The organism is Pilimelia anulata (genome assembly GCF_014647895.1).
Lineage (GTDB): Bacteria > Actinomycetota > Actinomycetes > Mycobacteriales > Micromonosporaceae > Pilimelia > Pilimelia anulata.
In genome coordinates, this window is the sequence record NZ_BMQB01000004.1 from 395,771 (window position 1) to 441,975 (window position 46,205).

General features: G+C 72.6%; 46 protein-coding genes, 2 tRNA genes, 1 rRNA gene and 1 pseudogene. 36 read left to right on the forward strand and 14 right to left on the reverse strand.

Annotated elements, in window-relative coordinates; translation table 11 throughout:
• Positions 1-40 precede the first annotated feature (40 nt).
• Positions 41-607, forward strand: a complete 567-nt coding sequence (locus IEY94_RS11995; RefSeq protein WP_189170183.1) for a GNAT family N-acetyltransferase — start codon at positions 41-43, stop codon at positions 605-607.
• Between the two features lie 63 nt (positions 608-670).
• Here IEY94_RS11995 and IEY94_RS12000 read toward each other — a convergent pair whose 3' ends face one another.
• Positions 671-2,812 carry a transglycosylase domain-containing protein gene (locus IEY94_RS12000; protein ID WP_189170184.1) on the reverse strand — a complete coding sequence of 714 codons (2,142 nt, stop codon included), beginning with the start codon at positions 2,810-2,812 and terminating at the stop codon, positions 671-673.
• Positions 2,813-2,936: 124 nt separating this feature from the next.
• Between IEY94_RS12000 and cobC the strand changes: the two genes are divergently transcribed.
• The 3 genes and pseudogenes from cobC to cobA all read left to right on the forward strand — a co-directional run.
• Positions 2,937-4,022 (forward strand): Rv2231c family histidinol phosphate aminotransferase CobC, encoded by a 1,086-nt coding sequence (cobC, locus tag IEY94_RS12005; protein WP_189170185.1) that lies wholly within the window; start codon positions 2,937-2,939, stop codon positions 4,020-4,022.
• Complete coding sequence (gene cobT / locus IEY94_RS12010; protein WP_189170186.1) at positions 4,019-5,266, forward strand: nicotinate-nucleotide--dimethylbenzimidazole phosphoribosyltransferase; 1,248 nt, start codon at positions 4,019-4,021, stop codon at positions 5,264-5,266. Before cobC ends, cobT begins: the two co-directional genes overlap by 4 nt.
• Before the next feature lie 2 nt (positions 5,267-5,268).
• Positions 5,269-5,982 (forward strand): annotated as a pseudogene (gene cobA, locus IEY94_RS12015) (uroporphyrinogen-III C-methyltransferase); the annotation flags it as partial.
• Here the strand turns inward: cobA and IEY94_RS12020 are convergent.
• Positions 5,951-6,562, reverse strand: coding sequence for an HD domain-containing protein (locus tag IEY94_RS12020; RefSeq protein ID WP_229783659.1), 612 nt, complete (start codon positions 6,560-6,562; stop codon positions 5,951-5,953). The pseudogene cobA and the gene IEY94_RS12020 sit on opposite strands and share 32 nt — an antisense overlap.
• A 200-nt stretch (positions 6,563-6,762) precedes the next feature.
• Here IEY94_RS12020 and IEY94_RS12025 point away from each other — a divergent pair, with 200 nt between their 5' ends.
• Together IEY94_RS12025 and IEY94_RS12030 are read left to right on the forward strand one after the other, a co-directional pair.
• Positions 6,763-7,017, forward strand: a complete 255-nt coding sequence (locus IEY94_RS12025) for a hypothetical protein (protein ID WP_189170189.1) — start codon at positions 6,763-6,765, stop codon at positions 7,015-7,017.
• 104 nt (positions 7,018-7,121) lie between these two features.
• A complete protein-coding gene (locus IEY94_RS12030; protein WP_189170190.1) occupies positions 7,122-7,667 on the forward strand; it encodes a hypothetical protein in 546 nt (181 codons plus the stop codon).
• A gap of 48 nt (positions 7,668-7,715) precedes the next feature.
• Here IEY94_RS12030 and otsB read toward each other — a convergent pair whose 3' ends face one another.
• Positions 7,716-10,292, reverse strand: coding sequence for a trehalose-phosphatase (gene otsB, locus IEY94_RS12035; RefSeq protein WP_229783667.1), 2,577 nt, complete (start codon positions 10,290-10,292; stop codon positions 7,716-7,718).
• Positions 10,289-11,677, reverse strand: a complete 1,389-nt coding sequence (locus tag IEY94_RS12040; RefSeq protein WP_189170192.1) for an alpha,alpha-trehalose-phosphate synthase (UDP-forming) — start codon at positions 11,675-11,677, stop codon at positions 10,289-10,291. The genes otsB and IEY94_RS12040 overlap by 4 nt, the downstream gene beginning before the upstream one ends.
• 297 nt (positions 11,678-11,974) lie before the next feature.
• On the opposite strand from IEY94_RS12040, the gene ettA reads away from it, so the two are divergent.
• From ettA to IEY94_RS12060, 4 genes are all read left to right on the forward strand, one after another.
• Positions 11,975-13,651 (forward strand): energy-dependent translational throttle protein EttA, encoded by a 1,677-nt coding sequence (ettA, locus tag IEY94_RS12045; RefSeq protein ID WP_189170193.1) that lies wholly within the window; start codon positions 11,975-11,977, stop codon positions 13,649-13,651.
• A 31-nt stretch (positions 13,652-13,682) separates the two neighbouring features.
• A complete protein-coding gene (locus tag IEY94_RS12050; RefSeq protein WP_189170274.1) occupies positions 13,683-14,126 on the forward strand; it encodes an acyl-CoA thioesterase in 444 nt (147 codons plus the stop codon).
• Positions 14,127-14,131: 5 nt separating this feature from the next.
• A complete protein-coding gene (locus IEY94_RS12055) occupies positions 14,132-14,875 on the forward strand; it encodes a DUF8185 domain-containing protein (protein WP_229783718.1) in 744 nt (247 codons plus the stop codon).
• 119 nt (positions 14,876-14,994) lie between these two features.
• Complete coding sequence (locus IEY94_RS12060) at positions 14,995-15,570, forward strand: type III secretion system chaperone family protein (protein ID WP_189170194.1); 576 nt, start codon at positions 14,995-14,997, stop codon at positions 15,568-15,570.
• Positions 15,571-15,667: 97 nt separating this feature from the next.
• Here IEY94_RS12060 and IEY94_RS12065 read toward each other — a convergent pair whose 3' ends face one another.
• From IEY94_RS12065 to IEY94_RS12080, 4 genes are all read right to left on the reverse strand, one after another.
• Positions 15,668-16,927, reverse strand: a complete 1,260-nt coding sequence (locus tag IEY94_RS12065; protein WP_189170195.1) for a YncE family protein — start codon at positions 16,925-16,927, stop codon at positions 15,668-15,670.
• Between the two features lie 98 nt (positions 16,928-17,025).
• On the reverse strand, positions 17,026-17,415 hold the full coding sequence (locus tag IEY94_RS12070) for a globin (RefSeq protein ID WP_189170196.1): 390 nt from the start codon (positions 17,413-17,415) through the stop codon (positions 17,026-17,028).
• 516 nt (positions 17,416-17,931) lie between these two features.
• On the reverse strand, positions 17,932-19,254 hold the full coding sequence (locus IEY94_RS12075; RefSeq protein WP_189170197.1) for an MFS transporter: 1,323 nt from the start codon (positions 19,252-19,254) through the stop codon (positions 17,932-17,934).
• Between the two features lie 274 nt (positions 19,255-19,528).
• On the reverse strand, positions 19,529-20,503 hold the full coding sequence (locus IEY94_RS12080; protein ID WP_189170198.1) for a mechanosensitive ion channel family protein: 975 nt from the start codon (positions 20,501-20,503) through the stop codon (positions 19,529-19,531).
• Between the two features lie 314 nt (positions 20,504-20,817).
• Between IEY94_RS12080 and IEY94_RS12085 the strand changes: the two genes are divergently transcribed.
• The 3 genes from IEY94_RS12085 to IEY94_RS12095 all read left to right on the forward strand — a co-directional run bounded on the left by IEY94_RS12085 (position 20,818) and on the right by IEY94_RS12095 (position 22,174).
• Complete coding sequence (locus IEY94_RS12085) at positions 20,818-21,351, forward strand: HNH endonuclease (RefSeq protein ID WP_189170199.1); 534 nt, start codon at positions 20,818-20,820, stop codon at positions 21,349-21,351.
• A 186-nt stretch (positions 21,352-21,537) separates the two neighbouring features.
• Positions 21,538-21,786 carry an aa3-type cytochrome oxidase subunit CtaJ gene (gene ctaJ, locus IEY94_RS12090; protein WP_189170200.1) on the forward strand — a complete coding sequence of 83 codons (249 nt, stop codon included), beginning with the start codon at positions 21,538-21,540 and terminating at the stop codon, positions 21,784-21,786.
• Positions 21,773-22,174, forward strand: coding sequence for a DUF5130 family protein (locus IEY94_RS12095; RefSeq protein ID WP_189170201.1), 402 nt, complete (start codon positions 21,773-21,775; stop codon positions 22,172-22,174). The genes ctaJ and IEY94_RS12095 overlap by 14 nt, the downstream gene beginning before the upstream one ends.
• Positions 22,175-22,523: 349 nt before the next feature.
• Here IEY94_RS12095 and pepN read toward each other — a convergent pair whose 3' ends face one another.
• Entirely contained in the window at positions 22,524-25,094 is a 2,571-nt protein-coding gene (gene pepN, locus IEY94_RS12100) for an aminopeptidase N (protein ID WP_189170202.1), read from the reverse strand.
• Between the two features lie 456 nt (positions 25,095-25,550).
• On the opposite strand from pepN, the gene IEY94_RS12105 reads away from it, so the two are divergent.
• Together IEY94_RS12105 and IEY94_RS12110 are read left to right on the forward strand one after the other, a co-directional pair.
• Entirely contained in the window at positions 25,551-26,765 is a 1,215-nt protein-coding gene (locus IEY94_RS12105; protein ID WP_189170275.1) for a DUF1015 family protein, read from the forward strand.
• A 57-nt stretch (positions 26,766-26,822) separates the two neighbouring features.
• Positions 26,823-27,290 (forward strand): ribose-5-phosphate isomerase, encoded by a 468-nt coding sequence (locus tag IEY94_RS12110; protein ID WP_189170203.1) that lies wholly within the window; start codon positions 26,823-26,825, stop codon positions 27,288-27,290.
• Positions 27,291-27,346: 56 nt separating this feature from the next.
• On the opposite strand, the gene IEY94_RS12115 is transcribed toward IEY94_RS12110, so the two are convergent.
• Entirely contained in the window at positions 27,347-27,943 is a 597-nt protein-coding gene (locus IEY94_RS12115; RefSeq protein ID WP_229783670.1) for a hypothetical protein, read from the reverse strand.
• 213 nt (positions 27,944-28,156) lie between these two features.
• Here IEY94_RS12115 and IEY94_RS12120 point away from each other — a divergent pair, with 213 nt between their 5' ends.
• The 3 genes from IEY94_RS12120 to IEY94_RS12130 all read left to right on the forward strand — a co-directional run bounded on the left by IEY94_RS12120 (position 28,157) and on the right by IEY94_RS12130 (position 30,032).
• Positions 28,157-28,969 carry a hypothetical protein gene (locus IEY94_RS12120; RefSeq protein ID WP_189170204.1) on the forward strand — a complete coding sequence of 271 codons (813 nt, stop codon included), beginning with the start codon at positions 28,157-28,159 and terminating at the stop codon, positions 28,967-28,969.
• A gap of 9 nt (positions 28,970-28,978) precedes the next feature.
• Entirely contained in the window at positions 28,979-29,245 is a 267-nt protein-coding gene (locus tag IEY94_RS12125) for a CBU_0592 family membrane protein (RefSeq protein ID WP_189170205.1), read from the forward strand.
• Positions 29,246-29,750: 505 nt separating this feature from the next.
• Positions 29,751-30,032 (forward strand): hypothetical protein, encoded by a 282-nt coding sequence (locus IEY94_RS12130; protein ID WP_189170206.1) that lies wholly within the window; start codon positions 29,751-29,753, stop codon positions 30,030-30,032.
• A 491-nt stretch (positions 30,033-30,523) separates the two neighbouring features.
• On the opposite strand, the gene IEY94_RS12135 is transcribed toward IEY94_RS12130, so the two are convergent.
• The 3 genes from IEY94_RS12135 to IEY94_RS12145 form a co-directional block, all read right to left on the reverse strand.
• Positions 30,524-30,712, reverse strand: coding sequence for a hypothetical protein (locus IEY94_RS12135; protein ID WP_189170207.1), 189 nt, complete (start codon positions 30,710-30,712; stop codon positions 30,524-30,526).
• Between the two features lie 708 nt (positions 30,713-31,420).
• Positions 31,421-31,951, reverse strand: a complete 531-nt coding sequence (locus tag IEY94_RS12140; protein WP_189170208.1) for a nucleoside/nucleotide kinase family protein — start codon at positions 31,949-31,951, stop codon at positions 31,421-31,423.
• Entirely contained in the window at positions 31,948-32,802 is an 855-nt protein-coding gene (locus IEY94_RS12145) for a GntR family transcriptional regulator (RefSeq protein WP_189170209.1), read from the reverse strand. Before IEY94_RS12145 ends, IEY94_RS12140 begins: the two co-directional genes overlap by 4 nt.
• 192 nt (positions 32,803-32,994) lie before the next feature.
• Between IEY94_RS12145 and IEY94_RS12150 the strand changes: the two genes are divergently transcribed.
• From IEY94_RS12150 to IEY94_RS12205, 12 genes are all read left to right on the forward strand, one after another.
• Positions 32,995-33,420 carry a transcriptional regulator gene (locus IEY94_RS12150; protein WP_189170210.1) on the forward strand — a complete coding sequence of 142 codons (426 nt, stop codon included), beginning with the start codon at positions 32,995-32,997 and terminating at the stop codon, positions 33,418-33,420.
• Positions 33,420-33,602 carry a hypothetical protein gene (locus IEY94_RS12155; RefSeq protein ID WP_189170211.1) on the forward strand — a complete coding sequence of 61 codons (183 nt, stop codon included), beginning with the start codon at positions 33,420-33,422 and terminating at the stop codon, positions 33,600-33,602. Before IEY94_RS12150 ends, IEY94_RS12155 begins: the two co-directional genes overlap by 1 nt.
• A 119-nt stretch (positions 33,603-33,721) precedes the next feature.
• A complete protein-coding gene (locus IEY94_RS12160) occupies positions 33,722-33,976 on the forward strand; it encodes a hypothetical protein (RefSeq protein ID WP_189170212.1) in 255 nt (84 codons plus the stop codon).
• A gap of 293 nt (positions 33,977-34,269) precedes the next feature.
• Positions 34,270-35,907, forward strand: a complete 1,638-nt coding sequence (locus tag IEY94_RS12165; protein WP_189170213.1) for a type IV secretory system conjugative DNA transfer family protein — start codon at positions 34,270-34,272, stop codon at positions 35,905-35,907.
• Positions 35,904-36,197 carry a spread protein gene (locus tag IEY94_RS12170; protein ID WP_229783671.1) on the forward strand — a complete coding sequence of 98 codons (294 nt, stop codon included), beginning with the start codon at positions 35,904-35,906 and terminating at the stop codon, positions 36,195-36,197. The genes IEY94_RS12165 and IEY94_RS12170 overlap by 4 nt, the downstream gene beginning before the upstream one ends.
• A gap of 58 nt (positions 36,198-36,255) precedes the next feature.
• Positions 36,256-36,444: a hypothetical protein gene (locus IEY94_RS12175; RefSeq protein ID WP_189170214.1), complete on the forward strand. Its 189-nt coding sequence runs from the start codon at positions 36,256-36,258 to the stop codon at positions 36,442-36,444.
• Entirely contained in the window at positions 36,441-36,704 is a 264-nt protein-coding gene (locus IEY94_RS12180; protein ID WP_189170215.1) for a hypothetical protein, read from the forward strand. The genes IEY94_RS12175 and IEY94_RS12180 overlap by 4 nt, the downstream gene beginning before the upstream one ends.
• Entirely contained in the window at positions 36,701-37,015 is a 315-nt protein-coding gene (locus tag IEY94_RS12185; protein WP_189170216.1) for a hypothetical protein, read from the forward strand. Before IEY94_RS12180 ends, IEY94_RS12185 begins: the two co-directional genes overlap by 4 nt.
• Positions 37,012-37,191: a hypothetical protein gene (locus IEY94_RS12190; RefSeq protein ID WP_189170217.1), complete on the forward strand. Its 180-nt coding sequence runs from the start codon at positions 37,012-37,014 to the stop codon at positions 37,189-37,191. Before IEY94_RS12185 ends, IEY94_RS12190 begins: the two co-directional genes overlap by 4 nt.
• Complete coding sequence (locus IEY94_RS12195) at positions 37,188-38,939, forward strand: replication initiator (protein WP_189170218.1); 1,752 nt, start codon at positions 37,188-37,190, stop codon at positions 38,937-38,939. Before IEY94_RS12190 ends, IEY94_RS12195 begins: the two co-directional genes overlap by 4 nt.
• A complete protein-coding gene (locus IEY94_RS12200) occupies positions 38,936-39,187 on the forward strand; it encodes a helix-turn-helix domain-containing protein (RefSeq protein WP_189170219.1) in 252 nt (83 codons plus the stop codon). Before IEY94_RS12195 ends, IEY94_RS12200 begins: the two co-directional genes overlap by 4 nt.
• Complete coding sequence (locus IEY94_RS12205; protein WP_189170220.1) at positions 39,187-40,371, forward strand: tyrosine-type recombinase/integrase; 1,185 nt, start codon at positions 39,187-39,189, stop codon at positions 40,369-40,371. The genes IEY94_RS12200 and IEY94_RS12205 overlap by 1 nt, the downstream gene beginning before the upstream one ends.
• 92 nt (positions 40,372-40,463) lie before the next feature.
• Here the strand turns inward: IEY94_RS12205 and IEY94_RS12210 are convergent.
• Positions 40,464-40,537, reverse strand: a tRNA-Gly gene (locus IEY94_RS12210).
• 129 nt (positions 40,538-40,666) lie between these two features.
• Between IEY94_RS12210 and IEY94_RS12215 the strand changes: the two genes are divergently transcribed.
• The 6 genes from IEY94_RS12215 to IEY94_RS12240 form a co-directional block, all read left to right on the forward strand.
• Positions 40,667-40,740 (forward strand) — tRNA-Pro (locus tag IEY94_RS12215).
• 79 nt (positions 40,741-40,819) lie between these two features.
• Complete coding sequence (tig, locus tag IEY94_RS12220; protein WP_189170221.1) at positions 40,820-42,157, forward strand: trigger factor; 1,338 nt, start codon at positions 40,820-40,822, stop codon at positions 42,155-42,157.
• Between the two features lie 185 nt (positions 42,158-42,342).
• Positions 42,343-42,975 carry an ATP-dependent Clp protease proteolytic subunit gene (locus IEY94_RS12225; protein WP_189170222.1) on the forward strand — a complete coding sequence of 211 codons (633 nt, stop codon included), beginning with the start codon at positions 42,343-42,345 and terminating at the stop codon, positions 42,973-42,975.
• 14 nt (positions 42,976-42,989) lie between these two features.
• Positions 42,990-43,640, forward strand: a complete 651-nt coding sequence (locus tag IEY94_RS12230; RefSeq protein WP_189170223.1) for an ATP-dependent Clp protease proteolytic subunit — start codon at positions 42,990-42,992, stop codon at positions 43,638-43,640.
• 279 nt (positions 43,641-43,919) lie between these two features.
• Positions 43,920-45,209: an ATP-dependent Clp protease ATP-binding subunit ClpX gene (gene clpX / locus IEY94_RS12235; RefSeq protein WP_189170224.1), complete on the forward strand. Its 1,290-nt coding sequence runs from the start codon at positions 43,920-43,922 to the stop codon at positions 45,207-45,209.
• 805 nt (positions 45,210-46,014) lie between these two features.
• Positions 46,015-46,205: ribosomal RNA gene (locus IEY94_RS12240) — 16S ribosomal RNA — on the forward strand; the annotation flags it as partial.

Below are 46,205 nucleotides of genomic sequence, written 5' to 3' on the forward strand. Positions count from 1 at the left end.
GGAGCGCGCCCCCCGAACCGATCGAGCGAGAGGTGTGTCTGTGATCCGGATCGCGGTCCGCCGGTTCCCCCTGCTGACCGTCTCCACCCCGCGCCTGCACGTCCGGCGGCTGATCGAGGCGGACGCCGCCGCGGTCGCCGGCATTCTCGTCGACAAGCAGGTGCAGCGGTGGCTGCCGTTCTCCGCCGGGTTCGACCGGGCCGAGGGCCTGGCCTGGTGTACCGAGCTGGCCGACGAGCGGCGCGACGCCGGCGCCGGTGACCACTACGGCGTGGTCCGGCGGGAGGACGACCGGCTGGTCGGCTGCGTCTGGGCCAAACGCACCGACTGGGCGGCCCGGGCGACCGAGCTGAGCTGCGCGGTCGCCGCCGACGCCCGCGGCTTCGGGCTGGCCGCGGAGGCGCTGGACGCGCTGACCGTGGCGTTGGTCCTGGAGCACGGGTTCCACCGGGTCGAGGTCCGGGTCGCGCCGGGCAACCTGGCGTCGCGGCGGGTGGTGGAGAAAGCCGGGTTCACGTACGAGGGACTCATGCGCGACGCCGGCTTCACCCACAGCGGCCGGGTCGACCTGGAGGTCTGGTCGATGGTCGCCGCCGACCTGCGCTGAGACCGCACGCGCGCCGCCGCCGGCCCGAACCGGGCTCGGCGGCGGCGACGGCGTGGCGGAACGCTAGTGCAGGATCTTGGACGACGGGGCGTTGAACTTCTTCTTGGCCAGCCCGGCCGTTCCGTCCCGGAGTACCTGGCCGGCGGTCTGGATCGGCTTCCACGAGTTCCAGTCGCCGACGTTGTGGAACGGATTGTCCGGGTCGGCGACGAAGCTCGCCGCCGCCAACTGCGGCGTGTACCCGACGAACCAGGCCGCCCGGGTGTTGTCCGTCGTACCGGTCTTGCCGGCCACCGGCCGCCCGACGATCCCGCGCACCTGCGGCGCCGTCGACCAGCCGCCGCAGCCGCCGCGCTGGGCGCCCGAGCCGGTGACGCAGCTCGCCGCGTCCGTGGCCGCCCGGGCGACGTCCGCGCTGAACGCCCGGCGGCACTCGGGGTCGGCGACCTTGCGGCCGGCGTGGGTCAGGTCCCGGCCGTTGGCCCGCTTGATGCTCAGGACGGGGTTCGGCTTGCAGTACGAGCCCTCGGCGGCCAGCGTCGCGTACGCGTTGGCCATCTCCAGCGGCGTGGTGTCGGCGACGCCCAGGGTGAACGCGCCCCAGGTGTTCGCCTTCGCCGGCGACGCCTGCGTCCGGTCGATGTCGGTCCGCCACTGCAGGCCCAGCTTCTCGGCCATCCGGACCGCGCTCTCCGCGCCGACCTTCTGCTCCAACTGGACGAAGTACGTGTTCACCGACTTGCCGAAGCCCGACCACATGCTCTGCGTACCGGTCATGCCCTTGCTGGCGTTCGACGGGCACCACCGGCCGCCGCAGGACTTCGGGTCGTCCCACGAGGTGTAGTACTTCGACCGGTACTTGTACGGCGCGTAGTAGCTCGTGTTCAGCGGCAGCCCCTTGTCCAGCGCCGCGAGCATCGTGAACATCTTGAACGTCGACCCCGCCTGGTAGCCGGGCAGGTCGCCGCCGCCGAGCAGCTTGTTCACCGTGTTCGGGTAGTTGCCGCGCAGGTCGCCGCGCTTGGCCGGGTCGCTGTGCTCGCCGTTGTTCCGCTGGTCGAGCGAGTACACCCGGTTCACGCCCATCGACCGGACCCGGCCGGTGCCGGGCTGCACCGCGACCACGCCGTGCGCGAACGTGCTCCGGTTCCCCTCCTTGTTGACCACGTGCTGCTGGGTCTTCGCCTGGAGCTTCGGGTCCAGCGCAAGGATGATCTTGTACCCGCCGCGGCGGAGGTTGTCCTCCCGCTCGGCCGGGTTGTTGCCGAACGCCGGGTTGCCGAGCCACCAGCCCTTGAAGAAGTCGCAGTAGAAGCCCCAGTCGTTGTGCTTGCGCGGGACCGACACGCAGTCGTTCGGCGGGTCGGTCAGCCGCAGCACGATGGGCTGCTTCTTCGCCGCGGCGGCCTGCTGGGGCGTGATGTTGGCCAGCGCCGCCATCCGGTCGATGACGTAGTTGCGCCGCTCGGTGGCCGCCTTGCGGTTGTGCGCCGCCGGGTCGTACGCCGACGGGGCCTGGACGAGCCCGGCCAGCGTCGCCGCCTCGACCAGCGACAGGTCCTTGGGCAGCTTGGAGAAGAACACCTCGGACGCGGCGAACACCCCGAACGCCCGGTGCCCGAAGTACGCGGCGTTGAGGTACCGCTCCAGGATCTGCTCCTTGGTGAACCGCTTCTCCAGGATGATCGCCAGCCGCATCTCCCGGATCTTGCGGGCGCTGGTCTGCTCGGTGGCGTCCAGCGCCTCGCGCGGGGAGCGGGCGCCGTCGCGCAGCGCCATCCGGACGTACTGCATGGTCAGCGTCGACGCGCCCTGGGAGACCCCGCCGGCCCGCTGGTTGGCGACGAACGCCCGGGCGATGCCCTTGGGGTCCACCCCGCCGTGGTCGAAGAAGCGCGAGTCCTCCGAGGCCAGGATGGCCTGGGTCAGGTACGGCGTCATCGCCTTGATCCCGGTGTACCGGCGGTGCTCCTCGTAGAACATCGTCACCAGCGTCTTGCCGTCGCCCGCGTACACGTACGTGGTCTGCGCCGGCGCGGCGATGCGCATCTCCTTGGGCAGCGAGTCGAACTTCTCGGCCCCTGACTTCAGCGCCAGGCCGCCGACGGCGGCGATCGGGTACATCGCGGCGGCCAAGGCGACGCCGGAGATCACCCCGATCCGGAGGAACTGGGAGTAGAAGCGGAACGAAGCCAGGGCGCGCATGAACACATACAGAAAGTATGTCAACGACCATATCCGCACTGTGGAAACCGTCCAAGAGGTGTGAATCGCCCGGCGGGGGGGTTGCCGGGGGGTGGCGTCGGACTCCCGTGGGGGGCACGAGAGGATGCCCGGAGCGTGTGCGAAGCGCGGGGAGGCGCCCATGACCGAGCCGGACCTGGACCACCACGGCGACGCCGAGGTCGGCCCCGGCCTGGTCGACCTCGCGGTGAACGTCCGGCCCGGCCCGCCGCCCTGGCTGGCCGCCCCGATCGCCGCCGCGCTGACGCGCCTCGCCAGCTATCCGGACCCGCGCCCCGCCCGCGCTGCGCTGGCGCGGCGGCACGCTAGACCCTCCAACGAGGTACTGCTGACCGCGGGTGCGGCCGAGGCGTTCGTGCTATTGGGCCGGGCGTACCGGCCGCGCCACCCGGTCGTCGTGCACCCGCAGTTCACCGAGCCCGAGGCGGCCCTGCGCCGGGCCGGCCACGCCGTCGACCGGGTGCTGCTCGACGCCGCCGACGGCTTCGCCCTCGACCCCGCCCGGGTTCCCGACTCCGCCGACCTCGTCGTGCTCGGCAACCCGACCAACCCGACCTCCGCCCTGCACCCCGCCGACGCGGTCGCCGCCCTGGCCCGCCCCGGCCGGCTGCTGGTCGTGGACGAGGCGTTCGCCGACACCACCCACGCCCCCGGCGTCGCCGGCGAGCCCGCGTCGCTGGCCGCCCGCCGGGACCTGCCCGGCCTGCTCGTGGTCCGCAGCCTCACCAAGACCTGGGGGCTGGCCGGCCTGCGCGTCGGCTACGCCCTCGGCGCCCCCGACGTGCTCGCCCCGCTGGCCGCCGCGCAGCCGCTGTGGGCGGTCTCCACGCCCGCGCTGGCCGCCGCGCAGGCGTGCGCGGGGGAGCGGGCCGTCGCCGCCGAGCGGGCGCTCGCCATCGAGTTGGCCGCCGAGCGCGCCCACCTGGTCGCCGCCCTCCGGCGGCTGCCCGGCGTGCGCGTCCCCGGCGCGCCCACGTCGGCGTTCGTCCTGGTCACGCTGCCGAACGCGACGGCCGTACGGGCGCGGCTGCGCGAGCGCGGGTACGCGGTCCGGCGCGGCGACACCTTCCCCGGGCTGGGCGCCGACTGGCTGCGCGTCGCGGTACGACAGACTGCCACCACGGACGCGTTCGCGGCCGTCCTGGCGGAGATCATCGGGAGTGGGGCATGAGCGGACCGGACGGCCGACCGCACGACGGGCGCGGACCCGGCGCACCCCCGCCGACCGACACCGCGGACCCGGCACCCCGCGACCCGGCCGCCGCCCCGGACCCGTCCGCCGCTACCGGCCCGGCCGCGGACCCGCCCCGGTCCGCCGCGCCGGCACGGTCCCCGGCCGCCGCCGGCCCGGTCGCGGACGAGGAGCGGCTGCGGGCCGCCGTGGCCGCGATCCGCCCCGCCGACCCCGCCGCGCTGGCCGCCGCCCGGGACCGGCAGGCGCGGCTGACCAAGCCCGCCGGCTCGCTCGGCGCGCTGGAGGACCTGTCCGTCCGCCTGGCCGGCCTGGCCGGCACCTGCCCGCCGCCGCTGCCCGCCCCCGCCGCCCTGGCGATCTTCGCTGGCGACCACGGCGTGCACGCCGAGGGCGTGACCCCGTGGCCGCGCGAGGTCACCGCGCAGATGGTCGGCAACTTCCTGGCCGGCGGCGCGGTGGTCAACGCGTTCGCCCGCGAGGTCGGCGCCAGCGTCACCGTCGTCGACGTCGCCGTGGCCACCCCGCTGCCCGCCGCGCCCGGCCTGCGCCCGGCCCGGGTCCGCGCCGGCACCGGCAACCTCGCCGCCGAGCCCGCCCTGACCCGGGCCGAGGCGCTGCGCGCGCTCGCCGTCGGCCTGGACCTGGCCGGCGAGCTGGTCGACGGCGGCGCCGCGATCCTGCTCACCGGCGACATGGGCATCGCCAACACGACCCCCGCCGCCGCCCTGGTCGCCGCCTTCACCGGCGCCGCGCCGGGCGCCGTCACCGGCCGCGGCACGGGCGTGGACGACGCCACGTACGCCCGCAAGGTCGAGGTGGTCGCCCGCGCCCTCGACCGGCACCGCCCCGACCCGGCCGACCCGGTCGGCGTGCTCGCGGCCGTCGGCGGCGGCGAGCACGCCGCCCTGGCCGGCTTCATCCTCGGCGCGGCCGCCCGCCGCGTCCCTGTCGTGGTGGACGGCGTGATCGCCTGCTCCGCCGCCCTGGCCGCCGCGGCCCTCGCCCCCGCCGCGGTGGACGCGATGGTCGCCGGCCACCTGTCCGTCGAGCCCGGTGCGGGCGTCGCCCTGGCCCACCTGGGCCTGACCCCGCTGCTGGACCTCGGCCTGCGGCTCGGCGAGGGCACCGGCGCGGTGCTGGCCCTGCCGGTGGTCGCCGCGGCGGTCCGGGTACTGCACGAGGTGGCCACGTTCGACAGCGCGGGGGTGACGCAGAAGTGACCGGTACCGTCGCGCTCGTCGGGGCCGGCCCCGGCGACCCCGAGCTGATCACCGTCAAGGGCCTGCGCCTGCTCCGCGCCGCCGAGGTCGTCGTCACCGACCGCCTGGTCCCCGAGCCGCTGCTGGCCGACCTCGCCGCCGGGGTCGAGGTCGTGGACGCGGCCAAGGTGCCGTACGGGGCGGCGATGCCCCAGTCCGAGATCAACCGGATCCTGGTCGACCGGGCACTGGCCGGCAAGCGGGTGGTCCGGCTCAAGGGCGGCGACCCGTACGTCTTCGGCCGCGGCGGCGAGGAGCTGCTCGCCTGCGCCGCGGCGGGCGTGCCGGTCACGGTGGTACCGGGCGTGACCAGCGCGATCGCCGTACCGGCGGCCGTCGGCGTCCCGGTCACCCACCGCGGCCTGGCCCACGGCTTCACGGTCGTCTCCGGCCACCTCGCCCCCGACCACCCCGAGTCGCTGGTGGACTGGCCGGCGCTGGCCCGGCTGCGCGGCACGCTGGTGATCCTCATGGGCGTGCGGAACCTGCCGGCGATCACCGAGGTGCTGCTGGCCCACGGCAAGGACCCGGGTACGCCGGTGGCCGTGGTACAGGAGGGCATGACGCCGCGCGAGCGGACGCTGCGCGCGACGCTGGCGACGGTGGCCGCGGCGGCGGCGGACGTTCAGCCGCCGGCGATCACCGTCATCGGCCCGGTGGTCGACGCGCTGCGCTGACCGGCGCGCGGGCCAGCCGCCACCAGTCGTTCGGGTCCGTTTCCCGGGCGGCCGCGGCCAGCCGCCGCCCGGCGTCGGTGGTCACGCCGGCGAGGCAGCTATCGACCCACGGCTGGACGAGCGGGTTGCCGCGGGCGCCGTACTCGCGCGCCTGCAACAGGCACTCGATCCGGTCGGCGTCCTTGGCGCACCGGGCCTCCGCGGTGTCCCGGCCCTCGTACTCGGCTACCGCCGCCCGGAGCGCCGCGCGCGCCGGCTCGGCGACGGCCTCGGTCTGCAGGCCGATGACCTCGACGGCGTCCCGGGTGGTGACGTGCGGCTTGCCGAGCAGCGGTACGTCGCCGATCCGGCACTCGGGCAGGTCGTGCAGCAGGCCGAGGACGGCGGCCCGGTCGGCGTTCGCGCCCTCCAGAGTGGCCAGGACGAACGCGATCAGGCCGACCCGGTACGAGTGCTCGGCCACCGACTCGGGCTGCGGCACGCCGATGATCTGCCAGCCGGTGCGGGGGAGGTGCTTGAGGTAGCCGGCTTCGTGCAGGAAGGCGACGGTACCGTCGCCGGACGTCCCTGGCTCGCTCATCGTCATCTCCGGAGGTCGTGGCGGCGAAAGCGGGGAGCAACGGGATCGTAGCTGTGGGTCGGATCGCGGGCTGTCCACCCGCGACGGTGTCGTGCTGGCGACACATCGATGTCGGCAGCACGACTGATGGGTTCTGCGGCGGTGCGGGCGGTCGTAGCGTCGGCGCGTCACTGAATTCCCGCACTCGTGAGGACCTCCCGATGTACGAGATCTACCCCGTCATGCTGCTCGCCTCCGGCGCCCTGCTCCTGCTCGTCGGCGGCCTCCTGCCCGGCCAGAGCGCCGGCTCCCGCGCCCTGAACCTGGTCCTCGGCGTCGGCTTCGTCGCCTACGGCACGTACCTGAAGTGGTTCTTCACCGGCGACTCCTACCTGGTGCTCTACTACGCCTTCCTGGCCCCGATCTTCCTCATCTTCCGGGCCGTCGCGTCCCGCCGCGCCGCCGCCAGCGACTGACGTCGATCCCCGCCCGTGCGCCGCTGTGCCAGAATCTCGGCCGTACGTCCGTCGCCGGAAGCGGGCGGCGCGGCCGAGCGGTACCAGCGGGGGTGGCGAGGAGCATGGGCAGGCCGAATCTGCGTCGATGGGTCGCCGCCGCACTGGCGGCGACCGTGTTCGCCGGGCAACCCGCCGCCGCCGCGGCGGCCGCGCCGCCGCCCGGCGGGTTCCCCTGCCGATCCGGCGAGGGCAACTCCGGGCTGATCACCGGCATCAGGTCGCTGGGGTACGACGGGCTGGTCGAGGTGCGCGGCGTGTACCGGCACTGCCGGCCCGCGCCGGGCGGCGCCGCGTGGTGGGTGCGCGCGGCGTTCGGGCAGCACGGCCGCGGCATGGGGCCGGACGACGCGACGAGCGTCCGCAGCCTCCAGCGGTACCCCGACCGGCCGGACGCGCGGTTCTACCGGACGTACGTCCAGATGTACCCCGGCGCCCGGTACCTGTGCGCCCACGCCCGCGGCCCGTCGGTGCACTGCTGGTCGGTGCGGGTCAGCCGGGTGGACGGCGACGTGCAGGTGCGGGTGGACGGGCCGCGGGCGGTCCGCCGGTACCTCGACGTGCACTCCAAGCCGCCGGGGTTCGGCGGCAACTGCGGCCTGTGCTGGTGAGCCGGCGCGGCCCCGGTGGCCCCTGAGCGGGGGCCACCGGAGCGGGTCTCAGGACCGGTCGAGCAGGACGGCGCAGCGGATCAGTCCCAGGTGGCTGTACGCCTGGGGGTGGTTGCCCAGCCCCGACTCCGCCAGCGGGTCGTACTGCTCCGGCAGCAGGCCCGTCGGCCCGGCCGTGTCGACCATCTGGCGGAACAGCTCCTCGGCGTCGCCGCGCCGGCCGGTGCGCAGGTACGCCTCGATCAGCCACGCGGTGCAGATGTGGAACCCGCCCTCGCGCCCCGGCAGCCCGTCGTCCCACCGGTACCGGTACACCACCGGCCCCGACCGGAGTTCGGCCTCGACGGCGAGCACCGTGGACAGGAACCGCGGGTCGTCGTCGGGCAGCAGCCCGGACAGGCCGATCCACAGCGACGAGGCGTCCAGGTCGGCGTCGCCGTAGGCGACCGTGTACGCGTTCGCCTCCGCGTGCCAGCCGCGGTCGAGCACGTCCTTGCCGATCTGGTCGCGCAGCAGGTCCCACTCCGGGCGGTCGGCGCCGTGCGCGCGGACCACCCGCAGCGCACGGTCGACGGTCAGCCAGCACATGACCTTCGAGTACACGTGGTGCCGCGGCGGCAGCCGCGCCTCCCAGAGCCCGTGGTCCGGCTCGTGCCAGCGGCGCTGGACGGCCTGGACCATCGCCTCCAGCACCCGCCACTCCTCGTCCCGGACCGAGCCGCGCGCCTCGACCACGGCCGCCATCAGGTCGGCGACCGGGCCGAACACGTCGAGTTGGAGCTGCCGGTTGGCGAGGTTGCCGACCCGGACGGGGCGCGAGCCGGCGTAGCCGGGCAGGGTCTCGATGACCGCCTCGGGGCCGAGTTCGTACCCGTCCAGGGTGTAGAGCGGGTGCAGCCGCTCCGGGTGGCCGCCGGTGCGCTCGACGCAGCCGTCCACCCAGCGCAGCAGCGCCTCCGCCTCGGTCAGCGAGCCGAGGTCGACCAGGGAGCGCGCGGTCATCGCGGCGTCGCGCGGCCAGCAGTACCGGTAGTCCCAGTTGCGGATGCCGCCCAGCTCCTCCGGCAGCGACGTGGTCGCCGCCGCGAGGATCGCCCCGGACGGGTTGTAGCAGAGGCCGCGCAGGGTCAGCGCGCTGCGCAGCACGTGCTCGCGGGCGAGCTTCGGCAGGCGCAGCGACTCCGCCCACTCGCGGGACGGCTTCTCCTGGTCCTCCAGCCGGCTGGCGATCGGCTCGGCGTGCGCCTCCAGGCTGTGCGAGCCGAACCGCAGTTCCAGCGTCAGCTCGCCGCCGTGGGCGGCGAGGTCGACGGTGGCGTGGGCGCTGTCCCCGGCCGCCTCGCTGACGATCTTCCACTGGACGCCCGGCGCGTACAGGGCGACCGGCTCGCTGGAGCCGACCACGAGCAGCCCGTCGGGGGCGGCCTGCAGGTGCACGCCGATCTGGCCGAAGTCCGGCCGCGGCGCGAAGTCCAGCCGGGCCGCGGCCGTACCGGTGAGCGTGCGGTGCAGGGTCGAGTCGAGGCCGGACCGGCCGCTGCGCGCGTCGCCGCCCCTGGCGGTCTGGGCGGCGCCGCCGAGCCAGTCGGTGACGGTCAGGCCGGACCAGCGGGTCTCGACGGTCATCGTGCCGGGCCGGTACCGCTGGCCCAGCGGCAGCCCGCCGCGCTCCGGGGTGATCGTGAAGTGGCCGGCCTGCGGGCCGCCCAGCAGGTCGGCGAAGATCGCCGGCGAGTCCGGCTTGGGGTGGCACAGCCAGGCCACCCGGGCCTCGGGGGTGAGCAGGGCGACCGTCCGGCCGTTGGACAGCATCGAGTGCCGCTGGATCGGCGTGGCCCGCTCGCCGTACAGCCAGCTCCGCCGCACCTCCAGCAGCAGGCCGAGCAGGCGGGCGGCGTCCAGCGGCGAGGCCACCCGGTAGTCGGCCCGGGTCTCGCCGCCGCCGATCTTCACGCCAACATCGGGGCCGTGCAGGTGGGCGAACGCGTTCTCGTCGGTGACGTCGTCGCCGAGGAACAGCACCGCGCTCGCCGAGAGCTGCATCCGCAGCGCGTCCAGGGCGGTGCCCTTGTGGGTGGCGACCACGGACAGCTCGACGACCTCCTTGCCGTGCGTGACGTGCACGTCCGGCCAGCTCGCGACGCCGGCCCGCAGCTCGGCGGTGACGTGCGCGCTGACCGCCGGGTCGGCGCCGCGGGTGTGCACGGCGATGCTGGCCGGCTTGACCTCCAGCCGGATGCCGGGGGCGCCGCGGGTCAGCTCCTCGAGCGCGGTCAGCATCCGGGCGCGCAGCGCGACCAGGTCGGGGGCGAGCCGCTCCACGAACCCGATGTCGAACTCCGAGCCGTGCGAGCCGACCAGGTGCACCTCGCTGGGCAGCCGGGACAGCGCCGCCAGGTCGCGCAGCGCCCGCCCGGACACCACGGCCACGGTGGTCTGCGGCAGCGCGGCCAGCGCCCGGATGGCCGCGACGGCCTCCGGCAGCGGCACCGCCTTGGTCGGGTCCGCGACGATCGGCGCCAGCGTGCCGTCGTAGTCGCAGGCCACCAGGAGCTGCGGCACCCGGGCGATCCGCCCGACCGCGGTGCGCAGCTCGTTGTCCACGTCGGAGATCAAAGTCGTCACGCGTCCGCCCCCAGCTCGGTGAGGAACGACTTCGCCCATCGCTCCACGTCGTGATTCCGCAGGTGGCGCTGCATGATCCGCATGCGGCGCCGGGCCTCCACCCCGTCCACCGTCACGGCCCGGCGCAGCGCGTCCTTGACGCCCTCCGGGTCGTGCGGGTTGCACAGGAACGCCTGCTTCAGCTCGCTCGCGGCGCCGGCGAACTCGCTCAGCACCAGCGCCCCGCCCAGGTCGCCGCGGGCGGCGATGTACTCCTTGGCGACCAGGTTCATGCCGTCGCGCAGCGGGGTCACCATCATCACGTCGGCGGCCCGGTACAGCGCGGCCAGCTCCGCCCGCGAGTACGACTGGTGCAGGTAGTGCACGGCGGGCACGCCGACCCGGCCGTACTCGCCGTTGATCCGGCCGACCTCGCGCTCGACCTTCACCCGCAGCGTCTGGTAGTGCTCGACCCGCTCCCGGCTGGGCGTGGCCACCTGGACCATCACCGCGTCCGGGACGCTCAGGAAGTCCTCGTTGAGCAGCTCGCGGAACGCCTTGAGCCGCTGCTCGATGCCCTTGGTGTAGTCGAGCCGGTCCACGCCCAGGATGACCGTGCGGGGGTCGCCCAGCTCCTTGCGGATCTGGGTGGCCCGGGCCTGCACGTCCGGGTCGGCCGACATCCGCTCCATCTCGGCGGCGTCGATCGAGATCGGGAACGCGCCGGCCTTGACCCGGCGGCCGTCCACCTCGACGGTCTGGCCCACGTACCGCAGGCCGAGCAGGTGCCGGGCCAGCCGGACGAAGTTCTGCGCCGCCAGCCGCTGCTGGAAGCCGACCAGGTCGGCGCCGAGCAGGCCGCGCAGGATCTCGGTCCGCATGGGCATCTGCATGAACAGCTCGATCGGCGGGAACGGGATGTGCAGGAAGAAACCGATCCGCAGGTCCGGCCGGCGCTCCCGGAGCATCGCCGGGACGAGCTGGAGCTGGTAGTCCTGCACCCAGACGGTCGCGCCCTCGGCGGCCACCGCGGCGGCGGCGTCGGCGAACCGCTCGTTGACCCGCCGGTAGGCGTCCCGCCAGCTCCGCTTGTACATCGGCGGTTCCACGGCGTCGTGGTACAGCGGCCAGATCGTCGCGTTGGACTGGCCCTCGTAGTACCGCTCCAGCTCGTCGGCGCTCAGCGCGACGGGGTGCAGGTGGATGCCGTCCAGGTCGAACGGCTCGGGGGCGGCGCCGGTCCCGCCGGCCCAGCCGACCCAGGTGCCCTGATGGGCAGCGAGCACCGGGTGCAGCGCGGTGACCAGCCCGCCGGGGCTGCGCCGCCACTGGCCGCCCGCCTCGGTCTGCACCTCATCGACGGGTAGTCGATTGGCGACGACGACGAACGCGCTGCGTTCCGGCACGGGAATTGCACCTCCGGGCGAGCTGATGGGCTTCGTCCGAGCCTACTGAACGCCCGGGGGACAGGGGCGCAGGCGCGGAGATCGCCGGCGCTGATACCCCACCCGAACGATCGCAAACGCCGGCCCGACCGGGTGCATCGGGCCGCCGGGGGTCGCCCGGTCGCGGGCGGCGGGGGTGCCGGGGACCCCGCCCGCGGCCGGTCGGGGCACCCGGGGGATGGCCCGGGAGGATTCGGCTGCGCCCGGCCCGGGAGGATGGGGTACACCAGTCTGCTCTCTTCGGGAAGGTCACCACCTGTGGCGCAGTTCATCTACGTGTTGGAGAAGGCCCGCAAGGCGCACGGCGACAAGGTCGTGCTCGACAACGTCACGCTGAACTTCCTGCCCGGGGCAAAGATCGGCGTGCTGGGCCCCAACGGCGCGGGCAAGTCCAGCCTCCTGCGGATCATGGCGGGCCAGGACCGGCCGAGCAACGGCGAGGCCAAGCTGATGCCCGGCTACACGGTCGGCATGCTGGCCCAGGAGCCGCCGCTGAACGAGGCCAAGACCGTCCTCGGCAACATCGAGGAGGCCGTCGGCGACGTCAAGGCGACGCTGGCGAAGTTCAACGAGATCGCCGAGAAGCTCGGCGAGGAGTACACCGACGAGCTGATGGCCGAGATGGGCAAGCTGCAGGAGCAGCTCGACCACGCCGACGCCTGGGACATCGACTCGAAGCTCGAACTGGCGATGGACGCCCTGCGCTGCCCGCCGCCGGACGCCGACGTCACCCAGCTCTCCGGCGGCGAGCGCCGCCGGGTGGCGCTGTGCAAGCTGCTGCTGGAGAAGCCGGACCTGCTGCTGCTGGACGAGCCGACCAACCACCTGGACGCCGAGAGCGTGCACTGGCTGGAGCAGCACCTGGCCAAGTACGAGGGCACGGTCATCGCGATCACCCACGACCGGTACTTCCTGGACAACGTGGCCAACTGGATCCTGGAGCTGGACCGGGGCCGGGCGTACCCGTACGAGGGCAACTACTCGACGTACCTGGACAAGAAGGCCGCCCGGCTGGCCGTGCAGGGCCGCAAGGACGTCAAGCTGCAGAAGCGGCTGACCGAGGAGCTGGAGTGGGTCCGCTCCAACGCCAAGGCCCGGCAGACCAAGAGCAAGGCCCGGCTGGACCGGTACGAGGAGATGGCCACCGAGGCCGAGAAGACCCGGAAGCTGGACTTCGAGGAGATCCAGATCCCGCCGGGGCCGCGCCTGGGCAACACCGTGATCGAGGCGAAGGAGCTGGTCAAGGGCTTCGACGACCGGACGCTCATCGACCACCTGAGCTTCTCCCTGCCGCGCAACGGCATCGTCGGGATCATCGGCCCGAACGGCGTCGGCAAGACCACGCTGTTCAAGACGATCGTCGGGTTCGAGAAGCCGGACGCCGGCGACGTGCGGGTGGGCGAGACGGTCAAGCTGTCGTACGTCGACCAGAACCGGTCGGGCCTGGACGGCGACAAGACGGTGTGGGAGGTCGTCTCCGACGGCCTGGACCACCTGATGGTCGGCAAGGTGGAGATGCCGTCGCGGGCGTACGTGGCGGCGTTCGGGTTCAAGGGCCCGGACCAGCAGAAGCCGACCAAGGTGCTCTCCGGCGGCGAGCGCAACCGGCTGAACCTGGCGCTGACGCTGAAGATCGGCGGCAACGTGATCCTGCTGGACGAGCCGACCAACGACCTGGACGTGGAGACCCTGTCCAGCCTGGAGAACGCGCTGCTGGAGTTCCCCGGCTGCGCCGTGGTGATCTCCCACGACCGGATGTTCCTGGACCGGGTCGCCACGCACATCCTGGCCTGGGAGGGCGACGACGAGAACCCGGCGCAGTGGTTCTGGTTCGAGGGGAACTTCGAGGCGTACGAGAAGAACAAGATCGACCGGCTGGGCCCGGACGCCGCCCGGCCGCACCGGGTCACGTACCGCAAGCTCACCCGTGACTGACGTACCGACCGCGACCTCCCCGGTACCCTCGGTGCCGGGGAGGTTCGTCCATGAGTGCGCGCTGCGCTGGTCGGACATGGACGCGTACGGGCACGTCAACAACGCCCGGTTCCTCACCCTGTACGAGGAGGCGCGGGTGGCGATGATGTTCGTCGAGGGCCGGGTGCAGGGGCGGCCGCTGTTCACCGCGGGCGTGGTGGTGGCCCGGCACGAGATCGAGTACCTGCGGCCGGTCACGTACGACACGAAGGCCGCGGACCGGGCGCCCGCGACGGTCCGGATCGAGCTGTGGCCGGAGGACGTCCGGTCGGCGAGCTTCGCGATCCGGTACGAGCTGTTCGACCGCGGCGCGCTGGCCAACCGGGCCCGGTCGGTGCTGGTGGCCTACGACCTGGCGGCGGAGCGGGCGCGGCGGCTCAGCGCCGACGAGCGGGCGTACCTGACGGCGGCGGCCGGCGGGGGCGGGCCGGCGTGACCGGGGTGCCGCACGGCCTGGGCGAGTCGGCCGACGCCGGGGTGTTCCTGGCCCGGCTGACCAGGCTGGACGCCGCGGCGGTGGTCCGGCTGCGGCCGGCGCCGGGCGGCGGGACGGCGCTGTGGGCGGCGCTGCCGTGGCGGGTGCTGGTGACCCGGGCGCTGGCGGCGGCCGGGCCGCGCGACGCCGCCGGGGCGGCGCTGGACGCGACGGTGCCGGCGGCGGCGCTGCGCGACGCGCTGGCCGCGGGCGAGCCGGCGCTGCCGGCCCGGGTGGACACGCAGTGGCGCTGGCCGCTGCCGGGCGGTCCGGGGCGGACGGTCGAGCGGGTGCCGGTGGCGGCGCTGGCGGCGGCGGCCGCGGCGGCGGGGGAGGCGCTGCGGCGCACGCTGGGGCAGCGCGCGGTGGGCGAGCGGGTGCTCCGCGACGCGCTGCTGGACCACGTGACGATAACCGTTAATCCGGATAAGTCACTAGACAATTCGGACGACTTCGCGGAACCTTCCCGGGAACCCGTAGCGGTACCGCAAAGGTTGATCCAAGCTGTCGTACGGATGGGATTTCTCGGTGCGCTGAACGGGGTTGCGAAGCGGGACGTGGACGTACGTGTGAGCGGTACCTGGGTGGGATTGGCGGCGCGGTACGGAACGGCATGGCTCCCACCCACGAGCGGCTTCACGCTGAATACACAGTTTGTTCATACGTTTGGGCACGACCGGCTAGCCTCTTCCGTCCAGCAGTGGACGTAGGGCTGTGTCTACGGGCACTGGTGTGGGTACGGTCGTGCCGCGGTACCCACCCACCCGGCGACGGGCCGAACGCGGCCGGACGTGGCGGGGGTTCCGCTGGGAGCGAGGTGGCATAGGCGATGTCCTGGTGGTCATGGCGTCCGGGTGAGGCCGGAACGGAGACCGACACCAAGAGCGAGTCGCCGCCGGTAACGGCGGTGGAGGCAGTACGGGGAAGGCCGATCCCGGCGCAAGCCGGGCCGTCGGCCGTGGAGACGATCGCGCCGGTCGCGGTCGAGGTGGGTCCGGTCACGTTGCCGCGGATCGGACAGGCCCTCGACAAGCTGGACGTGCGGTTCCTGGCCGACGGGGACGGCAGCCTGCTGGCGATGTGGGAGCGGCACGCGGTGCTGTTCACCGTCGAGGGGCCGGACGACGAGATCCTGGTGATCCGCGCCCGCCCGCACGCGACGGTCCCGCCGGACTGGGCGGACCGGGCGTACCGGGTGGTGAACGAGTGGAACCACACCCGCCGGTTCTGCAAGGCGTACATCGGCGACCCGACCGAGCGCGGCCAGCTCCCGATCTACGCGGAGCTGCAGGTGCCGCTGGCATCCGGCGTGCACGACCAGCTCATGGTGGAGCTGGTGGACTGCGCCGCCGCCGTGGCGACGTCGTTCGTCGACTGGCTGCACGACGAGGGCGGCCTGCTCTAGCCGGGTGGCACGGACACCGGTGGCCGGGACCCCCGCGGGTCCCGGCCACCGTCCGTTCCGTGGCCCGGCCGGGCCCGGCGGCCCGCCCCGGTCGGGGTCACGGCAGCGGGAACATGCCGATCCGGCCGTGCTTCTCGCCGCCGAGCTTGTCGGTGTCCGAGCCGATCAGCAGGCCGGCGGGCGTGGCCACCAGCGTGCGCGTGCCGACCCCGCGGGCCTTGCCGGGATTCCAGGACAGGGCCTTGCCGGTCGCCGGGTGCAGGGCGGCCACGCCGGGGCGGGCGACCGCGCCGGGGCCGGCGCTCTCCTTGCCGAACGGGTTGTTCACCCAGCGCTGGTGCCCGCCGATGTAGACGGCCGCCTCGGTGACCGCGACGGCGTACAGCGAGTCGCCGCCGGTCCGGTTCACCCACACCGGCAGGTGCGAGCCGGCGCCGGCCACGTTGAACCGGGCCGCCGAGTCGCACAGGATCGCCGGGCCGGAGGCCCGGCCGGTGGTGACGATGACGAAGTGGTCGCCGCCCGGCGAGAAGTCCACCGCGCGCACGTACGTGTCGAAGCCGGCCATGCAGGCCGGGGCGTACGCGTTGGTGTACCAGGTGCTCAGCGCCGCGGTCGGCCCGCCGGTGTGGAACAGGGCCACGCTGTTGCGCGGCTGGCCGGCGGCGTACTTCATCGCGCCGATGATGACCAGGCGCTTGCCGTCGGGGGAGAGGGCGAGGTCCTCGACCCGGGGCCGCTGGAGGCCGGGCGCGGTGATCTTCGCGTCGAAGTCCGCGTCGACCGCGCCGGTGCCGGCGTCGACCCGGGCCAGCGCCGCCCGGGCGACGCCGTTGACGGTGGAGAACGTGCCGCCGAGGTACAGCCGGTTCCCGTCGGCGGCGAGCGCCCGCACGTCGCCCCAGTTGACGCCGACCTTGAAGCCGGGCACCCGCTGGCCGTCGTCGAGCGACAGGTACGCGACGCCGCGCTGCTTGGCGCCGTTGACGGTCTTGAACCAGCCGCCGATGTAGACGGTCCGGCCCGCGCCGGCGGCGAGCGCGTACACCGGCCGGTCGACCGTCGGCGCCCAGGGCAGGATCTCGCCGGTGGTCAGCTTGTACGCGAAGAGGTGCTTGCGCTCGTGCGCGGTCTTGCCGCTGCTGTCGGTGACCCCGGTGAAGTCGCCGCCCACGACGACCGTGTCGCCGACCAGCGCCACCGCCCAGACCGTGCCGTCGGTGACGTGCGGGGTGAAGTCGACGGGGTCCGCGCTGACCACGACCGGCAGCGGGAGGTCGGCGCGGGCGGGGGCGCCGGACAGCGGGCCGGCGGCGCCCAGCGCGCCGGCCAGCAGAAAGGCGGTCAGTCGTCGCATCGGCGCGGAACTCCTTCGGCTGCGGGATCAATCACCGGGTGCAACGACAACAATGCCCGATTGATCCTGAAACCTGACGAATTAGATCGACGAGTCCGCTATTCGGGGTCGTCCGTATTGACGAGGAAGTACGCCGCCCGCTCCAGGTAGTCCCACAGCGTCGCCGCCTGCTCCGGCGGGAGATCGAGGGTGTCCAGTGCCCGGCGCATGTGCCGCAGCCAGGCGTCCCGCTCGGCCGCGCCGACCCGGAACGGCGCGTGCCGCATCCGCAGCCGCGGGTGGCCGCGGGTCTCGCCGTAGGTGCGCGGCCCGCCCCAGTACTGCATGAGGAACAGGGTGAGCCGGTCCGCGGCCGGGCCCAGCTCCTCCTCGGGGTACATCGGCCGCAGCAGCGGGTCGTGCGCCACGCCGGCGTAGAACTCGCCCACCAGCCGCCGGAACGTCGGCTCCCCGCCGATCGCCTCGTAGAACGACACCTGCTCGACCACGCGCGCAACCCCGCCTCTCCGCCACCGGCCGCCCGCGGCGGCGGCCACCCCAACCGTACGGCCGGTCGGGGCGGGCCGGCACCCGCGGTCCGGGCGGCCGCGGCCGGTGGGCCGATCCGACAGCAACGTTCACAGTCCTCCGCGAGTGTCGTTCACGTCTTGTGGTTGCGGGGCGTGGAAGTGCCGGGTCGCGGCCGGTGCCCGTTCACCCGGGGTGTCCCGTCGTTCGCCCGACCCCGTGGGCGTGCCGGCCCGCGGTATTGACGATGTTTCACGTCTGCTCTTTACTCCGCGTAACGCAGGACACCCGCGCCGCCACCCGGCGCGCCTGCCGGCCCCCTCACGTCCGACCACCCGGGCGCAGTACCCGCTGTCGACCCGAACGTGGGCGGGCTCCGCCGAGGAGTCGAGTTCCATGAACAGGGTGCCGTCCGTCGCGGCGGCGGGGCACGACACGGGAAGCGGCGGCGCGGGCGGTGTGGCAGCGGAAGCGGTGGCGGGTCGGCGGGCGGCGGGTCAGGCCGCGGCGGCGCGGGCGCGGGCGTGCCGCGGGGTGCCCTCGGCGGCGGCCGGGGTCGCGGCCGCGGCGGCCGTCTCGTGGATCGCCCGGGCGAACATCTCCCGGCTCGGCCAGACCGCCGCCGCGAGCAGCAGCAGCCCGACGCCGGCCAGCCCCCACAGCCCGATCACCCGGGGCAGCGAGTGGTTCTCGGCCAGGCCGCTGGTCACCAGCACGCCGAGGCCCTGGCTGGCCTGCAGGCCGGTCTGCATCACGCCGAACGCGCGGGCCCGGAAGGCCGGCGGCAGCATCTGGACGAACAGGCCGTTCGCCGTCGGCAGCAGCGCCGCCGTGGCGAACCCACAGAGCAGCGTCATCACTGCCACCCAGGTCAGCGACGGGTCGATCAGCGCCGGCACCAGGCAGGCGGGCGTGAGGATGGCGAAGATCGGGACGAGCGTCTCCCGGCTCGTCGGCCGGATCGTCCGGGTGACGATCAGGCTGCCGAGGACGAAGCCGATCGGGTTCGCCGCCATGATCACCGACTGGGCCACGCCGTACCCGCCCGGGTCGGCGGAGAGGTGGCCGGCCCAGCCGGGCGCCAGCCCCTCGGGGACGACGGAGAACAGCGCCGTACCGAAGACGATCAGCGCGATCGCCCGCAGCGTCGGCCGCCCGAACACCAGCCGGAACCCGGCGCCCATCTCGCGCAGCAGGTGCTTGCGGGCCTGCGGCGCGGCGGGCCGCAGCCGGACCCCGCGCCAGATGATCAATGCGGACAGGCCGAAGGTGGCCGCGTTGAGCAGGATCGCCTCGCGGGCGGCGAACGCCGAGAGCAGGCCGCCGGCGACGTACCCGGCGATCTGCATCACCTGGCCGAACGTGCTGGCCAGCGCGATCCCGGTGACGAGCTGGCCGCGGTCGAGGATCTCCGGCAGGGTGGCCGAGCGGGCGGCCTGCGCGGGCGGCGTGGCGAGGCTGGTGAGGAACAGCAGGACCAGCATCGCCGGGATCGGCAGGCCGGGGATCGCCACGAGCGCCATCGCCACCATCCGGGCGATGTCGCAGACCACCATCACCCGCCGGTACGGGAACCGGTCGGCGAGCGCGGTCAGCAGCGGCCCGCCGACCAGCCACGGCAGGTAGCTGAGGGCGAACGTGGCGCCGGCCAGGCCGACCGAGCGGGTGAGCTGGAAGACGAGGGCGGCGACGGCGGCCTTGGCGACGTAGTCGCCCCACCAGGACAGGGCGTTGGCGGTGAAGATCGCGCGGAACTCGCGCACCCGGAAGACCTCGCCGAAGGTGGCGGGCCGATCGGCGGGACGCCCGTGCTCGGTCACCTCACCCCTCCGTCGCGCGCCGGCCGGCGACGACCGCGACGCCCGGGTCCGCGGCACCGGCTACCAGCCTGGTCCGGCCATCCGGTGTTCGCGGCCCGGCTCAACGAGGGCCATTAATGTGGCTCCCGGGTTCTGTCAAGACCGTCGGATGGCATTGCCCCACCTGAATATGGTGGCGTCGAGAATTGTGCCCGATCGACTGACCTCGCGCTAGTGCGATCAGGCACCTCTCTTATCGGGATATCAACTGCCAACCGGGCAATTCGGAACGGGCTCAGGTGGCGCCGCCCGGCTCGGGTCCGGTGTCGCCATTGGTCCGCGCGGGCGACCGGACCTCCAACCCGGCGTCGTCCAGCGCCTCGGCCAGCCGCCGGCGCAGCTCGCGGACGACCGTCAGGTGCGCGTCCACCGTCGTCTTCGCCGTCGCCCGCAGCACCGCGCCGTCCACGGTCAGCGCCTCCACCCCGACGACCGTCGGCGGGTCGATGAAGTCCTTCGCGAACACCTTGTCCGCGGCCAGCGCCGCGGCCGCCTCCGTCAGCACCCGGGTCGCCTGCTCCACGCTGGCGAACCCGATCGGCACATCCACCACCGCCATCGCCCAGCCCTGGCTCTTGTTGCCCACCCGGGTGATCTCGCCGTTGCGGATGTGCCAGATCACCCCGGCGGCGTCCCGGACCGTCGTGATCCGCCAGCCGACCGCCTCGACCGCGCCGGTGAACGGGCCGACGTCGACGATGTCGCCGACGCCGTACTGGTCCTCCAGCAGCATGCACACCCCGGCGATCAGGTCCCGGACGAGCTGCTGCGCGCCGAAGCCCAGCGCCAGGCCGATGATCCCGGCGCTGGTCAGCAGCGGGGCCAGGTTGAAGCCGAGGACGTCCAGCGCCCACAGGGTCGCCAGCGCGTAGACGAAACCGGTGATCGCGATGCCGAGCACCGACCGGACCGCGGCGGCCCGCTGCTCCCGGCGCTCCGGCAGCGGCACCCCGTCGGTCGCCTCCTCCTCGGTGGCCGCGCGCTGGCGGGCCGGGCGCAGGAACCCGCCGCCGCGCCGGACCAGCCGCTCCACCAGCCGGTGCAGCAGCGCCCGGACCACCGCCGCGCCGACGAACAGCAGCAGGATCAGCAGCGGCCGGGTCAGGACCCAGTCGGCCGTCTCGGCCAGCCACACGTTGTCGGTCCACTCGTAGAGCTGGGCGCAGAGGGTGGACTTCAGGCAGGGGGCGGAGGGCAGCGGCGGCGTCACCGCTCATTGGTACCCCATGGCCGTCGCGCGCCGGGCGGACGGGGCGTCCGTGGCGGCGCGGTGGCCCGCCGGTGGCGCCGGCGTGTCGACCGGGCGGCGAGCCGCGGACTGACCGTTTTCGGGGGTGCGCTCGGCCGATCTATCAGGGACGATGTTCACACGAACCCGTCGCGGGGCCTCGCCGTACGCCCGCCCACCCCGGCGGGGTGTCCGGCGGCCGGCCGGCTGGCGGCCCACCCGAGCGCGGTTCGGTCGCGGTGGCGCGCGGACCGGGCCGCGGGGTACGGCGCGACGGGCCGGCGGGAGGTCGGCCGATGGATGGAGCCCACTTAGGCGTCGCGCTGCTGTTGAACGCGACGTATGAGCCCCTGTGCGTGGTTTCGGTTCGGCGGGCCGCGATCCTGGTCCTGACCGCCAAGGCGAGTTGCGTCACCGACGGAGACGGGCTGCTGCACTCCTCGCGCGAGCGGATCCCGGTGCCGTCCGTGATCCGGCTGCACCGGTACGTCCGGGTGCCGTACCGCGGGCACGTCGGGCTGTCCCGGCGGGCGCTGTTCGCCCGCGACGGGGGCCGGTGCGCGTACTGCCGGGGTCCGGCCGAGACCGTCGACCACGTGCTGCCGCGCTCCCGCGGGGGCGCGCACGCGTGGGACAACGTCGTCGCCGCCTGCGCCCGCTGCAACCACACCAAGAGCGACCGGACCCCCGCCGAGATGGGCTGGCGGCTGCACGCGGTCCCGCGCACGCCCCGCGGCACGGCGTGGCGGGTCCTCGGCCACCGGGCCGCCGACCCGCGCTGGGCCGACTGGCTGGACCTGGAGCCGGGCACCCTCGAGCGGGCCGCCTGACCCCACCCGCCCGCGCACCGCGGCCCCACCCGCCCGCTCGCCGCGGCCCCCGCGGGGTCGCCCGGCCGCGCCGCTGCCCGGCAGGGCTGCCCGGTCGGCCGCGCGTACGCCCCCGGCGCCCGTGGCACCCCCCGCCCGGGCTACGGTGACAGACGCCGGAACGTACAACTCGGTGAGGGACGTGAAGTGGCTGTTTCCGAGACGGTGCTCGTCTTCGTCGGCATCCCGGCGTTGATCATGCTGGTCATCGGCGCCCTCGCGTACCGCGGCGGGAAGCCGGCGGGCGGTGGCCAGCGCTACCGCCCCGGCCGGCCGTACCGGGTCGGCCCGGTCTGGTTCCTCGCCGCGGGCGACCCCGACGCCGCCCCCGCCATCGCGGGCCGCGCCGAGGCGATTCCGGCCGGTACGACGGGAGGCGCTAGTGACCGCTGGTAACACTGTGGAGGCCGCGGACGGCGAGGTCCGCGAGGTCCCGTTCACCACCCGGCAGCTCCTCCGGCTCGACAAGGCCATGCGGACCGCCGACGCCAGCACCGGGCTGACCTTCTCCGTGTACGTGGGCGAGCTGGCCGAGCCGACCCGGGCGACCGCGGAGCGGCTGCACCGCGAGCTGCCGGCGCCGGCCGACTCGATCCTCATCGCCGTGTCGCCCGAGCAGCGCCAACTGGAGCTGGTCACCGGGCCGCGGGCGCGCAAGCGGGTCAGCGACCGGGACGCGAAGCTGGCGGCGCTGTCGATGGTCGCGGCGTTCGGCGGCGGCGACCTGGCCGGCGGGATCATCCTCGGCCTGGACCAGCTCGTCACCCACGCCGGCCGCTCCTGACCCTTTTGCTCCCGGCCGGTCAGCCGGCGGGCTGCCAGCGGGCCGGTGCGACCGCCACGGGGTTCGATCAGCTCGTGGGTGTTGCCGTCGGCGGGGAGCGCGGCGAGATCGGCGGCCGTCCAGGGCCCGGAGCGACCGCGGGTCACCGGCGCGTCGTCCGGGCCGGTGGGGTCGGTGCTCAGCGGTTGGGCCATCGGGGTCCACCTCCGGGAGAAGCCCAGCGCGGACCGCCGCCGCGGGCTGCCCCGTCGCGGGCCGCCGCGTGAGTACGCCCGCCGCCCCGGAGCCGGGCGATCCGGTCCGGGGCGGCGGGCGTGTGTCGGTGCGGCCGGCGGTGTCGCCGGGTGGGTCAGGGGCGGGCGTCGCGGGCGCGGGCCGCGCGGGCGCGGGCCGCGCTGTCCCGGCCCTCCGCGATCAGCCGCCGCAGCGGCGCCGGCTGATCGGGGTTGGCCGCCAGCCACTGCTCGGCCGCGTCGATCGCCGCGTCCGTGATCTGGAACGCCGGGTACCCCAGGCCGACGAAGGACTGCGCGGTCTCGCTGTCCCGCTCGGCCCAGATCCGGGCGACCACCTCGAAGAACCGGGCCGCGTACGGCTCGGTCAGGTCCGTCCGGGCGGAGTGCTGGAAGCCCTGCAGCAGCGAGCGCTGCTTCCAGTTCGGCAGCGCGGCCGGGCCGATCAGCTCCTGCCAGACCCGCTCCTTGTTCTCCGCCGTCGCCACCAGCGCCTCGGCCAGCGCGGCCTCGCGCTCGCCGCTGTTGGTCGGGTCGGCGCGCAGCTCCGCGGCGATCTCGGCGCTGCCCGCGCCGCCGACGGCCACCAGCGACTGCAGGACGCTCCACCGCAGTTCGGCGTCGACCACCAGGCCGGGGGCGACGTCGCGGCCGGCGAGCCAGCCGCGGAGCACCTCGACGTCGGCGTCGCCGCGGGCCGCCCCGGCGTACGCCCGGGCCCAGGCGAGCTGGACACCGCTGCCGGCGGGCGCCTCGCCCAGCATGCGCCGCGCGGTGGCCGCGAGCTTGGCCCAGCCGGCCGGGGCGGTCGGCGGGTCGGCGAAGAAGGTCAGCGCGGACGCCGCCTGGCGCAGCGTGGCGGTGATCAGGTTGATGTCCCGCTCGGCCGGCAGCGCGCCGATCACCAGGTCGAGGTAGTCGCGGGCGGGCAGCTCGGCGTCGCGGACCATGTCCCAGGCGGCGGCCCAGACCAGCGCCCGGGCCAGCGGCGCCTCCACCGTGCCGAGGTGCTTGACCACGGTGGCCATCGACCGGTCGTCGAGGCGCAGCTTGGCGTACGTGAGGTCCTCGTCGTTGAGCAGCAGCACGTCGGCGGCCGGCTGGCCGGCCAGCTCGTCCAGCACCGTCCGCTCGCCGGCGACCTCGACCTGCCGGTGCTCGCGCCGGCGCAGCGCGCCGTCGACCAGGTCGTACAGGCCGACGCCGAGCCGGTGCGTGCGCAGCACCGGGTGCGCGGCGGGCGCCTGCTGGGCGACCACGACCGAGGCGTACGTGCCGTCGGCGGCGATCGACACCTCCGGCCGCAGCGTGTTGACCTGCGCGGTCTCCAGCCACTGCGCGGCGAACTTGCGCAGCTCCCGCCCGCACGCCGACTCCAGCTCGGTCAGCAGGTCGTCGAAGGTGGCGTTGCCCCACTGGTGCTTGCGGAAGTACGTGCGCAGGCCGGCGACGAACGCGTCGATCCCCACGTAGGCGACGAGCTGTTTGATCACGCTGGCGCCCTTGGCGTACGTGATGCCGTCGAAGTTGACCTCGACGGCCTCGACGTCCGGGATCTCGCAGTACACCGGGTGGGTCGAGGACATCTGGTCCTGCCGGTACCCCCACGCCTTGCGCACGGACAGGAACGTCACCCACGCGTCGGTGAACCGGGTGGCCTCGGTGTTGCACCAGTGGCTCGCCCACTCGGCGAACGACTCGTTCAGCCACAGGTCGTTCCACCAGCGCATCGTGACCAGGTCGCCGAACCACATGTGGGCCAGCTCGTGCAGGATCGTGTTGGCCCGCTGCTCGTACTCGAAGTCGGTGACCTGCGAGCGGAAGATGTAGTACTCCTCGGCGTGCACGACGCAGCCGAAGTTCTCCATCGCCCCGGCGTTGAACTCCGGCGTCCAGACCTGGTCGTACTTCGGCAGCGGGTACCGGATGCCGAACCGCGAGTGGAAGAAGTCGAACCCCTGCGTGGTGATCCGGTGCAGGTCGTCGACGTCCATGTGCGCGGCCATGCTGGCCCGGCAGAAGTAGCCCATGTCGATGCCGTCGTGGGTGTGCCGCACCTCGTGGTACGGGCCGCCGCACAGCGCGGTCACGTACGTGCTCATCCGCGCCGAGGGGGCGAAGTGCCGGACGGCGGCGCCGCCGGGCCCGTCCTCGGTCCGCTCGACCGGCGCGTTGGAGACGACCTTCCAGTGCCGCGGCGCGGCCACGTGCCAGGTGTACACGCTCTTGAGGTCGGGCTGGTCGAAGCAGGCGAACACCCGCTGCGCGTCGTTGGTCTCGAACTGGCTGTACAGGTACACCTCGCCGTCCACCGGGTCGACCAGCCGGTGCAGGCCCTGGCCGCTGGTGGAGAACGGGAAGTCCGCGGTGACGACCAGCGTGTTCTCGGCGGCCAGGCCCGGCAGGGCCAGCCCGGCCCCGGCGGACCAGCCGGCGACGTCCAGCGGCGCGCCGTTGAGGGTGGCCGAGACGACCCGATCGGCGGCGACCTCGATGAAGGTGTCGACGCCCGGCTCCGCGCAGCGGAAGGTGACCTGCGTGACGCCGCGGAAGGTGTCGCTGCCGGGGCCGCCGGCGCCGTCGGTGAGGTCGAGGCTGATGTCGTACCCCACGATATCGAGCAGGCGCGCCCGCTCGCCCGCTTCGAGTTGCGTGAGGTTGCGTACTCCGGCCACCGGCGTCTCCATCCGCGTCGCTGCGCCGACCCCCGTTCACCAGACGAGCCGGCCCGTGCGGCCATCCTGCCATTGCGCGTCGGGCGCCGGGCGTGTGGCCGGCGAACCACGCGCGGAAGGCGACCCCGGTCGGGTCGCGGTTGGGTGTGGCCGGTTGCCTGTCCGGGACAAGAGGCGAAGAATAGCGCGAATCGGGCAGCAGGGCGTCAGGCCCGTCCCCGGCCGAGGAAAGGTCCCCCGATGTCGTTCGACCTCGCGCCCCGCACCGAGCCGGCCATCGACCGCGCCCGGCCGCGCCGCTGGACCGTCGTCCCCGCCGGGGCCGGCTCCGCCCTCGTCGCCCCGCCGATCGTCGTCTGGGCCGAGCCCCTGCCGACCCCCCGCCCCGCCGCCCCGAACGGGCAGCGCCCGGCGCCCGACCCGCGGGTCACGACGCGCCCGCGCGGCGGCGCGGTACCGTCTGCGTCCATGACCGTCGTGCACCCCATCCCGCACGCCTGGCTGACGGCCGGCGGCACCGGCGCCCGCAACTACGACGAGTTCGCCGGCGACGCGGAGATCACCGCCATCATCGAGCAGAACCCGTACAGCGCGCTCGCCGTCGAGATGCCGCACTGCGCGCCCGGCGCGCAGGGGCGCGACTTCTTCGCCTGCCTGCCGGATGCCGCCGCCCGGCTGGAGCAGGCCAAGAGCGCCGGCGCGTACCGGGAGGTCGGCGCCGCCGTCGTGCTGTACCGCATCTCCGGCCCCGACTCCACCCCGGCGTACGGGCTGTTCTGCCTCGTCGACACGGACCAGATCTCCACCGCCGCGGACGAGCCCGGCCTGGTGATCCGCAACGAGGACGTGTTCGCGCACAAGGTCCGCGAGCGGGTCGCGCTCGCCGAGGCCACCGGGCACCTGCTCTCGCCCGTACTGCTGCTCAAGGGCGACCGGGCCGCGGCCGGCGGCGGGCCGTCCCGGCTGCACGCGGCGCTCGCCGCCGCCTGCGACGCCGCGGGCGCCCCGGCGGCCGTGGACGTCGACCACGCCGGCCGCACGCACGCGATCTGGCCGCTGCCGCCCGGCCCGGACGCCGACCGGCTGTGCGCGCTGGCCGGCGACAGCGAGCTGGTCGTGGCCGACGGCAACCACCGCAGCCTGGCCGCGCAGCTCGGCCGGCTGGACCGGTTCCTCGCCGTGGTCACCACGCCCGAGTCGGTGCGCATCGACGGGTACCACCGGCTCGTCGGGCCGCTGCCGATCTCCCCGGTCGAGCTGGTCAACCGCCTAGTCGCGGCGGGCGCCGCGGTCGAGGAGCTGCCCGACCGGCCGGGGCAGCCGGCCGCCCGCGGGACCGTGCACCTGTACGGCGCCGGCCGCGGCTGGGCCGTCCGGCTGCCGGCCACGCCGGGCGCCGGCGAGGTCGACAACCTCGACCACGCGCTGGTCGAGCGGCTCGTGCTGGCCACCCCGCTGGGGCTCGACCCGGGCGACAAGCGGATCACGTACGTCGGCGGCGACTACCCGGCGTCCTGGCTGCACGGCGAGGTCGACGCCGGCCGCGCCGACCTGGCCATCCTCATCGCCCCGGTGACCGTGGACGACTTCCTCGCGGTCAACCTGGCCCGGCACAAGCTCCCCCGCAAGAGCACCTGGTTCACCCCGAAGGCGCGCGCCGGGCTGGTGGTCGCGCAGCTCTGAGCGGCCGCGCGGCGGGTGGTCGCGGCGGCGATGATCGGACCTGACACACTGCGCGGTATGCGCGTCTACCTCGCTGCCGACCACGCCGGCTACGAACTCAAGGTCCACCTCGCCCACCACCTCGCCACCCGCGGGTACGACGTGGTCGACGTCGGGCCGGCCGGCTTCGACCCGGACGACGACTACCCGGCGTTCTGCCTGCACGCCGGCGCCCGGGTGGTCGCCGACCCCGGCACCCTCGGCGTGGTCATCGGCGGCTCGGGCAACGGCGAGCAGATCGCCGCGAACAAGGTCGCCGGGGTCCGCGCGGCGCTGGCCTGGAGCGTGGACACCGCCCGGCTCGCCCGCGAGCACAACGACGCGAACATCGTCGGCGTCGGCGCCCGCCAGCACACGCTGGACGAGGCGACGGCGATCGTGGAGGCGTTCCTGACGACGCGGTTCAGCGGCGGGGACCGGCACGCGCGGCGGATCGCGCAGATCGCCGACTACGAGAAGTCGGGCGAGCTGCCGCCGCTGCCCTGACGCCGCCTCCCCGACGCCGCGCCGGCGGCGGGCATGGTCCGGCTGCCGGCGACCGGTCAGGTGCGGTAGCCGGGGAGGTCGGAGTCCGGGCGCCAGTTGCGCCGGACGATCGGCAGGTCCCGGTCCGCGGCGGCCAGGTCGGCGTCCGTGGGGCGGCATGCGTCGCGGGCGCGCAGGACCGCGCTGGCGGTGAGCTGGCTGGGCCCGGCGCCGACCAGCGCCCGCAGGCCGCGCTCGGTCTCGGCGTCCCGGTCGGGGCGGGCCCGCGGTACGCCGGCCGGCCGGCCCGGCGCCCCGGCCCGGTCCGGGTCCGGCGGCACCGGGCGGGACAGGTCCGGCGGCGCGGTGCGGGACGGGCCCGCGGTCCGGGGCGGGTCCGCGGCGCGGGAATCACCGGATCGGGTGGCCGCCCGCTCGGCCGGCGTCACCCGATCGGGCCGGCGGGGGGCGGGGCCGCGGCGGGGTACGCCGGGAGCCTGCCGCGCGGCGGTCCCGGACCGGGTGGCCGCGGAGTCGGCGGCCGCGGGTCCGCCGGCCGCGGCGGCGTCGGGTCGCCGGCCGCCGGACGCGTCGCCGGGGGCGGGCACGGGTCGGCGCGGCGGCGGGTACGGCCGGCGGGGCGGCGGAGCGGGAACGCGCGGCTCGTCGTCCATGCCGGGACCGTACTCCCGCACCGGCCGCCCGGAAAGGCATGGGCCATCCGCCCACCCCGGCCGTCGGCGGGGCCGCGCCCGCGCCGCCCCGCGCGGTGGACGCGCCCGGTGGAGGGGGACGGCTATCGTCGAATCGGACGGGCGCGCGCGGGTCGACCGATTCCATCCGGCGGACCGCGGTGGTCCGTTCACGGTCAGTGAGGAGTGCGCAGCATGGCGGACCGCACCGGACCGCCGGCGGACCTGCCGCCGGCGACCGACCCCTGGGCCGCCGCACGCCCGGATCCCGCACCGGGCGCCGCGGCACCCCCCGCGTACCGGCCGCCGGGTGCGGTGGACGCACCCCGGCCGCCGTACCCGGCCGGCGCACCCAGCCGGCCGGCACCGGCCGACCCGCCGCCGTACCGCCCACCGGCACCCGGCGGCACCAGCCCCGCGGGCCGGGCGTCCGCCGCGCACCCGACCGCCGTCCGCGCGGCCGGCGGCGACGAGCCCACGACCCCGAGCGGGGGCGTGCCCACCGGGCCCGCGCCGTGGCAGCTCCCCGGCTCGCCGAGCTACCACCGCGGCCGCGCCGTCGTCGGTGCCAGCGCCGCCCCGCCCCCCATGCAGACCACCTCCGAGTACCCGCCCGAACTGCGCGACGAGGCCGAGCGCGTGCTCGGCCCCACCCGCCCGCCGCGGGCCGTCCGGCGCCAGCAGCTCCGCCGGGGCGGCGCCTGGACCTGGTTCGGCGGCATCTTCGCGTTCATCTGCTGGGGCGTCTGGGCCATCTCCACCCGGGGCGGCGGCATCGCCGCGCCGGCTCTCGGCCTGGCCACCCTGGTCGTGGTGGCGCTGGGCGTGTTCGGCCTGTCCCGGCTGGTCGGCAGCGTCGTTCTGGAGCGCGGCCTCGGCCGGACCCGGCACAGCGCCTGGGGCGCCCACCTGATCACCGGCGCGTTCTGCGTGGCCACCGGCGTGGCCTACCTCGGCCAGACGCCCTGGCTGGTGGACGTCTGGAAGTTCCTCCGCGGCCTCGGCTGAGGGCGCGGCATGGACCCGGTCGACCTGATCGAGATCGGCGGCTCGCTGCTGGTGCTGACGGCGTTCGCGGCGGCCCAGCGCGGGCGGCTCGACGTCCGCTCGCCGCGGTACCTGCTGCTGAACCTCGTCGGCTCCGCCGTGCTCGCGGTCATCGCCCTGGCCCACGCCTCGTGGGGCTTCCTGCTGCTGGAGGGCGTGTGGGCGATCGTCTCGGCGGTCTCCCTGGTCGGCGTCCTGCGCGGCGGCGGCCGGGCGCCCGGCGACCGGCCGCACTGACCGACCACGCCCGGGCCCGATGCCGTACGGAGGGGTGGCCGGCGGCGGCCAGCGTGGCGGGGGCCGCTGGCCCCGCCGGAGGGGGAGCGGACCCGACGGCGGGGGAGAGCAGTGTCCGGACCGACGACCCGCGACGTGGTGACCGAGCTGCCGCACCGTCTCGCCGCCGGCGACCCGCAGCGCGGCGCCGAGCTTTACGCCCCCGCGGTCGACTGGCGGCTGTCCCGGCCCGCCGACGCCCACGGCGACCCGCGCACTCCCTGGATCCGCGACCGCGCCGCCCGGCGGGCCCGGCGGCCCACTGGCCGACCACCACGTCCCCGCGGCGGCGACGACGGTCCACCGCGCCCTCGCCGACTGACGCCGGGGGCGGGGTGCGGACGGATCGGGCCGGCGTGGCGGTACGGCGTTTCCGGGCGGGTCGCGGGCACTCGCCTGTCCGGGGCATTCGTCCGGTCCGGGACGGTGGCTAGGCTCGCTGGTATCCGCGAGTCGGAGGTGGACGATGCCCGAGCCCGCCGTACCCCATGACCCTCCCGACGAGGCCGAGCCTCCCGGTGAGCCCGTCACCACCGAAGAGCCCGCCACCCCGGACGAACCCGACGCGGGGCGTGGTCGGCGGGTCTGGCTGGCGGTACGGGAGCCGCTGAGCTGGCTGGCGGTGATCGCCGCGATCGCGGCCCTGTGCGGCGGCCTGGGGCTGCTGACCGGCGCCGACGAGCGGCCGGCGGGCCCGACCCACGTGCGCTGCACCCTGGGCATCTGCTGGACGAGCAGCGTTCCGTGACGGAGCGGGCGACGAGAATCGAACTCGCGTAATCAGTTTGGAAGAACGCCCGCCTTCGGCCGACATGACCGAATTCCCTGGTTGTGGATGCTGCCGTAGTGCTGCCCCGTGCCCGTTCGTGACCGCCGACGGACCGCCGTAGTGGCACGCCGATGGCACGGAGCACGGGCGCCAGCTATGCCCGCTACCTAGCTGTCATCCCGTCTGCCGTCGTCCCACCCGTGAGGGGTGTAGGGCTGCCCCGGGGTGGCAAGGTGGAGCGCCCCACGGACGTACGACCTTGCCACCCCGGGGCAGCCCTGCTCGGCTTGCCTGGGGCGTCGGCAGGCGGGATGACAGCGCCCCCGACCACCCACCACCGTGACGGCCGGCACACGCCCCGACCATCCCAGAGCAGGAGCGCCCCCGCCGGAGGCAAAGAACTTCTTTCCACTCGGCCGCGACGGGACCGCCGGCCAGGGGCGGAGCCGAAGCCCGCCCCTGATCTTGAGCTACCTGGCGCGGAGGGTGCAGGTGTCGCACTCCTGATGCGGGCCCATCCCGAAGTAGAGGTCGTGGATCACGTCGAGGTACGGCCCGGTGGTAAGCCGTCCGGCCTCGTGCTCGGCAGTCAGCGCCGAGATGAGGCGGTCCTTCTGGTTGTCGGATAGCGCGGGCGCGATGGTGTCCGAGTCGTACATCGTGGCCCCCTAGCGGGTCGGTGGTAGGTCGTCTGAGCGCAGCTCGACCGCGCCGCTGGCAGGCACGCAAGGATCGGCCCAATGAAATTGGGACGACCGCGAAGCGGTTTGCCTTGCGTGCCTGCCAGCGGTGTGGCCGCCTCCCGGCAGACGACCTGCCGCCGACCCGCGGTCGCCGCGATGTCCACCGACCCGGCGCCCCACCCCGGCTATCCCGCTGAGCAGGTCCCCGGCAACGCTGGTGAGCACCCCGCCCACCACCCCGACCCCAACCTCATCCCACCCGGCCCGCGGGCGGGCACAGACCCACGGCGCGGTGCCGTCGATGACGGGCGCCGATCCGGTTGTGGACGCGGATCAGGGCCCGCCACGCAAGCCGAGACCGGCCGAGGCCCGTTGGTCGGTACGAGTCGACTCGACATCGAGTCGGGGGAATGGCGACCCGGTGCCTGTGGCGTCCGCCCGCGCGCCCGAAGGGCGAAGCGTGGGCGGGTGCCGCAGGCACCGGACACGCCATCCCGCGCCGCGCGAAGCGCGGTGCCTTGATTCAGTACAGAACAATTCGGCAGTCAGACGGTCCAGGCCCAGCGACCGGCCCGTATCGCTGCGATGGTGGACGGACCACGGCGACGTAATGACCACCCGACTGTTGGCTGAGTATTGATCTTCACTCTCTCAAGGCACAAGGGCCACTCACCCGCCACCGAATCAAGCTGTCCAAACGAGTTCTTGGATCAGTTGTGCCGCCTGCCGAGGTGAGGTCTCAGTCGTGTCCAATGTAAGGTCGGCATTTTTCAGTGGCACAGTTTGATCCCAGGCCGATAACCGATCGCTCAGGTCAGTCCCCCCACGATTAGTAATACGACTTGCTGACTCTTCGCGACTGCACCATAGGTAGACTACTGACCATGTCGTTCCCGGCATCGCGTGTCTAACTGCATCGATACCCGCGGTCTGGCCGAGATGCACGACTGGAATACCGACCGCGAGAGCTGAGATCAGCCCTTCGCGGTCAATGGCGTAGGTAGCCCCGTATCGATGGTTTTCCCACACCAGAAGACCTGCGGACCTGAGGCGATCCATCTCAGCCAGAGTTATAATCCGGTAGCCGTCTGTCCGACCTGGTCCGGCCTTCAATCGCTTGAACAAGGCGAATATCGGATCAATCACATGCAGTACATCGGTGACCGTACTCTTGCCGGCGCCCGGTGGCCCGTACAGGATCAAGCCGACGCTCATGCTGAATCCTGATGACCAAGGATCTCACGCAGGAAGCTTCTAGCTTGAGTCGGTAGCGGGACACCGCTTGAGCAGTTGTCGATCACGTGGTGTGCGGCGGGCGGGCGGAACCCGATATCGATGCTGGCCAGGTAGCTCGGCCAATCGGCGAGCTTCGCAGAATCGCGTGCTGCTCCCCGATGCCTTACGTACGTGTGCATTGTCTCCGAGTCACAGTACAACCACACGAGCGTCGTTGTGGCATTGAACTCCTCGAAGCTCGCTTTTACGCGCTCGATCCACGCTAGATCATTGAACTCGCGCACAAATGGTGCGGTCACAACGGCGCTATTCCCGCATGCAACATTTTCTTCCGTGGCAGCAATAAGGGACTCATACTCGCGGGGGCGAATCTTGGTCAAATAGGTCGACGATTCTCGGTCGTGAGGCGACCGTCCGAGCTGTTCTAGTGCCGCCTCAACGACGGGTCGCGTTAAGGTGTCCTTATCGAGAATTGGCCATCCTGTGTTGCGAGCGAGAATGCGACCGAGTTCGGTTTTCCCGCTGCCGGCGTAGCCCCCAATCAACACGATATGCGGCTGAGCGGAACGGATTTCACGACGCCGGAGCTGCTCCGGTGCGTGGACAACGCGCTTGGAGCGGTCCTTGTTGACGATCATGCCGTCTTCCGCGAGGACTCGCATGGCCTCGTTGATCGTGAAGACGCTGACCCTCCACTGCTTCGCAAGCTCTCGGGTGGATGGCAAAACGTCCCCATGGCGAAGAACGCCCGCTTCGACTTTATTTCGAATGTTTCGTGCTACCTGCTGGTAGCGCGGATCGGGCTTGGTGAGCCGCTCATGGGCCGCCATCTCCCACCCTTCCGACTAGGCGTGACGCCGTTTGAGCGTATCAGCGACCTAACAGATGCGCCGTTGGGCAGCCTGCGGGTCCAGGTTTCCTGGTTGATCTAGGCATAACAGTTGCATGGTTTGGCTAACAACTGTTAGTGTGCTCTCAGCGGCGCCGATCGACCGGTGCTGATCAATCGATGGAGGTGGGCAGTGGCCCTCATTGGCGGACACCGTTTCAAGATCGCGTTCGGTGAGATGTTCCCGAACGGTTGTGTGCTGGTGCCGGACTCGATCGCTGAGGCGATGGACTTCGATGAGAAGTCGGGTCGGCGTACTCCGGCGAAGGACAAGGTCACTGGGCAGCGGGTGTATCAGTGCCGGGTGATGGACATGGATGAGCAGCTTGCGGGTCGATCGCGTGAGCTGACGGTCAAGGTGTTGGGGGATCACCAGCCGGCGCCGCCGGTGGGGCCGTTTCAGCCGGTGGAGTTCTCGGGGCTGATGGTCACGGCGTACGTGGGGCAGAACGGCCGGTTGGCGTACTCGCTGCGGGCGACGGGGATGTTCGCGCCGAAGAGTCAGGCGGAGTCGCGCGGCGAGGTCAAGGCTGCTGCGGGCGCGAAGGTGGGGGCCTGATGCCCTTCATGAACGAGAGTCGGCGGGCGGAGCTGCTGTCGATGTCGCCGGCTGGGCATCTGCGTGAGGCGGCGGCGATCGCTGCTACCCCGGTGTCCGCGGACAGCATGGTGGTTCGGCAGTTGGCGGTGACCAATGCGCTGCTGTTCGCGCTGGTCAAGTCGGCTGGGGTGGTGGCGTGATGGCGGCCCCGGTTCCGGCGCAGCGAACTCCGGTCGATGTGCTGCCGGCATGTGAGGCCGTGATCGGTGTGGGCGTCGCCGTGGCGACGCTGGGTCTTCCCACGCCGAGGACGATGAGGATGGACGCCGACCTGCGTGATCTAACTCTGTGCTTCGGGTCCGCGGAGGGCCTCGGCCTGTGGGTGGAGCACTTCGGTGTCGATGTCTGGCTCGTGACCGAACAGCCCTACGACCGGGGCGGGCGTCCGATGGTGCTGACCAATGCCTACGTGCGGTGTCCGTCGTGGCCCGGCTGGTCGATCCACCTGTCGTCGTGCCTGCCGGTGACCGAGCAGACGAGTTTCGTTCGTGGCGCTGCTGTGGCGGGCGCCTGATCGAGTTCGCGCGGGGCGGTCCCTGAGCCGTAGGAAGCCGGACCGCCCCGCTGCCCTCCCGAACCTCTTCGAGCCTGAAAGGGCGGTTTCATCATGCCTTCCAAGCGGTCGCGGCGCAGCGCCGTCACCCGTGCGAAGAAGTCGAAGTGCCCGCAGTGCCGGGCCATGTTCGCTCCGGCGGCGGCCGACGAGCTGCGCTGTGGCTTGTGCGTGGATCAGCTTGAGCTGCCGTTCCCGCCGACGCCGCCGGCGCGTGATGGGCGGGGTCGTTTCGTTTCCGCTGGTGGTGTCCGGTGAAGGGGACCCCGCTGTTCAACGTGCGTAAGTTCGCGGTTCCGGTGCCGTGGCCGCTGTTGGTCTTCGTTCTCGCGTTCGAGGTTGCGGTGTGCCTGGTCGGGGTGCTGTTCAGCCTCGTCACGGCGCTGTTCCGGTACCGGCGGGTTTTGCCCGAGCTGGCTGCGGGACTGCTGCTGATGGTGGCCGTGGACCGGTACGGCTGGCTGCCCACCACCCTCACCGTCGCGGCCTTGGTCGCGGTCCTGGCGCTCTGGTGGTGGCGGGGGCGGGCCTCGTGTCAGCGGCTGGTGTTGTGGCCGTTGCTGGCGCGGTGGCGGCGGCTGTGGGTGTACGGCAGGCAGTGGAACGAAACGCTGACCCTGACCGGGTTGGTCAAGGTCTACGAGGGTGGCCAGAAAGTTCCGGTGCTGCTGTCGGTGCGCTGCAACGACGCGACCGACGTGGTGCGGGTGCGGATGCCGCGGGGTCAGACCCCGGAGGTGTGGTACCGGCAGGCTCAGGCGCTGGCGCTGGCCTTCGGCACCCGGCACTGCCGCGTCTACAGCACCCGTCGTGATCCGGCTCCGGTTCGCTCCGGCCGGCTGGCGTGGCTGTGGCGGGCGGTGGATCGGATCAGGTTCCGGGATCGCCCCAGGCTGCTGTCGCTGGTGTTCATCCGCCGCGACCCGCTGCGCGCCGTCGTCGCCCCGCTGCCCGTGCCCACGACCCCGGACTTCACGCGCCTGCCGATGGGGCTGTGCGAGGACCTGTCGCTGTACCTGCTGCGGCTGCTGGCCACCCACGTCCTGATCATCGGCGCGACCCGGGCGGGCAAGGGGTCGGTCATCTGGTCGGTGATCCGCGCGGTGGCCGGCGGGGTCCTGTCCGGGCTGGTCCGGCTGTGGGTGATCGACCCCAAGGGCGGCATGGAAATGGCGCTGGGGGAGTCGCTGTTCAGCCGGTACGAGGACACCGACTTCACCGCGATGGCTCAGTTGCTCGATGACGCCATCGCGGAGATGAACCGCCGCAAGGCCCGTCTTCGCGGCAAGGTCCGCGTCCACGCCGCGTCCACCGACGAACCGCTGATCCTGATCGTCATCGATGAGCTGGCCGCACTGCTGGCCTACCTACAGGATGTCCGGCTCCGGGAGCGGATCACTCAGTCGTTGGCGATCCTGCTGTCGCAGGGTGCCGGCCTCGGTGTGCTGGTCGTTGGCGCGACGCAGGACCCCCGCAAGGAAGTGCTGTCGCTGCGGGACCTGTTCCCGACCCGGATCGCGCTGCGCCTCAACGACGCTGATCAGGTCGACATGTCGCTGGGGCTCGGCTCCCGATCCCGCGGCGCGCTGGCCGATCACATCCCGCGGACCATGCCCGGTACCGCGTACGTCGTGCTGTCCGACCGTCCCGAACCGGTCCGGGTCCGGTTCTCGTTCGTCGATGACGACCTGATCCGCGACATGGCGGCCACCTACCCCGCCCCGACCCCGGCACCCGTGCCGCTGGTACCGAAGCAGGCCACCCCCGCGAAGCCGGCCCGCCCGGTTGATCGGGACCGGACCGTGTACCGGCCGACCCGGCCGCTGCTGCCCGACAGCCTGCTCGGCGCACTCAACCCGGACCGGCGCGATGACCTCGGGGAGTCGGCATGATCCCCGACGCTGACCCGCCCCGGCTGATGCCGTTCGCTGACGAGCCCGACCCGGAACCGCGCCGTTTCTACCGGCTCCGCGCCCCCGACGTCGAGCGCACCTCGACCGCGATCACCGTACGCGTCACCCCCGGTGAGGGCCTCTACGTCGCCGTTGGCGCCGGGCGTCGCCGGATGGCCCTGACCACCGAAGAAGCGTGGGCGCTGTGGCGCTGTCTGTCCGAGGCGATCGCGTCGACGGGTACCCCGCCGGACTGGATTCAGGTCCACGTCAACCCCACCCCCCGCTGACCTTCCCCGCCCCGAACAGGGGCACGGCGCGCTGCGCCCACACGACTCGGAGCCGACCATGAAAAACACGACTCGTACCCGCCGCCTCCACCGACTCCCCACCCCCGCACCCTGCGCCGCCTGCGTCGGCGACGGCTGCCACGCCTGCGACCCCACCCGCGACCCGCTGATCACCACCATCCGCCGGCACGCCGCCGACCTGGCCGCCGAGGACACCGACGGCTACGGGCTGGGGTGGGCGGCATGAGCCACCAACTGTGGTCCTGGCTGCTCACCGCGGTCGGTGTCACCGGCCTGTGGCTGGCCGGACAGGGCCTCTGGATCGGCTGGGCCGTCGGTCTGGCCTCCCAACTGCTGTGGCTGGCCTACTCGATCACCACGGCGCAGTGGGGGTTCCTGGCCTCCTGCTTCGTCTACGGCACCGTCCACGCCTGCAACTTGTGCCGCAACCTGCGCCAACGCGCCGCCGACACCGGCGCCGACAACACGGGGGAGGCGGCCCGATGATCCGCCGTCACTGGATGCGCGCCCGCCCGAGCTGCCCGAGCTGGTGCCCGCAGGACCACCGCTGCACGGCCCGACACGGCTACCCCTCCGGGGAACACCGCTCCGCCCCGATCATCTGGCACACCGGCTACGGCGCAATCCACGTCGCCGCCGTCGCCCCGCTGACCGGAACCCCCCGGATCGAGATGACCACGGTCCTGCGCCTGGACCCCGACCGGTACACCGACCACGCCCGTGCCCTCGTGCCGTCCGTCGACCGCGCCGTCCGGGCCGTCCTGTCCGCAGCCCTGCCCGGGAGGGAGACGACATGAACTTCATCCGCGTCCGGATCATCGGGACCCCCGCCGACTGCGCCACCACCGTGACCCGGCTCCGCGACGTCCTGGCCGTGGTCGACATCTCCCGCTTCCTGCCCTGCCGTGATCGGCCCGGCCAGGTCCGCGTCTACCTCGTCGCCGCCGAAACCGAGAGGGAGGGCCACCGATGACCACCGCTGTCCTCCCCGCCCCGGCGGCCGAACCACGGCCCGGCTCCCGGACTGCCCGGCTGGCTGTCCCGATGAAGGTCGACATCCTGCGTGACTACGCCCGTGAGCTGGGCGTGTGCCTCAAGCCGGTGTTGCTGCGGCGGATCTGCACCACGACCGGTGTCACGTCGGTGTTGGAGATCCCGTGTGGTGCCCGGTTGGCGTCGAAGTGCGGGCCGTGCGCTGAGCGGAACCGGCGTATCCGGTTGCAGCAGATCCGGGCCGGCTGGCACCTCGATACCGAACCCGTCCCCGCCCCTCAACCGGCCGACGACGAGATGCGGACCCTCGTCGCGGTCCGGGCTGATCTGGAACACGCCCGCGCCCACGCCGGTGCCACCTCCGATTGGGTGGAGGTGACCGCGTGTGATGAGGCGATCGGGGAGATCGAGGAGTACATGTCCGGGCTCGGGCTGCGCGGGACTGCCGGCCCCACCACGGCCGAGGATCGGAAGGCCAAGCCGCGTAAGCAGCGCACGACCCGCCGCCGTGAGGACGCACCCGACCTGCCCAACCTGACCGTGGATCGGGGGCGCACGGTCGGTCGGGCGTTCACGGCACCGGATGGGCGCACCTACCGGCCGTCGATGTTCCTGACGCTGACTCTGGACTCCTACGGGCCGGTCCATACCCCGCGTCGTCCCGGTCGCCCGGCGTGCGGGTGCGGGGTCATGCATCACCGCGACGACCCGACCGTGGGTACGCCGCTGGACCCGGACACCTACGACTACCGGCGGGCCGCCCTGGATGCGATCCACGGGGCGAAGGTCGTGGACCGGTTCTGGCAGAACCTGCGCCGCGCCACCGGCATCAACGTCCAGTACGCCGGCAGCGTCGAACTGCAACGCCGGCTGGCGCCGCACTGGCACTTCGCCATGCGCGGCACCTTCCCCCGCCGGCTGCTCGCCGAGGTCGCCGCCGCCACCTATCACCAAGTGTGGTGGCCGGACCATCGTGAACCGGTGTACTCGCCCGACCAGGCGCCGACCTGGGACGCCGACGCAGGCGGCTACGTCGACCCCGACACCGGCAGGCTGCTGCCCACCTGGGATCAGGCCATGGACGACCTCGACCACCAAGGCACCGACGCTGAACCCGCGCACGTCGTCTGGCTCGGCAAGATCGACGCCAAGGGCGTCAACGCCGGTAGCCAGGACGCCGAGCGGACGGTCCGCTACGTGACCAAGTACATCGCCAAGGATCTGACCGACACCGTGAAGCCGGGCAACGACCGGGCACGGCAGCACTTCGACCGGCTCCACGCCGAACTCGTTCACCTGCCCTGCACACCCGGCTGCCCGAACTGGCTGCTCTACGGCATCCAACCGGCCAACTGCGACGGCAGCGAGAAGCGGCCCGGCCTGTGCCGCGGGAAGGTCCACCGCCGGGAAACCCTCGGCTTCACCGGCCGCCGCGTCCTCATCTCCCGGCAGTGGGCCGACAAGACCCTCACCGACATCCGCGAGGACAACCGCGCTTGGGTCCGCGCGCTCCTGGCCGACACCGACGGCGAAATCCCCGACGGCCCCGTACCCCGGGACGGCCAGTACGTGTACGAGTTCGCCAAGACCACCGACGCCGACGTACCACCACAACGCGTCCGCCTCATGACCGCCATCGCCACCCGCAACCAATGGCGCCGATCACTCGACCAGGCAAAACAGCGACACGCCGAACTCTCGGCAACAGAAGAAAGGAAGGCGGCATGAGCGCCGGGGGAGTCGTGAGGATCGGGCCTGAGCTGCTGACGTCGGATGAGGTGGCGGCCCGGCTGCGCTGTACGACGCGGTTCGTTCGTCGGCTCGTGGCGGATCGGCGGATCGCCTTCGTCAAGGTCGGCCGCAGTGTGCGGTTCGAGGAAGCGGCGTTGGTTGCCTACGTCGAACGCCATCGGGTCGCATCGCTCAGCCGGGCAGAGGTGCGGCTGGCCTTTCTGCGGGGCGAGGCGGCAGCCTGATGGCGAACAAGCCCGGACGGCGGCGCTTCGGCAGCGTCCGCAAGCTCCCCTCGGACCGCTGGCAGGCGCGGTACCAGGGCCCTGACGGACTCACCCGTACCGCGCCGCAGACGTTCGAGTCGGAGAAGAAGGCCGCCAAGTGGCTGACGTTGGTCGAAGCTGAGGTCATCCGAGGTGAGTGGGTAGCCCCGGAGGCAGGCAGCATCCTGCTGGACGAGTACGCCCCGCGCTGGATCGCTGAGCGCAAGTTGTCGCCCCGCACCCGCGAGAACTACGAGGATCTGTACCGGCTGAACATCGCCGCGTACCTCGGCAACCTCGCCCTGGGTGCGATCCGACCGGCCACCATCCGGAGCTGGCGCAAGCGAATCCTCGATGACGGTCGCCCGGAGCCGCAGGCCGTGAAGGCGTACTGCGTCCTTCGCGCGGTCCTGAACACCGCATTGAAAGAAGACGGGATCATTCGGGACAACCCGTGCCGTATTCGCGGCTACGACCGCTACCACACTCCGGAGCGGCCGACGGTCGGGATCGTCAAGGTCTACGAGCTGGCCGGCGCGATGCCGGATCGGTTCCGGGCGCTGGTGCTGCTCGCTGCGCTCTCCGGCCTGCGCTGGGGTGAGCTGATCGCACTACGACGCAGCGACCTCGACCTCACGGCCGGCACCGTGCGAGTCCAGCGCAAGTTGGCCACGCTCCGCAGCGGGAAGACGGAGTTCGGACCGCCGAAGACCGACAGCGGTGTCCGCACGGTGGCGCTACCGGAATCGGCAGTGGCCGCGCTCCGGACGCACTTCGGTGCCGGGTTCGTTCACGACGGGCCTGATGGTCTGGTCTTCACCGGCGCCAAGAACGCGCTCTTGCGATCCGGTACCTGGGCGCGGGCGGTGGCGTGGCGGTCAACGCTCGACCGGCTCGGCTTTCCGAAGGGCTTTCACTTCCATGATCTTCGGCATACGGGCAACACGTTGGCTTCCACCACGGGCGCCAGTACGCGGGAGCTGATGCACCGAATGGGCCACGCCAGCATGCGTGCCGCGTTGATCTACCAGCACGCAACCCGTGAGCGCGATGCGGAGATCGCCCGTGGGATCGACCAGCGCATCGCCAGGGCCACGGGGCAGCGCCCGGTCCGTGAGGAGACCTCGCCTGACGGGGAGAGGGTAGAGCCGCGCGGCGGCTAATGGCACGCCAATGGCACGCAAGATCGAAGAAGGCTGGAACTGACAGCGGCCCAGGTCCGGGGATAATGCCCCTGGCCTGGGCCGCTGTCATGTGGAGCGGGCGACGAGAATCGAACTCGCGTAATCAGTTTGGAAGACTGAGGCTCTACCATTGAGCTACGCCCGCGCGGCGCCGGCGGCCGGCGCACCGCACCAGGGTACTGAATCGCCCGCCCCGGCGCCCACCCGGCCACCCCGCCCGTGGCCGGGGCCACCCACGCCCGCCCGAGCGCAGCACATAGACTGCACCTCGCCACGGGGTGTGGCGCAGCTTGGTAGCGCACTCGCTTTGGGAGCGAGGGGCCGTGGGTTCAAATCCCGCCACCCCGACTGTCCGTCACCCGCTGTCGGTGCGTCTGGTCGCGCCCGCGGGCAATACCGACCGACCCCATCAGCAAGGAGTACGCCTGTGAACAGCACCGTCGAGACTCTCAGCGCGACCCGCGTGCGGCTCGCCATCGAGGTGCCGTGGGCCGACCTGGAGCCGAGCCTGAAGAAGGCGTACCGGGCGATCGCGCAGCAGGTGACCATCCCCGGCTTCCGCCGGGGCAAGGTGCCGGCCGCCGTCATCGACCAGCGGGTCGGCCGCGGCGCGGTGCTCAACGAGGCCATCCAGGAGGCGATCCCGCAGCAGCTCGTCGCCGCGTACCGCGAGCACGAGCTGAAGACGCTCGGCCGCCCGGACGTCGAGGTCGCCGAGGTCACCGACGGCGAGCCGCTGAAGTTCACCGCCGAGGTCGACGTCCGGCCCGAGGTCACCCTGCCCGACCCGGCCACCCTCGAGGTGACCGTGGACGAGGTGCAGGTCGCCGACTCGGACGTCGACGAGCAGGTGGACGGCCTGCGCCAGCGGTTCGCCACGCTGAAGACCGTCGAGCGGGCCGCCGCCGACGGCGACTACGTGCAGATCGACCTCAACGCGACCGTCGACGGCGAGGACGTGCCCGGCGGCAGCGCCGAGAACATCTCCCACGAGGTCGGCAGCAAGCAGCTCCTGGAGGGGCTGGACGAGGCCCTGGTCGGCCTGGCCGCCGGCGACGGCGCCACCTTCGAGACGGCCCTGGTCGGCGGCGAGTACGCCGGCCGCACCGCCGAGGTGAAGGTGCACGTCCGGACGGTGAAGGAGAAGGAGCTGCCGGCGCTGGACGACGAGTTCGCCCAGCTCGCCAGCGAGTTCGACACCCTGGACGAGCTGCGCGCCGACAGCCGCGAGCGGCTGACCCGGGTCAAGCGGGTCGAGCAGCTCTACGCCGCCCGGGACAAGGTCCTGGAGGCCCTGGTCGCGGCGACCGACGTCCCGGCGCCGGAGGGGGTCGTCCGCGAGGAGGTCGAGCACCGCAAGCAGGCGATGGTCGACCAGTTGGAGCGGATGGGCGCCAACCTGGAGGGGTACCTGGCCTCCGAGGAGAAGACCGAGGAGCAGCTCGACACCGAGCTGAACGAGGCCGCGGTCGAGGCCGTCAAGATCCAGATCATCCTGGACGCGCTCGCCGAGGCCGAGAAGGTCGAGGTCAGCGACGACGAGTTCGGCCGGGAGATCGTCCAGCGGGCGCAGCGGGCCGGGCTCCAGCCGCAGCAGTACTACGACCAGCTCGCCCGCGCCGGCACGGCCGGGGCGGTCTACGGCGACGTGCGCCGGGGCAAGGCCCTGACGCTGCTGCTGGAGAAGGCGAAGCTCACCGACTCGGCCGGCAACACGATCGACCCGAACGCCGCCGTGGGCGGCAGCGCGGCCGCCGCGGAGTAGCCGGGGCACGGGGGCCTGTTCCGCCCTGCGCTTTGAGCGAACAGGCCCCGTTGGCGGCCCGGCGGGCGCCCCCGACCGGCTAGGGTCGGGGCACGACAGACGTAGCGCCGACCCGCGCTCCGCCCGGACGCCCGCCGCGGCGTCGGAGGGCCGCCGGGACGGCCGCCGGACGGCGAAGGGCTGCCATGACTGACCTACACCTCCCCGCCTCCCCGCAGCTCCGCGGGGGTGGTGACCAGCTCGCGAGCCTGGACGACTCCGTCTTCAACCGGCTGCTGAAGGAGCGCATCATCCTCCTCGGCAGCGAGGTGACCGACCAGGTGGCCAACCGGATCTGCGCCCAGCTCCTGCTGCTCGCCGCGGAGGACCCGGAGCGGGACATCTTCCTGTACATCAACTCGCCGGGCGGCTCGGTCTACTCCGGCATGGCGATCTACGACACGATGCAGTACATCAAGAACGACGTGGCCACCTGCGCGATGGGCATGGCGGCGTCGATGGGCCAGCTCCTGCTGTGCGCCGGCGCGAAGGGCAAGCGGTACGCGCTGCCGCACGCGCGGATCATGATGCACCAGCCGTCGGGCGGCGTCGGCGGCACGGCCGCGGACATCGCCATCCAGGCGGAGCAGATGCTGTACACGAAGAAGATGTTCCAGGAGCGGGTCGCCTTCCACACGGGACAGACGCCCGAGCAGATCGAGGCGGACTCGGACCGGGACCGCTGGTTCACCGCCCAGGAGGCGCTGGACTACGGCTTCATCGACAAGCTGATCACCGGAGCCAGTCAGGTTCCGCAGGGCGCCGGCACGCTGAGCTGAGGAAGGTACCGACGATGCTTGATCCGATCCTGCCCCCGTCCCTGATGCAGGTGCACAACCGGTACGTGCTGCCGTCGTTCGTGGAGCGCACCTCGTACGGGATCAAGGAGTCCAACCCGTACAACAAGATGTTCGAGGACCGGATCATCTTCCTCGGCGTCCAGGTCGACGACGCGTCCGCCAACGACGTGATGGCCCAGCTCATCACGCTGGAGGGCACCGACCCGGACCGCGACATCACGATGTACATCAACTCGCCCGGCGGCTCGTTCACGGCCATGACGGCGATCTACGACACCATGCAGTACGTCCGCCCGGACATCACCACGGTCTGCCTCGGGCAGGCCGCGTCGGCCGCGGCGGTGCTGCTGGCCGCCGGTACGCCGGGCAAGCGGATGGCGCTGCCGAACTCGCGGATCATCATCCACCAGCCGGCCACCGAGGGCGGCTACGGCCAGGGTTCGGACATCGAGATCCAGGCGCGCGAAATACTGCGCATGCGGACATTGCTGGAGAATCTGCTCTCGCAGCACTCGAAGCAGGCGATCGAGAAGGTCCGCAAGGACATCGATCGTGACAAGATCATGACGGCCGCCGAGGCGTGCGAGTACGGGCTGGTCGACACCGTGCTGGCCAGCCGGAAGAAGGGCCTGGTGTCCGCTTAGCGGGCCGGATTCCCGGTTTCCGCGGGCCGGCCGGTGGGCGTCGTTCGCCGGCCGGCCCCGGACACACCCGCCGCCGGGGGTCGGAGAAATCCGTCGGAGCGGGTAACGTCGAATCCATGTCGGCATCGAGTGCGCGGCAAGTGGGCACTCGATGGACGTGAACACTCGACTGATGGGGTGTTCTCGGATCGCGGACGTCCCCGGACGATAGGGATGTGTGTGACGGACCATCCTCACGCCGCTGCGTACGCGCGGCGCCGAGTGCAGGGAGATGCGTAGGTGGCACGGATCGGTGACGGCGGCGACCTACTGAAGTGCTCCTTCTGCGGCAAGTCGCAGAAGCAGGTCAAGAAGCTCATCGCGGGGCCGGGGGTCTACATCTGCGATGAGTGCATCGATCTCTGCAACGAGATCATCGAGGAGGAGCTCGCCGAGTCCGGCGAGGTGAAGTGGGACGAACTCCCCAAGCCTCGCGAGATCTGCCAGTTCCTCGACTCGTACGTCGTCGGCCAGGACGCCGCCAAGAAGGCGCTGGCCGTCGCCGTCTACAACCACTACAAGCGGATCCAGGCCGAGGCGGGGTCCAGCGGCGGCGCGGACGCCGTCGAGCTGGCCAAGTCGAACATCCTGCTGATCGGCCCGACCGGCTGCGGCAAGACGCACCTGGCGCAGACGCTGGCGCGGATGCTGAACGTCCCGTTCGCCATCGCCGACGCGACCGCGCTGACCGAGGCCGGGTACGTCGGCGAGGACGTCGAGAACATCCTGCTCAAGCTCATCCAGGCGGCGGACTACGACGTCAAACGGGCGGAAACCGGCATCATCTACATCGATGAGGTCGACAAGATCGCCCGCAAGTCGGAGAACCCGTCCATCACCCGGGACGTCTCGGGCGAGGGCGTGCAGCAGGCGCTGCTGAAGATCCTGGAGGGCACGGTGGCCAACGTGCCGCCGCAGGGCGGGCGCAAGCATCCGCACCAGGAGTTCATCCAGATCGACACGACCAACGTGCTGTTCATCTGCGGCGGGGCGTTCGCCGGCCTGGACCAGATCATCGAGTCGCGCACCGGCAAGGGCGGCGTCGGCTTCGGCGCCCACCTGCGCGCGGTGTCCGAACGCTCGACCGACGACATCTTCGGCCAGGTCATGCCCGAGGACCTGCTCAAGTTCGGGCTCATCCCCGAGTTCGTCGGCCGATTGCCCGTGCTCACGAACGTGCGCAGCCTCGACCGCGAGGCGCTGGTGCAGATCCTCACCGCGCCGCGCAACGCGCTGGTCAAGCAGTACCAGCGGCTGTTCGAGCTGGACGGCGTCGAGCTGGAGTTCGAGCAGCCCGCGCTGGAGGCCATCGCCGACCAGGCGCTGCTGCGCGGTACCGGCGCCCGCGGCCTACGGGCGATCATGGAAGAGGTCCTGCTCAGCGTCATGTACGAGGTGCCGAGCAATCCGGACGCCGCCCGGGTGCTCGTCACCCGCGAGGTGGTCCTGGAGAACGTGTACCCGACGATCGTCCCGCGCGACTTCGTCGGCCGGCGGGCGCGCCGCGACCGCGAGGAGAAGTCCGCCTGAGGCGGCCGTAGTACGACCGTTCGCACCGCCCGCCGGCGTCGCCGGCCGGGCGGTGCGGCCGTTTCGGCGGGCCACCCGTGGGGCGGTGGCGGAACCGCCCTGCTGCGGCCACAGCGGCCGGACTGCCGGTGTGCGTGGGCCGCGTCGGCGTAGTGCCTGGTCAGCGAGGTGTGCCGGCCGTACCGCGGCCCGCGCGGGTGGACGGGCGGTCGAGAGTGTGACCCGGGCCATAGAGCGTCGATTTGACGCCGAGGTGACGGACCGCGTAACTTTCTCTCTGCCAGCGGGGAACGGACAAAACAGCCGGAACTCAGCGAACCAAGCTGAAGAAGGCAAACGGTCCGGTCCACGCAGGCGGGGAGCGACGGAGCGCACCGGTACGGAAGTGCCGGAGACGACCTGGCTCCCACGGGCGGTGCGAAGCGGATCGAAACAGGATTTGCCAACGCGGAGCCGACCGAGTAAGGTAGCTAAGCCGGCAGGAGCCGGGCGGGCCACCGCTCAGCGACACCCTCGGGTGGCGCGAGCGACGAGGCCGGCCGGTCTGCCAGAAACTTGAACTGCTAAGCTTCAACCGAAGCAGTTTGCAAGGAATCGGGCAAGGCGCCGATTTGACAGGCGCGAAATTGACCGAATAAGCTAGCAAACAACCCCGGAAAGAACGCCGGTAAAATCGGCCGCCTCAACGGTGCGTGTTTGTTCTTTGAGAACTCAACAGGGTGTTTTCTTTAGGATGCCAGTGCCATTATGAAATGGCAGCAAGTTAGTTATTGTTGCCGGGTTTTGAGTTTTTCAACGAAGGTTTTTGTTGGAGAGTTTGATCCTGGCTCAGGACGAACGCTGGCGGCGTGCTTAACACATGCAAGTCGAGCGGAAAGGCCCTTTCGGGGGTACTCGAGCGGCGAACGGGTGAGTAACACGTGAGTAACCTACCCTTGATTTTGGGATAACCCTCGGAAACGGGGGCTAATACCGGATATGACCTTTCACCGCATG

Coding starts and splice junctions, on each gene's coding strand:
- IEY94_RS12180 (WP_189170215.1), top strand. CDS start 36,441: ATGAGCCACCAACTGTGGTCCTGGCTGCTCACCGCGGTCGGTGTCACC.
- IEY94_RS12185 (WP_189170216.1), top strand. CDS start 36,701: ATGATCCGCCGTCACTGGATGCGCGCCCGCCCGAGCTGCCCGAGCTGG.
- IEY94_RS12030 (WP_189170190.1), top strand. CDS start 7,122: ATGGGCAGGCCGAATCTGCGTCGATGGGTCGCCGCCGCACTGGCGGCG.
- IEY94_RS12140 (WP_189170208.1), bottom strand. CDS start 31,951: ATGAGCGTCGGCTTGATCCTGTACGGGCCACCGGGCGCCGGCAAGAGT.
- IEY94_RS12060 (WP_189170194.1), top strand. CDS start 14,995: ATGTCCTGGTGGTCATGGCGTCCGGGTGAGGCCGGAACGGAGACCGAC.
- IEY94_RS12120 (WP_189170204.1), top strand. CDS start 28,157: ATGGCGGACCGCACCGGACCGCCGGCGGACCTGCCGCCGGCGACCGAC.
- IEY94_RS12160 (WP_189170212.1), top strand. CDS start 33,722: ATGGACGCCGACCTGCGTGATCTAACTCTGTGCTTCGGGTCCGCGGAG.
- IEY94_RS12105 (WP_189170275.1), top strand. CDS start 25,551: ATGACCGTCGTGCACCCCATCCCGCACGCCTGGCTGACGGCCGGCGGC.
- IEY94_RS12125 (WP_189170205.1), top strand. CDS start 28,979: ATGGACCCGGTCGACCTGATCGAGATCGGCGGCTCGCTGCTGGTGCTG.
- IEY94_RS12205 (WP_189170220.1), top strand. CDS start 39,187: ATGGCGAACAAGCCCGGACGGCGGCGCTTCGGCAGCGTCCGCAAGCTC.
- IEY94_RS12200 (WP_189170219.1), top strand. CDS start 38,936: ATGAGCGCCGGGGGAGTCGTGAGGATCGGGCCTGAGCTGCTGACGTCG.
- IEY94_RS12130 (WP_189170206.1), top strand. CDS start 29,751: ATGCCCGAGCCCGCCGTACCCCATGACCCTCCCGACGAGGCCGAGCCT.
- IEY94_RS12085 (WP_189170199.1), top strand. CDS start 20,818: ATGGATGGAGCCCACTTAGGCGTCGCGCTGCTGTTGAACGCGACGTAT.
- IEY94_RS12135 (WP_189170207.1), bottom strand. CDS start 30,712: ATGTACGACTCGGACACCATCGCGCCCGCGCTATCCGACAACCAGAAG.
- IEY94_RS12115 (WP_229783670.1), bottom strand. CDS start 27,943: ATGGACGACGAGCCGCGCGTTCCCGCTCCGCCGCCCCGCCGGCCGTAC.
- IEY94_RS12230 (WP_189170223.1), top strand. CDS start 42,990: ATGCTTGATCCGATCCTGCCCCCGTCCCTGATGCAGGTGCACAACCGG.
- cobC (WP_189170185.1), top strand. CDS start 2,937: ATGCCCGGAGCGTGTGCGAAGCGCGGGGAGGCGCCCATGACCGAGCCG.
- IEY94_RS12020 (WP_229783659.1), bottom strand. CDS start 6,562: ATGAGCGAGCCAGGGACGTCCGGCGACGGTACCGTCGCCTTCCTGCAC.
- IEY94_RS12065 (WP_189170195.1), bottom strand. CDS start 16,927: ATGCGACGACTGACCGCCTTTCTGCTGGCCGGCGCGCTGGGCGCCGCC.
- IEY94_RS12175 (WP_189170214.1), top strand. CDS start 36,256: ATGAAAAACACGACTCGTACCCGCCGCCTCCACCGACTCCCCACCCCC.
- IEY94_RS12025 (WP_189170189.1), top strand. CDS start 6,763: ATGTACGAGATCTACCCCGTCATGCTGCTCGCCTCCGGCGCCCTGCTC.
- IEY94_RS12190 (WP_189170217.1), top strand. CDS start 37,012: ATGAACTTCATCCGCGTCCGGATCATCGGGACCCCCGCCGACTGCGCC.
- pepN (WP_189170202.1), bottom strand. CDS start 25,094: ATGGAGACGCCGGTGGCCGGAGTACGCAACCTCACGCAACTCGAAGCG.
- IEY94_RS12145 (WP_189170209.1), bottom strand. CDS start 32,802: ATGGCGGCCCATGAGCGGCTCACCAAGCCCGATCCGCGCTACCAGCAG.
- IEY94_RS12155 (WP_189170211.1), top strand. CDS start 33,420: ATGCCCTTCATGAACGAGAGTCGGCGGGCGGAGCTGCTGTCGATGTCG.
- IEY94_RS12000 (WP_189170184.1), bottom strand. CDS start 2,812: ATGCGCGCCCTGGCTTCGTTCCGCTTCTACTCCCAGTTCCTCCGGATC.
- IEY94_RS12225 (WP_189170222.1), top strand. CDS start 42,343: ATGACTGACCTACACCTCCCCGCCTCCCCGCAGCTCCGCGGGGGTGGT.
- cobT (WP_189170186.1), top strand. CDS start 4,019: ATGAGCGGACCGGACGGCCGACCGCACGACGGGCGCGGACCCGGCGCA.
- IEY94_RS12170 (WP_229783671.1), top strand. CDS start 35,904: ATGATCCCCGACGCTGACCCGCCCCGGCTGATGCCGTTCGCTGACGAG.
- IEY94_RS12110 (WP_189170203.1), top strand. CDS start 26,823: ATGCGCGTCTACCTCGCTGCCGACCACGCCGGCTACGAACTCAAGGTC.
- IEY94_RS12195 (WP_189170218.1), top strand. CDS start 37,188: ATGACCACCGCTGTCCTCCCCGCCCCGGCGGCCGAACCACGGCCCGGC.